The following is a 42,001-nucleotide window of genomic DNA, read 5'->3' as shown; positions in this document are numbered from 1 at the left end:
CTAGGACCGATCGACACTCACTCGCTCCAGATCATTGCGGCGGCGAGGTGGATGAAGCCAGCGAAGTGCGAGGTTCGTCCGTCATAGCGTGTGGCGAAGCGCCGGAAGTGTTTGAAACGGCAGAAGCAACGCTCGATCCGATTGCGCTGCTTGTAGGCGTTGATGTCGTGCGGGATGATGACCTTGCGGGTTCGGTTTGATGGTATGATCGCTGTTGCGCCCATATTGACGATGATCGCGCGCAGAGCGTTGCTGTCATAGGCCTTGTCGGCAAGCACGGCTTCGCCGGTCTGGCCGTGGAGCAAGGCAGGTGCCTGGGTGACGTCGCCAGCCTGTCCAGCTGTGATGATGAAGCAGAGCGGGCGACCGAGTGCATCGGCCAGCATATGGATCTCCGTGGTCAGCCCACCTCGGGAACGCCCCATCGCCTGATCTTTGCCCCCCTTTTCCGCTTGCGGCCTGCTGGTGAGCGCGAACGATGGTGCTGTTGATCATCAGATACTGATTATCCCGCTCTGCCGTCAGGGCCGTGAACACGCGTTCCCAGCCCCCCATGGCACCAGCGGCTGAACCGCCGGTGCACCGTTTCCACTTGCCGTACCGTTCCGGCAGGTCGCACCAATGAGCACCCGAGCGCAGAACCCACAAACAGCCGTTCACAAACAGGCGGTTATCGGACGCTGTGCGACCTGCATCGCTAGCCTTGCCCGGCAGCAGCGGAGAAATCTTCACCCACTGTGCCTCATTCAATTCGTAGCTTCATCGCCAACACATGTTCCGTGCAAATCACGGAACCCTATGAATCAGCGATTTAACCTCTCGGGAATCCTGAATGTCGATCGGCCCTAGTATGACGTGTTGCGGTGGCCGCGCAATGCCGCCGCTGTCGTCATGCAGCGGGAATGACGCAAGGTAGGACTGAGGCTCACAGGTTGGCTCGCCGGGGGGCTCCCTGACAAATATGTGAGGAAACCCTCGCCAACTCGTCGGGGTCACTCGGCTGTGTGGGACAGGAACGTGGGAAGGAGGCCTAAGTGCTCGAAACACTAGGAAAAATGCTGTTGCCAGATAAGATTGACCAGACAAGATTGAACTGTCGACCTCTCCATTGCCAAAGACTTGCCTCAGACGGCAGTCTTCCGCCGCGGTGACGCGGGTTTGCGAACCTGTACCGCGTTGACCGCCGGTGCCTGTGCCAGCAGGCGGCCAAGCATATCGATCAGCGCTTCGATTTCCTTCTCATCGAGGCAATTCAGCAGGACCCGTTCGCGGTCTAGCGCCAGTTCGATGATGCGGTCATGCAGCGCGCGTCCGGACCGCGTTAGCAGCACGATGCGCCGGTTTTCGCCGCCGGGGTCGGCGTTCACCGTCACGCTGCCGTTATCGACCAGCGATTTAAGGGTGCGGCTGACTAGGCCCTTATCGAGATCGAAGAACTGGCAAATCTGTTGTGCGGTGCACGCGTCCTCGCTCGCGAGCAGCGAGAGAATGCGCCATTCGGTGATACCGACGCCGAATTCGCGCCGATAGGCGCTCGATGCGCCCGCAGACAGCTTGTTGCCGAGGAAGTTGATGAGGGCAGGGACGTATCGTCCGTGATTGATCACCGGCTTTGTCATCAAGATACGATCTGCAATCTGCAACGAAGGAACATTCATGCGGGCGCGGTTGCTTGGCTAGATTTTAGCAGCATGCCACGATGCGTAGGAATTACGCAGTTCAACAGACCGCGTTGTGTTGTCAACCCAGCCGTTGACAGGTCAACATGGCTCCGTTATCGCGGGCGATCATCATCGCGGGCGACAGCGTATGGGGACTATGACTTCACGGCCTTGAAGAGCCGGCATCACCTACAGAGGAGGAATTAATGCTGAGGAATTTCATTTCCGCGACCGTGGCTGCTGTCGGCGTGTTGTCCGCCAGTGCGATGGTGCAGGCCCAGGAGACCGTCAAAATCGGCCTGATCGTGCCGATGACCGGTGGCCAGGCTTCGACCGGCCAGCAGATCAACAACGCCATCAAGCTCTATCAGCAGAAGAATGGCGACACCGTTGCCGGCAAGAAAGTCGAAGTCATCCTCAAGGACGACGCGGCGCTGCCTGACAATACCAAGCGCCTCGCGCAGGAACTGATCGTCAACGAGAAGGTCAACATCATCGCCGGCTTCGGCGTCACGCCGGCTGCGTTGGCCGCTGCGCCGCTCGCGACGCAGGCCAAGGTGCCCGAGATCGTGATGGCTGCCGGCACCTCGATCATCACCGAACGCTCCCCCTATATCGTGCGCACCTCGTTCACGCTGGCGCAGTCCTCCACCATCATCGGCGACTGGGCTGCCAAGAACGGCATCAAGAAGGTCGCGACGCTGACCTCCGACTACGCGCCGGGCAACGATGCACTGCAGTTCTTCAAGGAACACTTCACCGCTGGCGGCGGCGAGATCGTCGAAGAGGTCAAGGTGCCGCTCGCCAATCCCGATTTCGCGCCGTTCCTGCAGCGCATGAAGGACAGCAAGCCCGACGCGGTGTTCGTGTTCGTGCCCGCCGGGCAGGGCGGTAACTTCATGAAGCAGTATGCCGAGCGTGGCCTCGACAAGTCCGGCATCAAGGTGATCGGACCCGGCGACGTGATGGACGACGACCTGCTGAACAACATGGGCGATGCTGCCTTGGGCGCCGTGACAGCGCATCTGTATTCGGCAGCGCATCCGTCCGCGATGAACAAGGAGTTCGTTGCGGCCTACAAGAAGGCCTACAACACCCGTCCGGGCTTCATGGCCGTCGGCGGCTGGGACGGCATCCATCTCGTCTATGAGGCGCTGAAGAAGACCGGCGGCAAGGCCGATGGCGACAGCCTGATCGCGGCGATGAAGGGCATGAAGTGGGAAAGCCCGCGCGGCCCGATCTCGATCGATCCGGAGACCCGCGACATCGTGCAGAACATCTATATCCGCAAGGTCGAGAAGGTGGACGGCGAACTCTACAACATCGAATTCGCGACCTTCGAGGCGGTGAAGGATCCCGGCAAGACGAAGAAGTAACTTTCGCAGCAGCGCACTGCCGCCAGTAGCATCCCTCCCCCTTGCGGGGAGGGTCGGCCGATAGGCCGGGGTGGGGGTGCCCCACGCTCCGTCCTATCGTGGGGCACCCCCACCCGACCGGCCTGTCGGCCGGCCACCCTCCCCACGCAAGGGCGGGGGAGGGACAAGACAGAAAGTAAGTTTCGCTAGATGACCCTTCTCACCATTCTGTTCGACGGCGTCGCCTACGGCATGTTGCTGTTCGTGCTGGCGTGCGGGCTGGCGGTGACGCTGGGCCTGATGAACTTCGTCAATCTCGCGCACGGCGCCTTCGCCATGGCGGGCGGTTATGCCTGCGCGATCCTGGTCAATCGCGCCGGCCTGCCATTCTTTGCGGCTTTGCCGATTGCTTTCGTGGTGAGCGCTGCGATCGGCGCCGTGCTGGAGCGGTCGCTATATCGCCATCTCTATACGCGCAGCCATCTCGACCAAGTGCTGTTCACCATCGGCCTCGTCTTCATGTCGGTGACGGCGATGGACTACTTCATGGGCTCGGCGCAGACCTTTATCCATCTCCCGGATTATCTGCAGGGCCAGATCAATCTGTTCGGCCTTGGCGTCGGTCGCTATCGCCTGATGATCATCGTGATCTGCGGATTGCTCACCATCGCATTGCAGATGATCCTGTCGAAGACGCGCTTCGGCAGCCGGCTGCGCGCCGCGGTCGATGATCCGCGGGCTGCGTCAGGTTTGGGCATCAATGTCCCGCAAGTCTTCGCACTGACCTTCGCGTTCGGCTGCGGATTGGCTGGCATGGGCGGTGCACTTGGCGCCGAAATCCTCGGCCTCGATCCGTATTTCCCGCTGAAGTTCATGATCTACTTCCTGATCGTGGTGACGGTCGGCGGTTCGTCCAGCATCACCGGGCCGTTCCTGGCCTCGCTGCTGCTCGGCATCGGCGACGTCGCCGGCAAATATTACGTGCCGAAGCTCGGCGCCTTCGTGATCTACACCATGATGATCGTGATCCTGATCTGGCGCCCGAACGGCCTGTTCGGCCGCACCGCGGCGCGGTGAGGGGATCATGACAGCGAACAGCACCACCCATCCGGAAGTCGGCACCTTTGCCATGGCGCGCGCGCAATGGCGCTGGCCTGAAGTCATGTTCTGGCTCGCCGCTGCAGGCTGCATCCTGCTGTTTCCGAACCGCTACCTGATCCTGACCGAGATCGCGTGGCTCGCGCTGTTCGCGCTCTCGCTCGATCTCATCCTAGGCTATGCCGGCATCGTCTCGCTTGGCCACGCCGCATTCTTCGGCTTCGGCGGATATGCGGCGGGACTCCTCGCATTGCACGGCATCGTCACCGAACCGGTGATTGCATTGGTAGTTGCTGGTCTTGCCGCGATGGCGCTTGGCTTCGTGACGAGCTTCCTCGTGATGCGCGGGTCGGATCTGACGCGGCTGATGGTGACGCTCGGTATTGCGCTGTTGCTGCGCGAGCTCGCCAACCGCTTTTCAAATATCACCGGTGGCTCCGATGGCCTTCAGGGCATCGAGATGGCGCCGATCCTCGGCCAGTTCTCGTTCGATATTTTCGGCAAGGTCGGCTTCATCTATTGTCTCTGCGTGCTGTTCGTCTTGTTCCTGCTGGCGCGACGCATCGTGCATTCGCCGTTCGGCCTGTCGCTGCGAGCGATCCGCAACAATCCGCTGCGCGCCTCGGCGATCGGCATTCCCGTCAATCGTCGGCTGATCGCAATCTACACCATCGCCGCCTTCTATGCGGGTGTTGCCGGCGCACTCTCGACGCAGACGACGGCGCTGGCCTCGCTCGATGGTTTCGCCTTCGATCGCTCGGCTGACCTGATGCTGGTGCTGATCATTGGCGGCACCGGCTATCTCTATGGCGGCTTGATCGGTGCGGTGATCTTCAAACTGCTGCAGGAGCTGTTCTCGACACTGACGCCGCAATACTGGCAGTTCTGGATCGGCGCCGTGCTGGTGGTCATCGTGCTGATCGGCCGCGACCGCATGCATCGCTGGGCGATGTTCCTGCCGCGCCTGATCGCAAGCAAGTTCAGCCGCGCCAAGACGCCGGTCGTTGCGCCGGAAGGTGAGGCGCCATGACCATCGCGCTGGAAACCGTCAATCTCGAAAAATCCTTCGGTGGGCTCCGGGTCACGCGCGATCTGTCGCTCAAGATCGAGGCCGGTGCGCGCCACGCGCTGATCGGCCCGAACGGTGCCGGCAAGACAACTGTGATCAATCTTCTGACCGGCGTGCTCAAGCCCAATTCCGGCCGCATTCTGCTCGAAGGCAACGACATCACCGGCTTGCCGGTGCACAAGCGCGTGCTGCGCGGGCTGTCGCGGACCTTCCAGATCAATCAGCTTTACCCCGACATGACGCCGCTGGAGACGGTCGGTCTCGCTGCGTCCGAACATCTCGGCCATGGCAGCGACTGGTGGCGTCGCATGGGCACCCGCAGTGACGTCAATGACGCGATCGCGGAAAACCTCGCGCGCTTTCATCTGCTCGACGTCATGAATGAGCCGACGGCGACATTGCCCTATGGCAAGCAGCGCCTCCTTGAGATTGCCGTCGCCATCGCCACCAAGCCGCGCGTGCTGCTGCTTGACGAGCCGGCTGCAGGTGTGCCGGAAAGCGAGCGCCACGATATTCTCTCGGCCGTCGCCAGCCTGCCGCGCGACGTCACCGTGCTGCTGATCGAGCACGACATGGATCTGGTATTCTCCTTTGCCGATCGTATCTCCGTGCTGGTCGCGGGCGCCATGCTAGTGGAAGGTCCCCCGGACGAAGTGGCGCGCGATCCGCGCGTGAAGGCCGTGTATCTGGGCGAGGGCGCCGATGTCTGATCTCCTCGACATCAATGATCTGCGCGCGGGCTATGGAGAAGCCGTCGTCATTCCGAAGATGACGCTGCAACTCGGCGAAAGCCAGGTGCTGGCACTGCTCGGACGCAATGGCACCGGCAAGACCACGCTGATAAATTCCATCGTCGGCGTCACCCGCCGCTTCAGCGGCACGCTGAAGCTCGGCGGGAAGGACATCACGTCGCTGCGGCCGGACCAGCGTGCGCGAGCCGGTATTGGCTGGGTGCCGCAGGAGCGCAATATCTTCCGCTCGCTCACCGTGGAAGAAAACATGACCGCCGTGGCGCAGCCCGGGCCATGGGACGTCAAGAAGATCTACGAGATGTTTCCGCGGCTCGAAGAGCGCAAGAACAATTTCGGCAATCAGCTGTCTGGCGGTGAACAGCAGATGCTGGCGATTGGCCGTGCGCTGACGCTCAATCCGCAGGTGCTGCTGCTGGACGAACCGACCGAAGGCCTTGCACCGATCATCGTCGATGAGTTGCTGGCAGCGCTGGGCAAGATCACACGTGCCGGCGGCATCTGTTCCATCATCGTGGAACAGAATGCCCAAAAAATACTCGGGCTTGCCGATCGTGTCGTGATATTGGAACGCGGCACCATCGTGCATGATGCAACGAGTGCAGCGCTGAAATCCGATCCCGCCGTGCTGGAGCATTTCCTCGGCGTCGCCGGCGCGGCCGGCAGCAAGAACAAACACGCGGCCGGTACACCCGGCTGATCTGCAAACCGAGCATTCTGGAGTAACGACTATGCAGAGAACCAAAGCCCCGTTCCGTGCCGACGAAGTCGGCAGCCTGTTGCGGCCCGCATCGATCAAGGAAGCACGTGCCAAGCTGGAGAAGCGCGAGATTTCGGCCGACGACCTGCGCAAGGTTGAAGACATCGAGATCGAGAAGGTTGTGCATCGCCAGGCCTCGACCGGCCTCAAGCTCGCCACCGACGGCGAGTTCCGTCGTTCGTGGTGGCACTTCGACTTCCTCGCCAAGCTGACCGGCTGCGAGCTCTATCATCCCGACACCGGCATCCAGTTCACCGGCGTCGAGACCCGTCATGATTCGGTGCGCGTGATCGGCAAGGTCGATTTCCCCGACGATCATCCGATGCTGGCGCACTTCAAGTTCCTGAAGAAGCATTGCGACACCGCGGGCGTGACCGCGAAGATGACCATCCCGTCGCCGGCAGTTCTGCATTTCCGCGGCGGTCGCAAGGCGATCTCCAAGGAGGTCTATCCGGATATCGAAGTGTTCTTCGAGGATCTCGCCAAGACCTATCGCAAGGCGGTGAAGGCGTTCTATGATGCTGGTTGTCGTTATCTGCAGTTCGACGACACGGTTTGGGCCTATCTCTGTTCGGAAGATGAGCTGAACAAGGTCCGTGCGCGCGGCGAGGATGCTGACAATCTGCAGCAGATCTATTCGCGCATCATCAATTACGCGATCGCCGAGCGTCCTGCGGATATGGTGATCACCACGCATGTCTGCCGCGGCAACTTCCGCTCGACCTGGATTTCGTCGGGCGGCTACGAGCCAGTGGCTGAAACGCTGCTCGCCGGTACCAACTATGACGGCTACTTCCTCGAATACGATTCGGATCGTGCCGGCGGTTTTGAACCGCTGCGCTTCCTGCCGAAGGGCAACAAGGTCGTCGTGGTCGGTGTCATCACCTCGAAGTTCGGTGAGCTCGAGAAGAAGGAAGACATCAAGGCTCGCCTCCAGGAAGCTGCGAAGTTTGCGCCGCTCGACCAGCTTGCCGTGTCGCCGCAATGCGGCTTTGCGTCCACCGAGGAAGGCAACATCCTCAGCGAAGAGGAGCAGTGGGCCAAGCTCAAGCTCGCCGTCGATGTCGCGAACGAGCTTTGGGGCAAGTAAGCCCGCTGTCGCCTGACCAGCGAACTCGCCAACAAAGATGCCCGGCTTTTGCCGGGCATTTGCATTTCAGTCTCCTGACGATGAGCTCTCAGGACTTGCCGCGGCCTACGCTTTCATAGGTGAAGCCGGCCTTCTCCATCTCCTCGGGGCGGTAGATGTTGCGCAGATCCACGATGACCGGCTGCTTCATCTTCTGCCTCACTTGCGCGAGGTCGAGTGCGCGGAACTGCTCCCATTCGGTCACAATCACGAGCGCGTCGGCGCCAGTCGCGCATGCATAGGCATCGTCGCAATAGGTGATATCCGGCAATTCGTGCCTGGCCTGTTCCATACCGACGGGATCGTAGGCCTGCACGGTCGCGCCAAGATCCTGAAGCGCGGTGATCAAGGGGATCGACGGCGCCTCGCGCATGTCGTCGGTGTTGGGCTTGAACGTCAGTCCGAGCACGCCGACGGTCTTGCCGCGCAGATTGCCGCCAAGCGCGGCAGAAACCTTGCGGGCCATGGCGCGCTTGCGGTTATCGTTGACGGTGAGGACGGCCTCGACGATCCGCAGCGGCGCGTCGTAGTCCTGACCGGTCTTGACCAGTGCGCGGGTATCCTTCGGAAAACACGAGCCGCCGAAGCCGGGACCGGCATGCAGGAACTTCGCGCCGATGCGGTTATCGAGGCCGATGCCACGCGCGACGTCCTGGACATCCGCGCCGGTCCGCTCGGCCAGATCAGCGATTTCATTGATGAAGGTGATCTTGGTCGCGAGAAATGCGTTGGCGGCGTATTTGATCAGCTCGGCGGTGCGCCGACCCGTATACATGATGGGCGCCTGATTGAGATAAAGCGGGCGATAGATCTCTGAGATCACCGTGCGCGCGCGCTCGTCGTCGGTGCCGACAACGATCCGGTCGGGATGCTTGAAGTCGCGGATCGCGGCGCCCTCGCGCAGGAATTCCGGGTTTGACGCCACGGCGACGTCGGCGTCGGGATTGGTTTCCCTGATGATACGTTCCACATCGTCGCCGGTGCCGACCGGCACGGTCGACTTGGTGATCACCACGGTAAAATCGCGCAGGTTGGCGGCGATCTCGCGCGCGGCGGCATGCACGTAGCTGAGATCGGCGTGGCCATCGCCGCGGCGGGACGGGGTTCCGACCGCGATGAACACGGCATCCGCCGTCTTCACGGCTTCACTGAGGTCGAGACTGAAGCCGAGCCGGCCGCTTTTCACATTGCTGGCCACCAGCGCGTCCAGGCCGGGCTCGAAGATCGGGATCTCGCCACGGAGCAGGGCGTCGATCTTGCTGCTGTCCTTGTCCACGCAGATCACGTTATGGCCGAAATCGGCGAAGCAGGCGCCGGACACAAGGCCGACGTAACCGGTGCCGATCATCGCAATGCGCATGGAGAAAGCCCGTTTTGAGTGATCGAGAGGCGAGAATTTGAACTTGGCACATCCTAGCAGAAGCGCGCGACTTTCACACGACGGCAGGCGGATCGAAGGGGGCATTTCATCTGTGGGCAGACTGTGCTAAAGAGTGGGCCAAGCATAATTCTGCCCACTTCCGGTCACATCCCCGCACATGAAGAACGATCAGATCCTCGGAATCATCTCGGATTTCTGCCGACAGGCGGAGATGGCGGAGTCGACCTTCGGTCGCCGGGCCGTCAACGACGGCAAGCTGGTCAACCGCCTGCGTGAGGGAAAACGCATCACCATCGACACGCTGGAGCGGATTCAGGCCTTCATTGCCCAATCGATGCCGGAGGGCGTGCCGCCGCCACGCGGGCTCGAGCCGCCGATCGAACGGCGCGATCCGCGCAGCAATTTCCGCTTCTTCGAGAACCGGCAGAAATACCTGCTGTTCGTCCATACCTGCTCGGAAAAGCGGGTGATTGCCGATCGCGTCGGGCTCGAATTGGCCAGCATTCATCCGCGCCCGCCAGCGCTGCGGGTGTTCGATGCGGGCGTTGGCGACGGCACGGTGCTGGCGCGGGTGATGCGCTCGATGCACGGCCGTTTTCCGCATATGCCATTCTATATCGCCGGCAAGGAGCTCAGCCTCGAGGACGTCCGGCTGACGCTGGACAAGGTGCCGGATCGGCTGTTCGAACATCCCGCCACGGTCTTCGTGCTGACCAACATGCATTATGCCGAGGCACCCACACTGACCCCAGCATCGCCGGCCGCCGCAGCCGCCATGATCTGGCACGAAGTTCCGCTGCGAGGGGCTTCGTCCGGCGAATTCGCCGACCAGATCGCCGGACTTGGAGCTTTTCTTGAGGACAACTGGCGGGCCAGCATCAACCCCAGATCGGGCATGCCGACCTATGAACGGCCTGTGGCGCTGGTGGTTTATCGCGAGGATCACCGGTTCCTGCTGGATTCGATTATCCCGCGGGCAGGGCGCACGGAGGCCAATTTCGACCTGATTATCGCCTCCCAGCCCTATCGGGCGAAGTCTTCGGTGCAATTTCGGGCCAAACGGATCATGGCGCCGCTGGCCCGGGCCCTGCGGGCAGGTGGGCGACTGATCGGTATCCATTCGCATGGGCAGGACCCCGGTATGGAGATCGTTCAAGCCGTCTGGCCCAAAGAAAATCCTTTCGCCGTGAGCCGGCATGAGCTATTGCGGGCGGTGAAATACGAGCTGGGCTCAGCCGGCCGCGATCTGAACTTCAATGCCTATTCCGACCAGCGGTCGATCTTTCGCTACGCCATGGAGGCGCTGCCGAACGAGGTGACCGGATCGATCGGAACTTCGACGGCTTTTGCGGCGTGGAACGCGGCGGTTTACGTGGCTCAAATCGAGGATGACCGTTTGACGGAAGTGACGGAGAGCGGCCGTTACCTGGATGCCACCCGAGAGGTTCTGCGCAAGCACAACGGTCTCTGGTTTTACGACGAATCCTACGTCATCTCGCGGCGTCGCGACTGACATTTCCGGAACAATGTGACGAAGGCTGCCGGGCTCCGGCGCAACCTAGAGGACCAGTTGATGCGCGCGTCTTATCTCTTCACCAGTGAATCGGTTTCCGAAGGCCATCCCGACAAGGTCTGCGACCGTATCTCCGACGAGATCGTCGACCTGTTCTTCCGCGAAGGCCCGAAGGCGGGCATCGATCCCTGGGATATTCGCGCTGCTTGCGAGACCCTCGCCACGACCAACAAGGTTGTGATCGCCGGCGAGACCCGCGGTCCATCCACCGTCACCAACGACCACATCGAAGCCGTCGTTCGCGCCGCCATCAAGGACATCGGCTACGAGCAGGACGGTTTCCACTGGAAGACCGCTGACGTCGAGATTCTGCTGCATCCGCAGTCGGCCGATATCGCACAGGGCGTCGATGCCAAGCAGCCGACCAATGCCGAAGAAGGCGCTGGCGACCAGGGCATCATGTTCGGCTATGCCACCAACGAAACGCCCGAGCTGATGCCGGCACCGATCTTCTACGCGCACAAGATCCTGCGCCTGATCTCGGAAGCCCGTCATGCCGGTACCGAAAAGGTGCTCGGTCCGGACTCCAAGAGCCAGGTCACCGTGCAGTACGAAAACGGCAAGCCGGTTGGTGTGCGCGAAATCGTCGTCTCGCATCAGCATCTCGTTGAGGACATGACCTCGAACCAGGTGCGCGAACGCGTCGAGCCCTACGTCCGCAAGGCGCTGCCGGATGGCTGGATCAGCGACAAGACGATCTGGCACATCAACCCAACCGGCAAGTTCTTCATCGGCGGACCCGATGGCGACGCAGGCCTGACCGGCCGCAAGATCATCGTCGACACCTACGGCGGCGCGGCCCCGCATGGTGGCGGTGCATTCTCGGGCAAGGACTCCACCAAGGTGGACCGTTCGGCCGCTTACGCTGCGCGCTACGTCGCCAAGAACATCGTTGCCGCTGGTTTGGCCGACAAGGCGACGCTGCAGCTCGCTTATGCCATTGGCGTAGCGCGCCCGCTGTCGATCTATGTCGACACCCACGGCACCGGCAAGGTCGCTGACGATGCCATCGAGAAGGCCGTCGCTGCCGCGATGGATCTGACGCCGCGCGGCATCCGCAAGCATCTCGATCTTAACAAGCCGATCTACGCCCGTACGTCCGCCTACGGTCATTTCGGTCGCACGCCGGACGCCGACGGCGGCTTCTCCTGGGAGAAGACCGACCTCGTCGATGCGCTGAAGCGCAACGTCTAACCACAAATTCGTCGTTCCGGGGCGTGTGCGCATCTTCGCGCATACGAACCCGGAACCCAGAAGTGACTATCACATCGAGATTCCGTGTTCGCTCGCGAAGGCGCGAGCGCTGCGGAATCGCTCTCTCATCAAGGATTAAAACATGACCGCCCCCAACGGTTTCACGGACTACATCGTCAAGGATATCAATCTCGCGCCATTCGGCCGCAAGGAGCTCTCGATCGCAGAGACCGAGATGCCCGGCCTGATGGCCACCCGCGAGGAATTCGGCCCGAAGCAGGTTCTGAAGGGCGCGCGTATTGCCGGCTCACTGCACATGACCATTCAGACCGGAGTGCTGATCGAGACGCTGAAGGCGCTCGGCGCCGACATCCGCTGGGTCTCCTGCAACATCTATTCGACCCAGGATCATGCCGCTGCCGCGATCGCAGCCGCCGGCATTCCGGTGTTCGCCATCAAGGGCGAAAGCCTCACTGAATATTGGGACTACACCGCCAAGCTGTTCGACTGGCATGGCGGCGGTCATCCCAACATGATCCTCGACGACGGCGGCGACGCCACCATGTATGTCCATCTCGGCCTCAAGGCCGAGAACGGCGACACGGCGTTCCTGGACAAGCCGGGTTCGGAAGAAGAGGAAGTGTTCTTCGCGCTGCTCAAGAAGCAGCTCAAGGAGAAGCCGAAGGGCTACTTCAAGGCGATCGCCGACAGCATCAAGGGCGTCTCGGAAGAGACCACCACGGGTGTGCATCGTCTGTACGACATGCAGAAGGCTGGCACGCTGTTGTGGCCCGCGATCAACGTCAATGACTCCGTGACCAAGTCGAAGTTCGACAACCTCTATGGCTGCCGTGAATCGCTGGTCGACGGCATCCGTCGCGGCACCGACGTCATGATGTCCGGCAAGGTCGCCATGGTTGCCGGCTTCGGCGACGTCGGCAAGGGCTCGGCCGCTTCGCTGCGCCAGGCTGGTTGCCGCGTGCTGGTGTCCGAAATCGATCCGATCTGCGCATTGCAGGCGGCGATGGAAGGCTATGAAGTCGTGACCATGGAAGACGCCGCACCGCGCGCCGACATCTTCGTCACCGCGACCGGCAACAAGGACATCATCACCATCGAGCACATGCGCGCGATGAAGGATCGTGCCATTGTCTGCAACATCGGTCACTTCGACAACGAGATCCAGATCGCCACGTTGAAGAACCTGAAGTGGGACAACATCAAGCCGCAGGTCGACGAGATCACCTTCCCAGACGGCAAACGCATGATCCTGCTTTCCGAAGGCCGCCTGGTGAACCTCGGCAACGCGACCGGACATCCGTCCTTCGTGATGTCGGCCTCGTTCACCAACCAGACGCTGGCGCAGATCGAACTCTATGCCAACAACAAGGACGGCAAGTACAAGAAGGAAGTCTACGTCCTTCCGAAGTCGCTCGACGAGAAGGTAGCCCGTCTGCATCTCGCCAAGATCGGCGTCAAGCTGAGCACGCTCAGCAAGGAACAGGCTGCTTATATCGGTGTGAAGACCGAAGGCCCGTTCAAGGCGGACCACTACCGCTACTGAGTTCGGCGTGACGAACTGAATAAGAAAAGCCCCGGAGCGATCCGGGGCTTTTTGTTATTTGAGCATCTCTCGGACCATCGGAATGACCTTTGTTCCGTATAGCTCGATACACGTCATCAGCTTCTCGTGTGGCAATGGTCCCGCGCTGTATTTCAGATCGAAGCGCGAAATGCCGAGCGCCTTCGCGGTTTTCGCGATCTTCTTCGCCACGGTCTCTGGCGATCCCACATAGAGCGATCCGTGTTCGGCTTCCTGATCAAATTCGCGGCGCTGCATCGGCGGCCAGCCGCGCTCCTTGCCGATGCGATCGCGCATCTGCTTGTAGTCGGACCACAGTTCCTCGCGGGCCTGCTCGTCGCTGGCAGCGACATAGCCAGGCGAATGCACGCCGATCGGCTTCACCGGCCGATCAATCTGCGCATAGGCGCGATGATAGAGATCGACATAGGGTTTGAATCGCTCGGGCTCGCCGCCGATGATCGCCAGCATCAAAGGCATGTCATAGCGCACCGCGCGAACAACCGACTCGGGACTGCCACCGACGCCAATCCAGGTCATCAGCCTGCCGGCATCGATCGGTGGATAGACGCGCTGATTGGTGAGGGGCGGCCGGGTCGTGCCACTCCATGTCACTTCCGGCTCGGATGCCAACGCTGCGAACAGATCGAGCTTGTCCTCGAACAGCGTCTCGTACTGGTCGAGCTTGAAGCCGAACAGCGGGAAGGATTCTGTGAACGAGCCGCGGCCGAGAATGACCTCGGCGCGGCCATTGGAGACCGCGTCTACTGTGGCAAAGCGCTGGAAGACGCGGATCGGATCGTCGGAGCTCAGCACGGTCACAGCGGAACCGAGGCGAATGCGCTTGGTGCGCGTCGCGATGGCCGCGAGCACGACTTCGGGCGCCGATACGGCAAAGTCTGCGCGGTGGTGCTCACCGACGCCAAAGAAGTCGACACCGAGCTGATCGGCGAGGACGGCCTCGTCGATGACATTCCGGATGACTAGTGCATGTGACAGCATTTCGCCGTCTGCGCCACGTGTGACGTCACCGAACGTATCGAGACCTAGTTCGAGCGGCATGGATCGCTTCCTGATGGAGCCGAAACGAAAAAGGCCGCGCATCATGCGCGGCCTTTCGCAGTAAAGGCGTGCGGCCCTTACTTGGGCGCGGTGATTTCGAACTTCAAGGTGCCGATGCCATCGACGCCGCATTCGACCTTGTCGCCAGGCTGCAGCGCCGCAACGCCGGCCGGGGTACCGGTCAGGATGACGTCGCCGGCGCCGAGTTCGACCTGCAGCGAGAGCTTCGCGATGATCTCGGCGATATTCCAAATCATCTCGGACAGGTCGCCCTTCTGACGTTCGGTGCCGTTCACCGAGAGCCAGATCTTGCCCTTGGAGGGATGGCCGACCTTCGAAGCGGGGACGAGCGCGCCGGTGGGCGCCGACATGTCGAACGACTTGCCGATCTCCCAGGGCTGCTCTTTCTTGCGCGAGATGGTCTGGAGGTCGCGGCGGGTGAGATCGACGCTGACGCCATAGCCCCAGACGTGATCGAGTGCCTTTTCCGGCGAGATGTTGAGGCCGCCGCTCTTCAGCGCGACAACGAGCTCGACCTCGTGCTGCATGTCCTTGGTCAGGGTCGGGTAGGGGATCTCGCTGCCATCCGGCACGATCATGTCGGCGTGCTTGGCGAAGAAGAAGGGAGGGTTGCGCTCGTCATTGCCGAGTTCGCGGATGTGCTCGAGATAGTTGCGGCCCACGCACCAGACACGGCGCACCGGGAATTTCGTAGTCTCGCCCTGAACGGCGATGGCGGCCTGCGGCGGAGGGGCGATAACGAACGATGCGGTCATGGACGGCTCTCGGGGGCTGGTTGTGAAGGCTGGGATCAAAACAGATGCCGCGCTTGCGCGGCAGAAAACAGAAGTAATCTTACGCCGACGCCTCGAGCGGGGCCAGCGGCGAAGCATCACGATGTTGCAAGCGGAAGAACGAGGCGTAGCGTCCACCACGGCGCAGCAGGTCGTCGTGGCGGCCGCGCTCGACGATCTCGCCGCCCTCGACCACCAAGATGGCGTCGGCATGCATGATGGTGTGCAGGCGGTGGGCGATGACGATTGTGGTGCGATTCTGGCAGAGATGCTCGATAGCTTCCTGCACCGATTTTTCGGATTCGGAATCCAGTGCTGCGGTAGCTTCGTCCAGCAGGATGACCGGCGCGTTCTTCACCAGCGCGCGCGCGATGGCGATGCGTTGGCGCTGGCCGCCGGAGAGTTGTGCGCCATGCTCGCCGACCGGCGTCTCGTATCCGAGCGGGAAGCCCATGATGAAATCATGGGCGCAGGCGGCCTTGGCTGCCGCGACGATCTCGTCTTCCGTGGCGCCCGGTTTGCCGAAGGCGATGTTTTCGCGGATCGTGCCGCGGAACAGATAGACGTCCTGGCCGACATAGGCGGTCTGGCCGCGCAGCGAGCGCCGTGACACCTGGCCGATCGACTGGCCGTCGATGGTGATATCGCCTTCGCTGACCTCATAGAGTCGCAGCAGCAGTGCCAGCACCGTGGACTTGCCGCCGCCGGACGGACCGACCAGCGCGGTAACCTTGCCGGGCTCGGCGACGAAGCTCATGCGGTTGAGCACGACCTCGTTGGGGCGATAGCGGAACGTCACGTCATGCAGCTCGACGCGCGCATCGGTCAGTTTGAGCGCCGGTTTGTGGTCGTCATTTGGCTCGGAAGCCGGACTGTCCACGATCTCCAGCAGTGTATGCGCGCCGATGATCTGACTGTTGAGGTCGATGTTCAGCCGCGCCAGCCGCTTCGCCGGCTCATAGGCCAGCAGGAAGGCGGTGACAAAGGAAAAGAATTGCCCGGGTGTCGCGCCCATCGCCACCACGCGATAGCCGCCATACATCAGCGACGCCGCGATGGCGAAGCCGCCCAGCGTTTCCATCAGCGGGCTAGAGCGGCTGGAGACGCGCGCCATCTTGTTGGCGTTCTGCTCGACGGCCGTGATGCTCGCTTCCATGCGTTGCTGCATGGTCTTTTCGAGCGTGAAGGCCTTCACCGTGCGGATGCCCTGCAGCGATTCCTGCATCACTTCCAGAATTTCGGTGGTACCGGTGAACTGGTTGCGGGCGAGCCCCTTGATGCGGCGGACCAGCTTGCGCAGCACAAGCATCGCAGGCGGCGCCACCAGGAAGCCGAACAGCGCCATATAGGGGTCCTGCATCACCATTACGCCGACCAGCGCGATCAGCGACAGCAGGTCACGGCCGACGGCGTTGATCAGCAGGCTGAGCACCTGTGTCACCGAATTGGCGCCTGCGGTGAGCCGCTGCAGGAATTCCGATGAATGCCGCTCCGAGAAGAAGCCGATGCTCTCGTTCATCAGCTTGGCAAACAGCCGGCGCTGATTGTTGGCAACGATGGCGTTGGAGATCTTCGAGAGAATGACGGTGTGGCCGTAGGTTGAGGCACCCTTGATCAGGAAGATCACCACCACGAAACCCGAGAACAGCGCGATCCGCTCGATGCTCTTGTCCACATAGGCCTGATTGATGACCTCGCCGAGCATGTAGGCGGCGCCCGCGGTGGTCGTGGCAGAGACGGCCATCAGCAGGAAGGCCAGGAGGTAGCGCCGCCAATAGGTGACCGCCTGTTCGGCGACCAAGCGGCGGATCAGCGCCCAGGCGCCGTAAGGATCGTCAGTGACTTTGCGAGTAATCTTGGCCATCCGCGGTCCAGCGACGGCGCCGGGCAGGGATTTGCCGAGGCGTCAGGGTCAGCTTGCGAAACAGCCGCCTGATTGCCCGTTAAATCGCGGTTTTTCAAGCCAAAATCGGGCTTGCCAAGACTTTGTTAACCCATTGGCCCGGCGGTGTCCGTCGCCGGATTCGGGCCGATTTTGCCCTGGAATCTCTCGGAAGCACGGCACGCGACAGGTACGCGCCATGCTTCCGGTTGGCAGGATGTAACCCGATCAGAACCGGTAATTCACGCCCGCTTTCATGGTGTGGAACCTTGTATCGACCGAGATGCTGGAGTTGGAGGAGAAGCCATTGGCGACGTCGTTGACGGCGGTGGAGAACAGCGTACTCCGGCCGAGATCCACATAGAGATATTCGGTCTTGAATGACCATTGGGGCGCGAAGGCATATTCAAGGCCGGCACCCGCGGTCCAGCCCCACTGTGTCTGGCCGGCCGACACCGCCGCAACCTGGCCGAGCACACCATTCGGGCCGGTCAGAGTAAAGTTCCCGTTGGTGTTGACCCGGCCATAGGCGCCGCCGCCGGTGCCGTACAGAAACACGCGGTCCCATGCATAGCCGAGCCGCCCGCGAATCGTGCCGAACCATTCGACTTCGGAGCCGGTGCCGAATGCCGCGGACGTAGTCACGCCGTTATTGTTCAGCGTCTGATTGCCCTCGAAGCGGCCCTTAATGCCGGACCACTGGAAGTCGGTCTCGATGCCGACGACGAAGCCGCCATTGTACTGATAGTTGTAACCAGCCTGTCCGCCGCCGAAGAAACCGCTTGAGGTTAGGCTGAATTTACCCGCGGTGCTGGCAACCAGAGGATCAGTTTCGGCCTGCAACTGCCGCTGTGTAGCCTGAAATGGATAATCGAACTTGTCGCCGCCGAAACCGACATTGGCGCCGACGTAGAAGCCGGTCCAGGAGAACATCTGGACTGGCGCGACTGGCGCCTTCACCGGATAGGGCATGTCGGCCGCAACGGCAGGAACGGCTGCACCGATAAACAGTGCTGCGCCAGCGAATACTCTCTTCATGATCAGGCCCCTCAGTTTCTTGCGCGCGGCAAGTGATTTCCGATGCAACGCCGTCATCGGCGATCGCATGTGAAGTGTCGTCGAGCCAAGGCATCTGCGAATGATGCCGGGACTCGCGGCTTCCACGTGCACAATGACAGGGCTGGCAGAGAGGTCTTGTTCATGCGCGTAGCAGATTTTAGTTCTCGCGCACTGCCACTAAACTTCGCGTCGATGTGGCGTTGTCGCAACAGCACATATGCGCACTACACCAATACGGTCGCGGGATTCCGTTTTGCATTGACGAGCATTCGTGCGTGATGAGATCGTCTGGTGCTGCTACACTAATGGTCGGAAGCGAGTTGGACGTATGCATCAAGCCAGTTTCGTCTCAGATGGATTTGGTCCGGAATTACCGGATCACCAGAAATTCGCGCTGTGGTGCGAAAATATGGAAGCGCTCACCTGCTGCGTGGACATCACACGTGCTGAAGAACGGCCGTTCTCGGCGTTCGTGCATTGGGCAGATTATTCGAATGTGCGGGTCACCCGGTTCGGCGGCACGTTCAGTCGAATCCGGCGGTCCAGAACGGCAATCTCGCGCGGACCGGACGATGATTTCTGTTTGATGTTTCATCGAGGCGAGGGGACGCTGGTTGTCGATCAGGTGGGGCGCGAGACGGCCTTGTCGTCTGACCGCGCATTTATTGGTACAAACGGACGTCCGGCCGATTTGCGGTCGAATGCGAATTTTTCGTCGACGACGCTGACTGTCAGCAGGGAGCGCCTGTTGCCCCTCATTGGAAATGTCGACGATCTCCTGATCCAGCCGCTCGACGAACGGCGCGCAGCCGTGGCTCATCTGCGACGCTACATCGACATCTCGGTCGATCTGCTGCGCGATCCGCATGATGCGGAGCTCGACAGCCATATCAGCACGACATTGCTGGATCTGACGGCGCTCGCGCTAGGTGCCCGCGGCGACGCTGCACAACTTGCGTCGATGCGCGGTATGCGCGCGTCGCGAACGCTGGAAATCATCGCCGAGATCGACCGCCATTTCGCCGATCCGGATTTTTCAGTGGGGCAAGTCGCGCGTCGGTTGGATTTGTCGCCGCGCTATCTCCAGGACCTTCTGCAAGATACCGGATCGAGTTTCACCGAACGCCTTCTGGAGTGCCGTCTGCAACATGCAATGCGTTTGCTGACGAGCGAGCAGGGCGATCGGCTGAAGATCAGTGAGATCGCGCTGGCCAGTGGCTTCAACGAGATCTCATACTTCAATCAGCGGTTTCGACGGCGTTTCGGAGAGACGCCGACGCAGTGCCGGCGCTGATCGGATGCTTAGGCCGACTTCGCTATCAATTCGATCCCATAGCGCTCTCGGGCTAGCTTTTCTTCCCAGGCCAGTGCGTGCCGGGCGATCGTTTCAAGATCGTCGTATTGCGGTGTCCAGTTCAGCGTGGCGCGGATCCGGGACGTATCGGCGATCATGGTCATGATATCGCCGTCGCGGCGCGGAGCGTATTGAACCGCGAAGTTTCGGCCCGATGCTTGTCGCACGGCCTCGATGGTTTCCAGCACCGAATAGCCGCGGCCATAGCCGCAATTCAGGGTGGTCGATGCTCCGCCTTCGCGCAGGTAGCTCAGCGCGGCGCGGTGGGCCTGCACAAGATCGCTCACATGGATGAAGTCGCGGATGCAGCTTCCGTCGGGCGTCGGATAATCGGTGCCGAACACGTCGATCTTGCTGCGCTGACCGGTTGCGGCCTCGACTGCGATCTTGAGCAGATGCGTCGCGCCCATGGTGGCGAGGCCCGTGCGGCCCTGCGGATCGGCACCGGCAACGTTGAAGTAACGCAGCACGACGAATTCCATGCCATAGGCCGGGGCGATGTCGTGCAGCATGATCTCGGTCATCAGCTTTGATGACCCGTAAGGTGACAGCGGCCTCGTCGCCGCATCCTCCGCCACCGGCGTGAAATCGGGGTTGCCGTAGACGGCAGCGGTCGACGAGAAGATGAAGCGCTTGACGCCGCATTTCACCGCTGCGCTGAGCAGGTTGCGCGTCGTCATCGTGTTATTGCGGTAATAGCTGAGCGGGTCGCGCATCGATTCCGGGACGACGACAGAGCCTGCGAAATGGATGATGGCGTCGATGCCATGTGCGGCGATCACGCCCTCGACAAGATTTTCGTCAGCGACATCGCCGATGAACAGCGGAACGCCTTCGGGGAGATAGGTGGAAAAGCCCGTCGACAGGTTATCGATCACGACGACGCTCTCGCCGGCTTCCACCAGCGCATGGACCATGTGACTTCCGACATAACCGGCGCCGCCGGTGACAAGGACGGTCATTGGATTTACTCACTCTCCCGTTTTGGGAACGCTATCGCGCCCGGGATGAAGAGTGGGTTTCGACGGCCAGCAACTGGCCACTATGCTTAATGTTGCGTATAGGAAATCGAGCGAAATGGAGTCACCTGTGCCGATTGAGGGCAAAACGGCCGATAAATTGCAGCTGATCGTCACGAATCTGCACTGGCGCTACTCCGGTGTGACGGCTACCAATCGCATGGTGGCGCCGAAACTCGCAGGCATGTTCGATGCGGCTTGGCTTGGATCCGACGCGCCCGCCGGCATTGCGCGCATGGATATCGGCGACCTCGTGAAATTGTGGCTGCGCCGCAAGCCTGTGATCTGGCACGCGCGGCGCAACAACGAGATGATTGCCGGCGTTTTGCTCAAGGCGCTCGGGTGGCCGCTGAAACTGCTCTTCACCTCGGCAGCGCAGCGCCATCATACCTGGATCACACGCTGGCTGATCAGCCGGATGGACGCCATCATCGCGACGAGCGATATTTCCGCATCATATCTGAAGCGATCGGCGACCGTGGTGACGCATGGTGTTGATACCGATCGCTACGCGCCGCCTGTCGATCGTGCGGCGGCGTTTGCGGAAACGAACCTGCCGGGGCACTACGCGATCGGCTGTTTCGGCCGTGTGCGTGCGCAGAAGGGCACCGATCTGTTTGTCGAGGCGATGTGCGAGTTGCTACCGCGCTATCCCGATTTCATCGCCGTCATCGTCGGGGCAATCACGCCGGACCAGATCGGCTTTGCCAATGACCTCAAGAAGAAGATCGCCGATGCCGGTCTGCAGTCGCGCATCGTTATCACCGGCGAGTTGCCGATCGAAGAGGTCGAGCGATGGTATCAGCGCCTGACGATCTACGCTTTCACTTCGCGCAATGAAGGCTTCGGTCTGACGCTAATCGAGGCGATGTCGGCGGGGGCCGCGCTGGTCGCAACACGTGCGGGCGCCGCGGAGATCGTGGTCGAGGAGGGCGTGACCGGCAAACTCGTGCCGACCGGCGATGCGGCGGCACTCACGCTGGCATTGGAGCCGCTGATGCGCGATCCCGATGCCGCTGCAGCCATGGGCATACATGCGCGCCAGCGTGTGCTCGACAAATTCAGCCTCGATGCAGAAGCGCGCGGAATCGCGGAAGTTTATCGCAGGCTGCTCTGACCCTGCAGGATATCCGCAACGAACGCGTCCAAGTCACCGCCGGCAAACAGGAAGCCAGGTAGATGCGCGGCCTTGGCCGCTTCGATATCCGAATCGCGGTCGCCGATGGCAAAACTGCCTTTGCGTTGCACAGGCCAGTGCTGCATCAGATCGAGGATCATGCCCGGGCTCGGCTTGCGCCAGTGATGATCTTCCAGATAGCCCGCAACTGATCCGGCCGGATGGTGCGGGCAATAGCGGACGTCATCGATGCGGGCGCCTTGTGCGGCGAGTTCGGAGCGCATCCACTTAAACAGCGTATTGAGTTCGTCTTCGGTGAAATAACCGCGTGCGACGCCGGACTGGTTAGAAAACAGGAAGACGAAATAGCCGGCGTCGTTGAGCCGGCGAATGGCCTTGGCCGCATTCGGCATCCAGCGGATGCGATCGGCCGTGCCCATATAGCCGTCGTCGTAATTGATGACGCCGTCGCGATCGAGAAACGCTGCGGGCTTTGTTTGCGTGGTCGTCATATCTGCGCGCTTCTGTTGGATGCCTCGGCCATCACGCCTTGAATGATCCCGGCAACGTCTTCGGCCGGAATGTCGCGCATGCAGGCGTGGTTGTTCATGGTGCATACCGGCCTGTGGCAGGGTTGGCACGGGACAATGGTCTTGGTCTGCACGGTGGCCGCGAGCGGATTAAGGGGACCCCATAGCTGCGGGCTGGTCGGTCCGAAAATGCCGACGGTCGGCGTGCCCACGGCGGCCGCAATATGCATCAGGCCGGAATCATTGGCTACGGCAACATTGGCGGCGGCCATGCCGATCACGCCATTGCGCAGGTCGCCCGTGGTGAGGTCGCGAGCGCGGGGACCGGCGGCGGCAATGATTTCATTGGCGAGGTCCTTCTCGCCCGGGCCGCCGATGACCCAGACGTCCAGCCCGCGCTCGACCAGCAGTTTTGCCGCCTCGGCATAATAGGTCCAGCGCTTGGAGGAACCGACCGAGCCGGGACCGAGCGCGACCGCCGGACCGGTTCCCAGCCCATTGGTCTGCCGCCAGCGCGCGATCTCGTCGGCGGGCACGCGGAACTGGGGTACCGGCCATTCCGGCGGCAGCGGCGTGCCGTCCGGCAGCGCCAGTGCGCATTTCTTGTCGATCATGCGCGGAAGCTTCTTTTCGCCCCAGCGCCACTGATTGATCAGGCCGAAGCGCGCCTCGCCGACAAAGCCGATGCGCTCCGGGATACCCGCCAGAGCGGGTGCCAGAGCCGATTTCCAGGTCCGCGGCATCACCAGCGCGGTGCCATAGTTCCGAGCGCGCAGGGTGGCCGCCAGTTCCCATTGCTTGGCGAGCGCGAGCTGGCTGCGCGGCAGGTCCCAGACAATGCCTGCGCGCACGCCCGGCATGTAGTCGACCAGCGGGGCGACCAGTCTGGTCACCAGCAAATCCACCGGCCGGTTCGGCCAGCGCTCTTTCAGGACCCGGACGACCGTATGACCCCGGACGAAATCACCGATCCACATATAGGGCACGATCAGGATCGGCCGGGTATCGTCCGGATCGACCATCACGCCCTGGTATGGGGAGTTTACGTTCATTCTTTCAAGGACTTCGCTGTTCTGCCGCAGTCTATATCCGGCTCACGTCGGTACCCGCTCCATTCGGACAGGTAAAGCCATTTGGGATGTTTCCAACCATGTCCCCATGGCGGCGACGAACATCCCGCTGCCCAAGTTGCCTGTGGGGCAGGGTTGAGGCAAAGGTGGGTCAATCATGAGATCGGGGACTTCATGCTGCTTGTGACCGGGGGAGCCGGTTTTATCGGATCGAATGTCGTGGCCGCGCTGAATGACGCGGGCCGCGCGGACGTGGCCGTCTGCGATGTGCTCGGCCATGATGGAAAATGGCGTAATCTTGCCAAACGGCAACTTGCAGATGTAGTGCCGCCAGGCGAGCTGATGGACTGGCTGAAGGGCCGCAAGCTCGATGCGGTCATTCATCTCGGCGCGATTTCGGAAACCACCGCGACCGACGGTGATCTTGTGATCGAGACGAATTTCCGCCTCTCGATGCGCCTGCTGGACTGGTGCACGGCCAATGCGACGCCGCTGATCTATGCATCGTCCGCTTCGACCTATGGCGATGGTGCGCAGGGCTTTCGCGACGAGCAGACCGTTCCCGAACTCAAAAAACTGCGGCCGATGAACCTCTACGGCTGGAGCAAGCACCTGTTCGACCTCGCGGTCGCCGAGCGCGTCGCCAAGGGCGAAAAGATGCCGCCGCAATGGGCCGGCCTGAAGTTCTTCAACGTGTTCGGGCCGAACGAGTACCACAAGGGCTCAATGATGAGCGTGCTGGCGCGGCGCTTCGACGACATCAAGGCCGGCCGCGGCATCCAGCTGTTCAAGTCGCATCGCGAAGGTATTGCCGATGGCGATCAGCGCCGCGACTTCATCTATGTCGAGGACGTCGTCCGCGTAATGATGTGGCTGCTGGCGTCACCCAATGTCAGCGGCATCTTCAATGTCGGCACCGGAACCGCGCGCAGCTTCAAGGATCTGATGCTGGCTGCCTATGCTGCACTCGGCACCAGGCCAAACATCGACTATATCGACATGCCCGAGCAGATTCGCGGCAGCTATCAGTACTTCACGCAGAGCGAAGTCGATCGGTTGCGCGGCGCCGGCTACAACGGCGGTTTTACAACATTGGAAGATGCGGTCTCGCATTATGTGAAGGGCTTCCTCGACCAGCCCGATCGCTTCCGTTGACGGCACAACAGGTACCGGTGTGATGTTTGATTTCGACGCCCTGTCGCACGCGATTGCCGATCAGACGGTGCTCTGCGTCGGCGATCTGATGCTCGACGAATTCGTCTATGGCGAGGTGTCGCGCATTTCACCGGAAGCGCCTGCGCCGGTCATCGCGGTCCAGCGCAGCGAGATCAATATCGGCGGCGCCGGCAATGTCGCGCGCAATATTGCAGCCCTCGGCGCGAAATGCATCTTTGTCGGTCTGGTCGGTGAGGACGATGCCGGTGCAACGCTCAAGAATGCGCTCGCGCAGGAGCCTCTGATCGAAGCATTGCTGGTTGCGGATTCATCGCGTCCGACGACGCGCAAGGTGCGCTTCGTGTCCGAGCATTTCTCGACACATATGCTGCGCGCCGACTGGGAACTGGCGGCGCCTGCGTCCGCGTCCGTCGAAAAGCAATTGATCGATACAATTTTGCCGCAGCTCGCGCGTGCCGACATCGTACTGCTGTCTGACTACGCCAAGGGTGTGCTGACCGCGCGGGTGATCCGCAACGTTATCGATGCGGCGAAGAAGCTCGGCAAGCGCGTCATCGTCGATCCCAAGAGTGCAAATTTTGCGATCTATCGCGGCGCGACCTTGCTGACGCCGAACCGCAAGGAATTCGCTGAGGCAACGCGCAGCCGTGCGGATAGCGACATCAACATCGCGACTGCCGCGCAGGAAGCGATGATTCTAGCGGACTGCGGCGCGATGCTGGTGACCCAGAGCGAGCATGGCATGACGTTGGTGCCGCGCGATGGCGAGCCCATCCATGTGCCGGCGCTGCCGGTCAAGGTGCGCGACGTCTCGGGTGCCGGCGACACGGTGGCGGCGATGCTGGCTGTAGCGCTCGCGGCCGGGGCTGACTGGGAAGCGGCATTGCGCGCGGCAACTGCCGCGGCAGCGGTCGCCGTCAGCAAGAAGGGGACGGCGGTGGTTACACCGTCCGAACTGCGTCGCCGGATTTTGCCGCATGCATTTCTGGCCGCTGAAGAGAAAATCGTGGCGGCAGTCGATCTCGACGCGCAATTGGTCGACTGGCGAAAACAACAGTTGCGGATCGGTTTCACCAATGGCTGTTTCGATATCCTCCATCCCGGTCATGTAAAGGTTCTGACGGCAGCGCGCGCGACTTGCGATCGCCTGATCGTCGGCCTCAACAGCGACGCGTCGGTGAAGCGTCTGAAGGGCGAGGGGCGCCCGGTGCAGGACGAACGCGCCCGCGCAGAAGTGCTTGCGGCGCTGGAAGCGGTCGATCTGGTCGTGATTTTCGAAGAGGATACCCCACTGAACCTGATTACGCAGATCGCGCCGGCGACGCTGGTCAAAGGCGGCGATTATACGCGAGAGCAGGTGGTCGGCCATGAGGTTGTCGCCGCCAACGGCGGAGAGGTGATCCTGATCGATATCCTGCAAGGCCACAGCACGACGTCGCTGGTCGAGCGCGCGCGCAGCGGACAGTCATGACACGCATCACACAGTTTTCTGCCCGCAACTGGCTGATTGCGACGCATGACGCCATCGTCACGGCGGCCGCGGTCGTTCTCAGCTTCGTGCTGCGTTTCGATGGCGAAAATCTGTGGGATCGGCTGCCGCTGCTCCTGAAGATCCTGCCGTACTTCGTCGTCTTCAGCTTTTTCGTCTGTTACCTGTTCAATCTGACGACGACGAAGTGGCGCTTCATTTCGCTGCCCGATTTGCTGAATATCATCAAGGCATCCACGGTGCTGACGGGCGCGCTTCTGGTGCTCGACTATATCTTCCTGGCGCCGAACGTGTACGGCACGTTCTTCCTGGGCAAGACAACGATCATCATCTACTGGTTTATCCAGATCTTCTTTCTGAGCGGATCGCGACTGGCCTATCGCTATTTCCGTTATACACGTACGCGCAATCAGGCGCGCGCGATGGATGCGTCACCGGCACTGCTGATTGGTCGTGCGGCCGATGCCGAGGTGTTCTTGCGCGGCATTGAGAGTGGTGCCGTCAAGCGCATGTGGCCGGTTGGTATCTTGTCGCCGGCGATGTCCGATCGTGGACAGGCGATCCGAGGTGTGCCGGTCCTGGGCGGCATCGACGATCTCGGTAATGTCGTTGATGACTTCAGCACGCGGCAACGCCCGATCGAACGGATCGTGATGACGCCGTCGGCGTTTGAAGCAGAGGCGTTGCCCGAGTCGGTCTTGATGCGTGCGCGCAAGCTCGGGCTGACGGTCAGCCGGATTCCGTCGCTCGAGGAGAGCCGCGATACGCCGCAATTGGCGCCGGTGGCAGTCGAGGATCTGTTGCTGCGGCCGAGCGTCAAGATCGACTATGCCCGACTGGAGAATTTCGTGCGCGGCAAAGCGATCGTCGTGACCGGCGGTGGCGGCTCGATCGGCTACGAGATCTGCGACCGTGTCACCACTTTCGGCGCGGCACGGCTGCTCATTATCGAGAATTCCGAGCCGGCGCTTCATGCGGCTATGGAAAAGCTGGCGGCTAAGGTCACCAGCGCAGCGATCGAGGGCCGCATCGCCGATGTCAGGGACCGCGAGCGCATTCATCAACTGATGATCGCATTCAAGCCGGATGCGGTGTTTCACGCGGCCGCGCTGAAACATGTGCCTATCCTGGAGCGTGACTGGGGCGAGGGTGTCAAGACCAACATCTTCGGTTCTGTGAATGTCGCTGATGCGGCCCTCGCATCGGGCGCCGATGCGATGGTGATGATCTCGACCGACAAGGCCATCGAGCCGGTGTCGATGCTCGGCCTCACCAAGCGTTTTGCCGAGATGTATTGCCAGGCGCTGGATGGCGACGCCATCAGCGGCAGTGCCGCCAAGTCGCCCATGCGGCTGATCTCGGTGCGGTTTGGTAATGTTCTGGCGTCGAATGGGTCCGTCGTTCCGAAGTTCAAGGCGCAGATCGAAGCCGGTGGGCCGGTGACGGTGACGCACCCTGATATGGTGCGCTACTTCATGACCATCCGCGAGGCCTGCGATCTGGTCGTCACCGCGGCAACCCATGCGATGAACGCGCAGCATGCCGATGCATCGGTCTATGTGCTCAGCATGGGGCAGCCGGTGAAGATCGTCGATCTCGCCGACCGCATGATCCGGCTGTCCGGTCTTCAGCCCGGCTATGATATCGATATCGTATTCACTGGTGTTCGGCCGGGCGAGCGGCTCAACGAGATACTGTTCGCTGAGCAGGAGCCAACCAGCGAGATCGGTATCGCCGGCATCGTCGCCGCCCGCCCGAACGAACTGCCACTGGAGACACTGAACAGCTGGCTTGCGATCTTGCAGAAAGCCATTGAGGCGGATCAGCACGAGGTCGCTGTGGCGACGCTAAAGGATGCGGTGCCGGAATATCGGGCGGCGGCGCAGTGAGTCTGCGTCAGCGGCGCGGCGTCGAGAATGCCTTCAATACCGCGGCGACGGCGACGCTGCCAAGGACAAGCAGAGCTGTGTCGGCGACGCCTGAGCGGAAATAGATCGACAGCCCGGCGAGGGCCGCCAGGCCGATATTGAGTACGAACACCGTTCGCACCACCTCGATCACGGCGAAGCCATTGTCCGTCGCGCGCTGGTAGAAATGCGAGCGATGCGCCAGCCATACCGGCTCGCGTTTTGCCAGCCGCCGGAGCAGGGTGATGGTCGCGTCGGCAAGGTAATACAGCGGCAGCAGGATGGCGGCAGCCAGTTGATGCGCATAGGCCAGTTGCAGGAAGCACCAGGCCAGCAATAGCCCGATGGGGAGGCTGCCGACGTCGCCCAGAAACATCTTCGCAACGGGCCGATTGAACGGCGCGAAGCCGAGCGTGGCGCCGCAGAGCGCAGCGGCAATGAGCGCCGTTGATAACGGCAGTTGCCCGGAGAAGCCGATCAGCACCAGCGCCGCGGTGATCGGAATCACTTCGGCCACTGTGATCCAGTCGAGCCCATCCATGAAATTCACGAGATTGACGAACCAGAGTGCAGCCAGCAGCAGCAAGCCGCGTTCGATCCAGAGAGGCAGGTCCGGTGTAATCTGCAGTGTCGGGGGCAGAGCAAACAGGATCGCGGCAATACTGACGGCTTGCAGCAGCAGTCGCGGCGTCACGGAAATCGGACGCAGATCATCAATCGCGCCGATGGTCGCGATCAGGATCGTTGCCCCGAACAGTATCCACAGCGCCGGTGTCGCTGAAACGGAAAGACTTGCAATCGAGCACCCGGCAACCAGCAGCGCGACTGATATCACCGCGATGCCGGCGCCTTGCGGTGTCGGCACCTTGTGGGACGATCGGGCGTTCGGTCGCGCCATTGCATAGCGGATGAGCAGCGGATGAATAGCGTTGATGCAAACCGCGGACAGAACGGCGGCTACAACCAGAGCGACGAAGGTTGTAATCAATTCGAATGACGACATCGGGATGACATTGATCGCAGGAAAGACATGCGTTGCGGGGAAGATTTGGGTCGCAATGAGACAAATAGTTCGGAGTTATGCACGGCGGCTCTTCTTATCCTGTTTTCATGGCATAGCTAGCGGCGAAGGCCGCGCTTCTGACGCAATCGGATGCTGCGATGCCGAAGTGTTGCAACATCATCGCCTGGATGGCTAATGGAATGCGACACGGATCGTCATGCAACATGGCGATTTCTGGCGAATGTCTGGGGACACGATGTCTGAACAACCCATCCTTGTCACCGGTGCTGCCGGCTTCATCGGTTTCCACGTGACGCGGCAGCTGCTGGCCGAAGGGCGAACGGTCGTTGGTCTCGATAGCGTCAACAGCTATTACGATCCGGCGCTGAAGGAGGCGCGGCTGAAGCTGCTGGAGGGCCAGCCTCGCTTTACCTTTGTGAGAGCGAATCTGGCAGATCGTCCCGCGATCTCGGCGCTGTTTGGCGAATACAAATTCCCCGTTGTCATTCATCTCGCTGCGCAGGCGGGTGTGCGCTATTCCATCGAGCAGCCGCACGCCTATGCCGATGCCAACCTCGAGGGCTTTCTCAATATCCTCGAAGGATGCCGGCACAATGGCTGCGCGCATCTGCTCTATGCGTCGTCATCCTCGGTCTATGGCGCCAACAAGAAGAAGCCGTTCTCCGTCAGCGACAGGGTAGACAATCCGGTCAGTCTCTATGCTGCGACGAAGAAAGCCAACGAGTTGATGGCGCATTCCTACAGCCATCTCTATCGCCTGCCGACCACCGGGCTTCGTTTCTTCACCGTCTATGGTCCTTGGGGCCGGCCGGATATGGCGATCTTCCTGTTTACCAAGGCGATCCTCGACAAGCAGCCGATCAAGCTCTTCAATCACGGCAACATGCGACGCGACTTCACCTATGTCGACGACGTTGTCGGTGCTATCGGGCGGCTGATTGATCATGTGCCGACCGGTAGCGAGGACGAGGCGCCAGCGCGAATCTACAACGTCGGTAACCACAAGCCAGAGGACCTTTTGCATGTGGTCACGGTTCTTGAGAAGGAACTGGGGCTTGAGGCGATCAAGACGATGCTGCCGATGCAGCCGGGCGATGTGCCTGAGACTTTTGCCGATGTGGACGATCTGATGCGTGACGTCGGTTTCAAGCCGGATACTTCGATCGAGGAGGGGATTCGGCAATTCGTGACGTGGTATCGCAGCCACTACGGTAATCTGAACGCGAAGGGTTGAGAGCGACTGATGAGCAAGCGCATTATTCCCCTGATCATGTGTGGCGGTGCCGGGACGCGCCTGTGGCCGTCGTCGCGTGAGGGGCGCCCGAAGCAATTTCTGCCATTATTCGGGCCGCGCTCGACCTTTCAGGACACCGTGATTCGTGTATCCGATGCTGGCTTGTTCGATCGTCCCATTGTCATCACCAGTGCCGCCTATCGGTTCATGGTGCGCGAACAACTCGCCGAGATCGGGCTCGATGCAGACATTCTGCTCGAGCCGGCGCGGCGCGATTCAGGCCCGGCCATTGCCGCCGGTGCCGCGTTCGCCCAAACCCGCGATGAGGACGCGGTCGTGCTTGCGCTTGCCGCTGATCACGTGGTGCGCGACGTGCCGGCTTTCGTGGCGGCGTGCCGGGCTGGGCTGGTGGTTGCCGATGCCGGCCACATTGTGACGTTCGGCGTTCAGCCGGAGCGTCCAGCCACCGAATATGGCTATATTTCACCAGGCCAGTCGCTTTCTGACAAGGTGAAGAGCGTCGCCAAATTCGTCGAGAAGCCGGACCTGCAGACGGCAACCGGTTATATTGAGGCCGGCTATCTCTGGAACAGCGGCAACTTCATGTTTCGGGCGGGGATGCTGCTCGATGAATATCGTAGTGTCGACGCCGATAGTGTCGAGACCATCACCAGCGCTGTGGCGAAGGCCGGCCGCGATCTCGGCTTCTTTACGCTCGATGCGGACGCTTTCGCGAAGGCAAAATCGATCTCTGTCGATTATGCCGTGATGGAGAAGACGACGAAGGCGGCCGTGGTGCCGGTGTCCTGCGGCTGGTCGGATGTCGGCTCGTGGCTCGCAGTGTGGGAGCTGTCCGACAAGGATGCGCAGGGCAATGCCGCGCAGGGTGTGGCGGTGTTCGAGGACTCGCGCAACTGCAACGTGGCCAGCGATGGTCCGGTGGTGGCGCTGGAGGGCGTTGACGATCTCGTGGTGGTGGCGACGCACGACGCCGTGCTGGTCTCCCGCCAGAAGGATGCCAACGGCTTGAAACGGCTTGTGGCGAAGCTGAAGGTCACGGCGCCGCAGGTCACCGAAGATCATCTCAAGGTGCATCGCCCATGGGGATCTGTGCAGGCTCTTGAGGATGGCGAGCGCTATCAGGTCAAGCGCCTCGTGGTGAAAGCCGGAGAGCGGTTGTCACTCCAGATGCACCACCATCGCTCCGAGCACTGGATCGTTGTGCGTGGTACCGCGAAGGTGACGATCAACGATCAGATCAAGACCGTCCACGAGAACGAGTCGATCTACATCCCGCTCGGTGCCACGCACCGTCTGGAAAACCCTGGTAAAATTCCGCTCGAGCTGATCGAGGTGCAGACGGGCAGCTACCTTGGCGAGGACGACATCGTTCGCATCGAGGATGACTACAAGCGGAACTAGCTGTCGTTACGCGTCATCCTCGAATCAATGCATCCAGAGGGTGTGTTATGGTGGATTGCTTGGCCGATAGCATGCCGCGCGCTCATTTGTGTCGTATCTTTTTCCATTTTACGAAATAGCGATGATTGCCACAATTGGGCGCGCTCTGGCCCGCCCAGCGCGCATTCATCGTCCTGGGGTCGGTTTTGCCACTCACGAAATCGTGTTAACCTGTTGTTAGGCATTGTAAATAACTGAAATCAGTGCCGAAAATGACAGGGGCGTGACGGATCAGCGGACCCATGCCTCCTCCGGACGAGGTAATGCATTCTTGCAACAATGAGTCAGTTTTCGATCGAAAATGTGGCTTTCGGATTGCGGCAAGTTCCGTTTCTTGTTAGCGCTCAATCCATGAAGCAGATCGCAAAGATTTTCCTTGTAGTTGTATTGCTGGGATCGAGCGGCAAGTTCGCTTATGCAGCCGAGCCATTTTTCATTCTTGACGCCATCAATCAGGCGGTAAAGACGAACCCAGGTGTCGGCGAGGCTTCTGCCAATCGCCGCGCCACCGAAGCCGAACTTCGCCAGAGCCAAGGTACTTTGCTGCCTCAGATCAGGCTGCAGGCGAATACCGGCCCCGAGATGTTGAACCGGGCGATCGTTCCTGCGCCGGCCGGCAATGGCTCCTATGTCAACGGCAGCGAGGCGTCGGTAACGGTGCGCCAGCTGGTGTTCGACGGCTTTGCGTCAATCAACGACATCTGGCGTCAGGCTGCGCGCGTCGATGCTGCGGCGTTCCGGGTGCTTGAACGGACCGAACTGATCGCGCTCGATGCGGCCGAAGCCTATGTCGATGTGACGCGCTATTTGCGTCTGGTCGCTTTGGCCGAACAAAATCTCAAGGTTCATCTCGAATTGCGCGCCAATGTCCGTGCGCGTTTCGCTGGCGGTCGTGCCGGTGAGGGCGATACCCAGCAGGCGGAAGAGCGGGTGGCTGCAGCAGAGGCCGTGTTGTCGGATTTCCGCCTCAGCCTCGATTTTGCGCGCGCCAAGTATCGCAAGACCGTCGGTCTTGAGCCGTTCAATGTGCGTTTTCCCGGTCGCTTGCCGGATATGCCGGCAACCAAGAACGAATCGCTTGACGTCGCCTTCAAGTACAATCCGACGATCCGCGCCGCTGGTGCAGATGTCGATGCGGCCAAGCGCGCTTTCGACTCGACCGCCGGCGCATTCGTTCCGAACGTCGCCCTGGAAGGCCGCGCGCTGCGCGGCAAGGACTCGATCACTTATCCGGGCAACCGCGACGAAGTCAGCGGCAAGGTTGTTGTGAGCTGGGATATCTTCCGCGGCGGTCAGGATGCGTGGAAGCGCGCCGAAGCTGGCGAACGCATGATCGAGCAGCAACAGCGCCATGCACGCCTGCAGCGTGATGCGCTGGAGTCGCTCGACAAGGCATGGGCTGCGCGGACGATCACGACGGAGCGTGCAGCAGCGCTGGTGCGTGAAGTTGAAGCCGCTCGCCGTACTTTCGTGGCCTACAACAAGGAATATGAGCTCGGCCAGCGCACGCTGATCGATCTGCTCAACTCGCAGAACCAGTACTTCAACGCCAACGTCTCACTGGTGTCTGCACGCGGCGTCACCGTGTTCGCCGACTATCAGTTGCTGGCGGCCATGGGACAGCTGCTGTCCTATCTGAAGACCGGCAAGCCGCCGGAGTCTGAGCCGATCGAGAGCCGTGCATCCGGCCTGATCCCGTATCGCCTGCCGCCGATCCTGCTGACGGCGCCGGAGCCGGGATCCGAACCGCTCAATACGGTTTTGCCCTTCCAGACCTGGAATTCGCCTTTCGCACCGGCGCTGGAACCGAAAGCCGTGCTGTTCGGTGATCGCTGGGCCTCGCAAGATCTGTCGAACGCCAACGCATTGTTCGTGACATCGGGCCAGGTCGGGCAGGGCAGCGTGTCGGCCGATGCTTCTGCGGGGCGCCGTTAACCAGTTAAGTACGCAGATTCATAATCCGCGGTCGGGTTTACCGTAAGTTCAGCAATTCGTCTGAACCGCGAAATAGTACAGGCGCTCCGCAAGGATCGCCTGTAAAGCTGGCAAGTCATATTTTGTAAGGCCAGTAGATCCGCGCACGGGTCATACAAGGCGCCTGGAATTTCCGAGGCTGCATTGAACATTCGCTCACCCCAGTTCGATATCGCAATGGACCTGCCGGCTGCGCCCGTAGCGGAGGTCGAGCATCAGCATGCCGATCCGTTAACGGACAGCCTGCTTTATCTCGCCGCTCACCACGGCAGAGCTGTCAGCCGCAGTGCGCTGCTTGCCGGTCTCCCGGTCGAGCGCGGCGTGCTGACAACGGCTCTGTATGAGCGCGCGGCGCAGCGGGCGGGCCTCGAGGCCGAACTGAACGAGCGACCGCTCAAGGATATCCCTGCGCTGGTCCTGCCTGCTGTGCTTCTGTTTCACGATGGTTCGACGCGGATTCTGCGCGGCATCGATCTGGCGAGTGGCCGTTTGACACTGGCAACCCCCGTCGGTGACGGTGCGATCGCCATGGAGCGGATCGAAGCCGTCGAAGAGAAATATGCCGGCTTCGTCTATTTCGTCCGTCCGGCGTCCGTCAGCGATCCGCGCGCGATCGCCGCCGGCGATCTGCCGAAGGCTCACTGGTTCTGGTCCGTCGTCAGCCGGTTCGGCTCCAACTACAGCCATGTCGCCATTGCAGCTTTCATCGTCAACATGCTGGCGCTCGCCGCGCCGCTGTTCACCATGAGCGTGTATGACCGCGTCATCCCGAATGGCGCGATCCCGTCGCTGGTGGCACTTGGTATCGGCCTGTCGCTGGCGATCGCTTTCGACTTCCTGCTCAAGGTGGTCCGCAGCCGCATCATCGACATGACCGGCAAGAAGATCGACGTGGTGCTGGCGTCGAACATCTTCGAACATGTGATGGCGCTGAAGATGGACAAGCGTCCGCCCTCGGTCGGCATTCTCGCCAATCAGATGCGCGACTTCGACTCGGTGCGCGAATTCTTCACGTCGGGCACGGTCGTGTCGGCGACCGATATGATATTCGCGATCATCTTCATTGCGGTGCTGTTCGTGATTGCCGGGCCGCTGGCCTGGATCCCGCTCGCGATGCTGCCTGTGATGATCCTCGTCGGTCTCTTGATCCAGCGGCCGCTCGATCGTGCGATGAAGCGCCTGCAGGCGGAATCGGCCGCACGCCACGGCATTCTCATCGAGTCGCTGAACGGCATCGAGACCGTTCGCGCTGTCGCCGGCGAGAGCCGCGTACAGACAGTGTGGGAACGTTCCGTCGCCGCGACTGCGCGTTCAAGCGAAGGCGTGCAGTTCTGGTCGTCGCTGGCGATGACCAGTGCGAGTGTGGCGACGCAGTTGTGCAGCCTGTTGCTGGTCGTGGTCGGCGTGTTCCTCATTCTCGACGGCAAACTGTCGGTCGGTGCGCTGGTTGCGGCCAATATGTTGTCGGGCCGCATTCTCGGTCCCATCGCCGGCATCGCGGCTGTGATGACGCGCGCGACACAAACCATGTCGGCCCTGCGGTCGATCGATCGCCTGATGGCGACGGAGCGCGAGCGACCGCCGGAAAAGATCTTCGTGGCGCGCGAGATCACCAAGGGCAGCATCGAATTCCGCAATGTCAGCTTTTCCTATCCGAACAGCCCGGCCAAAGCGCTCGACGGCATCTCTTTCCATGTGAAGCCTGGCGAGAAGATCGGCATCATCGGCCGGGTCGGCTCAGGCAAGACCACGGTCGGCCGTCTGGCGACAGCGTTCTATCCGCCGAGCGAAGGCAGCATCCTGATCGACGGCATCGATATCCGGCAATACGACCCGGCGGACCTGCGCGCCGGCATCGGTTTCGTGCTGCAGGACACCGATCTGTTCTACGGCAAGCTGCGCGACAACATCACGCTGGGCCGTCCCGATGCGACCGATGAGGAAGTGCTCGCGGCTGCACGCCTGTCCGGCGTCGAGACCTTCATCGCCGGTCATCCGCAGGGCTACGATATGATGGTTGCCGAAGGCGGCCGTAGCCTGTCGGGCGGCCAGAAACAGGCGATCGGCCTCGCGCGTGTGCTGATCCGCAAGCCGCGCGTATTGTTTCTCGACGAACCCACGGCGCATTTCGATGTGCGCAGTGAAGGCGAATTCCTCGATCGCCTCAAGACGCTCGCCAAGGGTGAGATGTCGATTATCGTCTCGACGCATCGCCCGTCGCTACTGTCGCTGGTCGATCGCATTCTCGTGTTCGACAACGGCAAGATCGTCGCCGACGGTCCCGCCGATCAGATCCTGACGCGCTTGCGTCCGCAGCCGCAGGCTCCTCAAGCAGCGGGGAGGCCGGTCAATGTCGCAGTCTGATTTCGCATTTTCGAACGACGTTCGTGCTGCCATGGAAATGCGCACGCCGCGCACGGCGCGGATGTTGTTGATGACCGTCACCGGTCTGCTCGTCGTGTTCCTGCTGTGGGCACACTTCGCCGTGCTGGATGAAGTGAAGCGCGGCAATGGCAAGGTGGTGCCGTCGCGCCAGACGCAGGTGGTGCAATCGCTCGAAGGCGGCATCATCAGTGAATTGCTGATCCAGGAAGGCGCGATCGTCAGGAAAGATCAGCCGCTGGCACGCATCGAAGATACCAACTTCGCGGCGCAGTTTGGCGAAATCCGCGAGCGGCGCGGTGCCATGGCTGCTCGCGTGATCCGACTGGAAGCAGAGACCTTTGGCAAGACCAGCGTCGAGTTTCCGGAGGATCTCACGAAGCTTGCACCGCGTGCGGTTCAGACCGAACGTAGCGTGTTCGATGCCCATATGCGCAAGCTTGCGCAGGACATCGACGTGATTGCCCAGCAGGAATGGCAGAAGAAAAAGGAAATCGACGAGCTCCGTGCGTCGGAAACCCGCTTCTCCGAGACGCTGACGCTGCTGACCCGCGAAACCTTGCTGACGCGCCGGCTCTATGAGCAGAAGGTCGTTCCCGAGATCGAGATGCTGCGGTCCGACCGGCAAGCCACCGACATGCGCGGCCAGCTCGCAGTGGTGCAGGCGACCATGGTCAAGACCGAGGCTGCCGTGAAGGAAGCGCAGTCGCGACTTCTCAATATCACCACGGCATTTCGTTCCACGGCGGAAGATGATCTCGCGAAATCGCGCGGCGATCTCGCGGTCCTCGACGAGAACATCAAGTCCGCGCAGGATCGCGTTCGGCGCACCGAACTGCGGTCGCCGGTCTATGGTATCGTTAACAGACTCAACGTTACCACCATTGGTGCGGTCGTCGCACCCGGCGCCAACGTGATGGAGATCGTGCCACTCGAGGATACGCTGCTGGTCGAGGGGCGCATTCGTCCGCAGGACATCGCCTTCATCCGTCCGGACCATGAGGCGGTGGTGAAGCTCAGCGCCTACGACTCTTCGGTCTATGGATCGCTTCACGGCCGGGTCGAACGTATTAGCGCCGATACCATCACCGACGAGAAGGGTGACAAGAATGAGCGCGGCGAGACGTTCTACCGTGTCATGGTGCGCACCGAAAAGAACCACCTCGGCACTGCCGAGCAGCCGCTGCCGATCATTCCTGGCATGGTGGCGACAGTGGAAGTCCTGACCGGCAAGAAGTCGGTGCTGGATTATCTCGTGAAGCCTGCGCGCATGCTGCGTGACGAGGCGTTTCGCGAACGCTGATAGCGCTACGGAGCATCTCCGCTGCTCCGTATGTTACCTTGCTCCCAGTCCATTAGAGTCAACGAACTCTTAAAACGCAGGCTTCGCTAAAATTCGAGCGAATGCGTTGGTAGGCGATTGAGCGCGTTCAACGACATACCCGCACAGGTTGACGTGTTTTAACCGGCCTGAAGCAGCCCTCGATTTATCCCTGATGCCACAAGATCCGGACGGGGATCGACGCAATGACGTCGGCCGATGCTCCGGACAACGGGGCGTCAGTCATGTTGCGTATCGATCAGACGCGGGCATTCCCGCGTGCGCTGGGGTTCGTGCTCGCCGGTGTCGTAAGCGTCAGCGCTTGCGATGGAGCATTTGCAAAGTCACGCGCGAAGAAGACGGTGCTTGAACGCCTTGTCATGGATACGCCGAACGCGGGCATGACCGCGCCGCCGGTTCGGTTCTTCACGATCAACCAGGTGCTGGCCAAGCGTGACAGCGATAACCATGCAAAGCCCGGCAATATCGAACTCGCATCCTTGGACGCGTCGCAGGGATCAGATGCCAAGGTGATCAGCGATGCGCCGTCTCCGGCCGCGATCCTGCCTGCCACCAGCGAGGAGCCGTTCGGCCTGTTCACGTTCCGCGCGCCTGAAGGGCTGCTATGGACGAAATGGCGCGGTGTGGAAGCGCGTATGCGCGCCGACTTGAAATCGATCGAGGACTGCAAGGCTGATAGCGAGAACTGCGCCGCCGGTGCGCGCAAGTTTGTCGCCGTCACGCGTTCCGCCGCCGAGTTGGGTCTGCGCACACGCGTCGAGGCGATCAATCGCGACGTCAACTATGCGATCCGCTATGTCGGAGACTATCAGCAACACGGCGTCGCCGATCTGTGGAGTTCGCCGCTTGAGACGCTATCTGCGGGCATCGGCGATTGCGAAGATTATGCGATCGCCAAATTCGCCATGCTCGTCGCAACGGACGTGCCGGAGGCCGATATCAAGATGATGCTGGTGCGTGACATGGCGGTGCGCCAGGACCATGCGGTGCTGACCGTCCGTGTCGATGGCCGCTGGCTGGTGCTCGACAATCGCTACTCCCGATTGTCGGAAACGCGCGATCTGCCGCATTTCATGCCGCTTTTCGCTATCGACCACAAAGGCGTCAGCCTTTTCGCCGCGCCCTATGCTACGCGTCCGCATCATGAGAGCGAGACCGACATGTTGCCCGCGGCCGAGGTGGACGGCTTCGGCGGGGGCTCTTCCTTGCCGCTGGCGCTCTGAGATAGTTCGACAACACAACGTCGACAATCGGCCTGATATCGACGTTTTATGCGCTTCGCGATCTTGTACTTCCGTGCATCTTGGGCTCTTAATGCGCCAGGGTGAGGTCGACGAGGGGATTGAGATGCGCTTCAAGCACACGCTGTTGGGTTTGTTGGTGGCTGCCGGAATGGCTTCCGGTGCAACTGTCTCGCATGCCGAAGGCCTGCTTCCAGGCGCTGCCTTCTCCGTCGATTGTCAGAATGGGGCGGTCTACAAGCTGACCTCCGGCCGTGTGACCTTTCCGGGTGATATCGTCACTGGCCATCTGTACCTGACCCCGCACCGTGCAATGCCTGTTCGCCTGATCCCGATGGGTGAGGGATATCGCTATGCAGGCCGTGGCGTATGGCTGGATGGCATTCGCGAGCACGCGCTGTTGTATCGGGCCAAGTATAGCCCGGTCGCGTGCGTCGTTACCCGCATCTAGACTTTTATCCTATCAGCAGTCCTGCTATAGCGAGTTGCGCATCTGCGCAGCTTGCTGACTCACGTCTGTGTCCGGAGAACAAGTCCGCGATCCCAGAGATTCGCGGAATGCGCACTGCAAATGGCGACCTTGCCATCTGGCCGTGACACGAATGCGCTTTAAGCAACTGTCCCATTTCGAAATTTACTCGCGAAGGGCGATCACTACGCGGCGGTTCGCGCCGCTGTCGATATAGGCTCGCGAAAGCAAATTCAGGCGCCCGTCCAATATTGGCGGACGTGCCTGTGGTTGTGAGCTGATTTCGTTGTTCAGCGCGATATGAGAAGTCATCTTATCAAGTATAAAATAAGTCGTTTTTTCGAATATTTTCTTATTTTTACAATAGATACGCCGCGATTTGTGGATTTTTCCAGGCAGTCCCAAAAATAGACTGTCTAGGCGAAGTATTATTATCGAACGATTTAGACTTATTAATACGCTGTTTCATTTTTGAACTTAACCAATGCAACACAAACGCTTCAAATTTTACAGGTATTCATTGACGTCTATGCGTTCTTAAGAATATTTTAACCCTCGCAGGACTTGGACGTTTTTCGGTCCGATCAGCTTGAGGTTGTATTCATGAACGCTCCCGTATTGCTCGCTCAACTCGCCGGTTCCACCACGCAGACCCCGCCGTCTCCGAAGAACCTGAAGCTCGAGAAGCCGCAGAATGGGCAAGCTGTTACAGTCCATCTCGACGGCAATACGAAACTCGATTTCGCTGACGTCGCAAGCGAGAAGCTGACCTTCGTACGCGTCGGCGAAAAGCTGATCATCCTCTTCGACAACCAGTCAACGGTGACTGTCGATCCAGTGTTCGACTCGATGGGCAAGCCGCTCACCGATCTCGCATTCGACATGGGCTCCGATCGCACGCTGACAGGCGAGCAGTTCGCGCAAACATTTCCGATCACCACCGATCAATCGGTTCTTCCTGCTGCCGGCGGAGCGACGGGCCCGACGGGGGGGGCTAATTTCGGCGATGCGACCGTTGGTGCGCTCGGCGCCTCGGGCGCGCGTCTTGCGCTCCTCGCGGGCGAAGACACTGGCGGCGGCTTCGACAATCTGAACGATGGGACACCTAACCCGTCGCCGATTCCGGGCGGCGTTACGGCCGTCACGCTAAACGAAGATGGCTTTGCGGAAGGCAATCCCGGTGGCACCGGCGATTCCGGCGGCATTGCCACGTCGGTCACGGGATCGTTGAACGTCGACTTCGGCACCGATTTTGTGAATCGCAGCTTCGCATTCTCGCTCAATCAACCGACGCTGGCGGGCCTGACCTCGGACGGTCAGGCGGTTCAACTTGCATTCACCACCGTGAACGGCCAGCCGGTGATGATCGGTTATGTCGGCGGCGATTTCACCGTGGCTGCTAATCAGGTCTTCACGGTATCGCTCGACGCCTCGTCGCTGCAGGGCAGCTATACATTCACGCTGTTGCGCCCGCTCGATCATCCGATTCATGGCACCGAAGATACGATCAATCTCTCGATCAACGTGATCGCCACGGATGGCAGCGGTGACACCGCGCCCGTGACGATCTCGATTGGCATCAATGACGATACGCCGGTTATCGGCACGCCGACCGAAGCTGGTCTCACGGATCCGCTGTCGGGTAATCCGGCGACGCAGACGGGTTCGCTGGGAATCTCCTGGGGCGCCGACCGCTACAACGATCATGTCGATGGCGGCGTATCCGCGACCACTGGCGGAACGGGCGACCGTTCGGTCGTGTTCGCCAATACGCAGGTGGTGGCCACCGGCGATGGCACGACGACGATCGGTACGCTGACGTCGCATGGCGATACGGTTCATTACGTATTACTGGAAAACGGTACAGCGCTGGTCGCCTATACCGGCGACACAGCGCCGACGAGTCTTGCCAGCCTGCAGCAGAGCGGCACGCCAAGCGGTGAAGGCGAGGGCGGCGGAGTTGCCGGCAACATCGTCTTCGTGGTCACGCTGTCTGACGCCAGCAATAGCGGCAGCTACGTCGTTACCCAATATCGGTCGCTGGACCACGATCAGGGAACGACCACGTTCCAGACCATCGATCTGGCTTTCAACTTCACGGCAACGGACAGTGACGGCGATACGGTTTCCGGCACGCTGCATGCTGTGATCACGGATACGGTGCCGGTTGTGACCGGTCCGACTGATGAAGGCACCGTGAATGAAGGCAACGACGAAACGCCGCCGAGTGAAGGCGGCGGGGAAATGCCCTCCCTGCTGGTCGTCGGCGGCTCATTCTCGCCGAAGACTACAGGCGAAGTGTCACTGCATATCGATTGGCGCTCTGACAACTATAACCCAACGACAGGCGGCGGAGCGCATGATCGCTCTGTGGCGTTCCGGTCGCAGACTGTTGCCAATCTCGCAGCGCTCAACCTCAGCTCTGACGGGGTGACACTGACCTACACCGTCTCGGCGGACGGTACTTTGCTGACAGCGATCGCGACGTCAGGCGAAGGTGAGGGTGCAAGCTCACGTACGGTGTTCACCGTGCAACTGTCGGACAGCGGCAACGGCAGCTACGAATTCACGCTGCTGGACAATCTCGATCACGTTGGCGAGGGGCAGGGCGCTAACATCGTGCTCGGCTTTAACATCGTCGCGACGGATTCCGACGGCGATTCGGTCAATTCCAACTTCGCGGTCAGGGTCAATGACGACGTGCCGACAACCGGCGAAGCGGTTACGGCGCAGGTGGTTGGCGAGGACGGCCTGACGGGCGCGAACCTCAATGGCGGCAGCTACGATGCGAGCAACGTCAAGTCGGTGTCGAACATTGCGCTGAACGTGAACTGGGGTGCGGATGACGACATCCACACCGGCAG

General features: G+C 61.0%; 32 protein-coding genes and 1 pseudogene. 22 read left to right on the top strand and 11 right to left on the bottom strand.

Annotated elements, in window-relative coordinates; genetic code table 11:
• Window positions 1-17: 17 nt before the first annotated feature.
• Both CHC01_RS31355 and CHC01_RS31350 read right to left on the bottom strand, forming a co-directional pair.
• Window positions 18-750: pseudogene (locus CHC01_RS31355) on the bottom strand (IS5 family transposase).
• Between the two features lie 374 nt (window positions 751-1,124).
• A complete protein-coding gene (locus CHC01_RS31350; RefSeq protein ID WP_089268240.1) occupies window positions 1,125-1,619 on the bottom strand; it encodes a MarR family winged helix-turn-helix transcriptional regulator in 495 nt (164 codons plus the stop codon).
• A 308-nt stretch (window positions 1,620-1,927) separates the two neighbouring features.
• Between CHC01_RS31350 and CHC01_RS31345 the strand changes: the two genes are divergently transcribed.
• From CHC01_RS31345 to CHC01_RS31320, 6 genes are all read left to right on the top strand, one after another.
• Window positions 1,928-3,037, top strand: coding sequence for an ABC transporter substrate-binding protein (locus CHC01_RS31345; RefSeq protein ID WP_244558597.1), 1,110 nt, complete (start codon window positions 1,928-1,930; stop codon window positions 3,035-3,037).
• A gap of 189 nt (window positions 3,038-3,226) precedes the next feature.
• A complete protein-coding gene (locus CHC01_RS31340; protein ID WP_068738185.1) occupies window positions 3,227-4,093 on the top strand; it encodes a branched-chain amino acid ABC transporter permease in 867 nt (288 codons plus the stop codon).
• A gap of 7 nt (window positions 4,094-4,100) precedes the next feature.
• Entirely contained in the window at window positions 4,101-5,144 is a 1,044-nt protein-coding gene (locus CHC01_RS31335) for a branched-chain amino acid ABC transporter permease (protein WP_089268232.1), read from the top strand.
• Entirely contained in the window at window positions 5,141-5,893 is a 753-nt protein-coding gene (locus CHC01_RS31330) for an ABC transporter ATP-binding protein (RefSeq protein WP_089268231.1), read from the top strand. Before CHC01_RS31335 ends, CHC01_RS31330 begins: the two co-directional genes overlap by 4 nt.
• Entirely contained in the window at window positions 5,886-6,632 is a 747-nt protein-coding gene (locus CHC01_RS31325; RefSeq protein ID WP_068738179.1) for an ABC transporter ATP-binding protein, read from the top strand. Before CHC01_RS31330 ends, CHC01_RS31325 begins: the two co-directional genes overlap by 8 nt.
• A gap of 31 nt (window positions 6,633-6,663) precedes the next feature.
• Entirely contained in the window at window positions 6,664-7,782 is a 1,119-nt protein-coding gene (locus CHC01_RS31320; protein ID WP_089268230.1) for a cobalamin-independent methionine synthase II family protein, read from the top strand.
• Window positions 7,783-7,870: 88 nt separating this feature from the next.
• Here CHC01_RS31320 and CHC01_RS31315 read toward each other — a convergent pair whose 3' ends face one another.
• Complete coding sequence (locus CHC01_RS31315) at window positions 7,871-9,181, bottom strand: UDP-glucose dehydrogenase family protein (protein WP_089268229.1); 1,311 nt, start codon at window positions 9,179-9,181, stop codon at window positions 7,871-7,873.
• Window positions 9,182-9,359: 178 nt separating this feature from the next.
• Here CHC01_RS31315 and CHC01_RS31310 point away from each other — a divergent pair, with 178 nt between their 5' ends.
• The 3 genes from CHC01_RS31310 to ahcY all read left to right on the top strand — a co-directional run bounded on the left by CHC01_RS31310 (window position 9,360) and on the right by ahcY (window position 13,533).
• Window positions 9,360-10,715: a hypothetical protein gene (locus CHC01_RS31310; protein ID WP_089268228.1), complete on the top strand. Its 1,356-nt coding sequence runs from the start codon at window positions 9,360-9,362 to the stop codon at window positions 10,713-10,715.
• A gap of 60 nt (window positions 10,716-10,775) precedes the next feature.
• Window positions 10,776-11,969, top strand: a complete 1,194-nt coding sequence (gene metK, locus CHC01_RS31305) for a methionine adenosyltransferase (RefSeq protein WP_089268239.1) — start codon at window positions 10,776-10,778, stop codon at window positions 11,967-11,969.
• Window positions 11,970-12,111: 142 nt separating this feature from the next.
• Window positions 12,112-13,533, top strand: a complete 1,422-nt coding sequence (gene ahcY, locus CHC01_RS31300) for an adenosylhomocysteinase (RefSeq protein ID WP_089268227.1) — start codon at window positions 12,112-12,114, stop codon at window positions 13,531-13,533.
• 54 nt (window positions 13,534-13,587) lie between these two features.
• Here ahcY and CHC01_RS31295 read toward each other — a convergent pair whose 3' ends face one another.
• The 4 genes from CHC01_RS31295 to CHC01_RS31280 all read right to left on the bottom strand — a co-directional run bounded on the left by CHC01_RS31295 (window position 13,588) and on the right by CHC01_RS31280 (window position 18,327).
• Complete coding sequence (locus tag CHC01_RS31295) at window positions 13,588-14,613, bottom strand: LLM class flavin-dependent oxidoreductase (protein WP_089268238.1); 1,026 nt, start codon at window positions 14,611-14,613, stop codon at window positions 13,588-13,590.
• A gap of 77 nt (window positions 14,614-14,690) precedes the next feature.
• Window positions 14,691-15,389, bottom strand: coding sequence for a fumarylacetoacetate hydrolase family protein (locus CHC01_RS31290; RefSeq protein WP_089268226.1), 699 nt, complete (start codon window positions 15,387-15,389; stop codon window positions 14,691-14,693).
• A gap of 79 nt (window positions 15,390-15,468) precedes the next feature.
• Window positions 15,469-17,271: an ABC transporter ATP-binding protein gene (locus CHC01_RS31285; protein WP_089268225.1), complete on the bottom strand. Its 1,803-nt coding sequence runs from the start codon at window positions 17,269-17,271 to the stop codon at window positions 15,469-15,471.
• A gap of 246 nt (window positions 17,272-17,517) precedes the next feature.
• Entirely contained in the window at window positions 17,518-18,327 is an 810-nt protein-coding gene (locus CHC01_RS31280) for an outer membrane protein (protein WP_089268237.1), read from the bottom strand.
• Window positions 18,328-18,676: 349 nt separating this feature from the next.
• Here CHC01_RS31280 and CHC01_RS31275 point away from each other — a divergent pair, with 349 nt between their 5' ends.
• Window positions 18,677-19,642, top strand: a complete 966-nt coding sequence (locus tag CHC01_RS31275) for an AraC family transcriptional regulator (RefSeq protein WP_089268224.1) — start codon at window positions 18,677-18,679, stop codon at window positions 19,640-19,642.
• A gap of 8 nt (window positions 19,643-19,650) precedes the next feature.
• Here CHC01_RS31275 and galE read toward each other — a convergent pair whose 3' ends face one another.
• On the bottom strand, window positions 19,651-20,664 hold the full coding sequence (gene galE / locus CHC01_RS31270) for a UDP-glucose 4-epimerase GalE (protein WP_089268223.1): 1,014 nt from the start codon (window positions 20,662-20,664) through the stop codon (window positions 19,651-19,653).
• Window positions 20,665-20,779: 115 nt separating this feature from the next.
• Here galE and CHC01_RS31265 point away from each other — a divergent pair, with 115 nt between their 5' ends.
• Complete coding sequence (locus tag CHC01_RS31265) at window positions 20,780-21,838, top strand: glycosyltransferase family 4 protein (RefSeq protein ID WP_244558595.1); 1,059 nt, start codon at window positions 20,780-20,782, stop codon at window positions 21,836-21,838.
• Here the strand turns inward: CHC01_RS31265 and CHC01_RS31260 are convergent.
• Both CHC01_RS31260 and waaF read right to left on the bottom strand, forming a co-directional pair.
• The gene (locus tag CHC01_RS31260) at window positions 21,820-22,350 is read right to left on the bottom strand and encodes a D-glycero-alpha-D-manno-heptose-1,7-bisphosphate 7-phosphatase (protein WP_089268222.1); all 531 of its coding nucleotides are present in this window, start codon (window positions 22,348-22,350) and stop codon (window positions 21,820-21,822) included. The two genes, CHC01_RS31265 and CHC01_RS31260, sit on opposite strands and share 19 nt — an antisense overlap.
• A complete protein-coding gene (waaF, locus tag CHC01_RS31255) occupies window positions 22,347-23,420 on the bottom strand; it encodes a lipopolysaccharide heptosyltransferase II (RefSeq protein WP_089268221.1) in 1,074 nt (357 codons plus the stop codon). The genes CHC01_RS31260 and waaF overlap by 4 nt, the downstream gene beginning before the upstream one ends.
• A gap of 192 nt (window positions 23,421-23,612) precedes the next feature.
• Between waaF and rfaD the strand changes: the two genes are divergently transcribed.
• Genes rfaD through CHC01_RS31240 form a run of 3 tightly spaced genes read left to right on the top strand, consistent with a single transcriptional unit; the run spans window position 23,613 to window position 27,992 of the window.
• A complete protein-coding gene (gene rfaD, locus CHC01_RS31250) occupies window positions 23,613-24,593 on the top strand; it encodes an ADP-glyceromanno-heptose 6-epimerase (RefSeq protein WP_089268220.1) in 981 nt (326 codons plus the stop codon).
• A gap of 22 nt (window positions 24,594-24,615) precedes the next feature.
• Window positions 24,616-26,085, top strand: a complete 1,470-nt coding sequence (gene rfaE1 / locus CHC01_RS31245) for a D-glycero-beta-D-manno-heptose-7-phosphate kinase (RefSeq protein WP_089268219.1) — start codon at window positions 24,616-24,618, stop codon at window positions 26,083-26,085.
• Window positions 26,082-27,992 carry a nucleoside-diphosphate sugar epimerase/dehydratase gene (locus CHC01_RS31240; protein ID WP_089268218.1) on the top strand — a complete coding sequence of 637 codons (1,911 nt, stop codon included), beginning with the start codon at window positions 26,082-26,084 and terminating at the stop codon, window positions 27,990-27,992. Before rfaE1 ends, CHC01_RS31240 begins: the two co-directional genes overlap by 4 nt.
• Window positions 27,993-27,999: 7 nt before the next feature.
• Here the strand turns inward: CHC01_RS31240 and CHC01_RS31235 are convergent, their stop codons facing one another.
• Window positions 28,000-29,013, bottom strand: a complete 1,014-nt coding sequence (locus CHC01_RS31235; RefSeq protein WP_089268217.1) for an MraY family glycosyltransferase — start codon at window positions 29,011-29,013, stop codon at window positions 28,000-28,002.
• Window positions 29,014-29,269: 256 nt separating this feature from the next.
• On the opposite strand from CHC01_RS31235, the gene CHC01_RS31230 reads away from it, so the two are divergent.
• The 8 genes from CHC01_RS31230 to CHC01_RS31195 all read left to right on the top strand — a co-directional run.
• Entirely contained in the window at window positions 29,270-30,268 is a 999-nt protein-coding gene (locus CHC01_RS31230; RefSeq protein ID WP_089268216.1) for an NAD-dependent epimerase, read from the top strand.
• A gap of 9 nt (window positions 30,269-30,277) precedes the next feature.
• Window positions 30,278-31,690 (top strand): mannose-1-phosphate guanylyltransferase/mannose-6-phosphate isomerase, encoded by a 1,413-nt coding sequence (locus CHC01_RS31225; RefSeq protein ID WP_089268215.1) that lies wholly within the window; start codon window positions 30,278-30,280, stop codon window positions 31,688-31,690.
• A gap of 390 nt (window positions 31,691-32,080) precedes the next feature.
• A complete protein-coding gene (locus CHC01_RS31220) occupies window positions 32,081-33,664 on the top strand; it encodes a TolC family outer membrane protein (RefSeq protein ID WP_089268214.1) in 1,584 nt (527 codons plus the stop codon).
• A gap of 216 nt (window positions 33,665-33,880) precedes the next feature.
• Window positions 33,881-36,067, top strand: a complete 2,187-nt coding sequence (locus tag CHC01_RS31215; RefSeq protein WP_089268213.1) for a type I secretion system permease/ATPase — start codon at window positions 33,881-33,883, stop codon at window positions 36,065-36,067.
• Window positions 36,054-37,388: an HlyD family type I secretion periplasmic adaptor subunit gene (locus tag CHC01_RS31210; protein ID WP_089268212.1), complete on the top strand. Its 1,335-nt coding sequence runs from the start codon at window positions 36,054-36,056 to the stop codon at window positions 37,386-37,388. Before CHC01_RS31215 ends, CHC01_RS31210 begins: the two co-directional genes overlap by 14 nt.
• 224 nt (window positions 37,389-37,612) lie before the next feature.
• Window positions 37,613-38,650: a transglutaminase-like cysteine peptidase gene (locus tag CHC01_RS31205; RefSeq protein ID WP_244558594.1), complete on the top strand. Its 1,038-nt coding sequence runs from the start codon at window positions 37,613-37,615 to the stop codon at window positions 38,648-38,650.
• A gap of 124 nt (window positions 38,651-38,774) precedes the next feature.
• Window positions 38,775-39,119 (top strand): hypothetical protein, encoded by a 345-nt coding sequence (locus tag CHC01_RS31200; RefSeq protein ID WP_089268234.1) that lies wholly within the window; start codon window positions 38,775-38,777, stop codon window positions 39,117-39,119.
• A 621-nt stretch (window positions 39,120-39,740) separates the two neighbouring features.
• Window positions 39,741-42,001 (top strand): T1SS-143 repeat domain-containing protein (locus CHC01_RS31195; protein WP_502695695.1); only part of this gene is annotated, 2,261 nt, incomplete at its 3' end.

Source organism: Tardiphaga sp. OK246 (assembly GCF_900188215.1).
In the GTDB taxonomy this organism is placed as follows: domain Bacteria; phylum Pseudomonadota; class Alphaproteobacteria; order Rhizobiales; family Xanthobacteraceae; genus Tardiphaga; species Tardiphaga robiniae.
The sequence above is the reverse complement of the archived record's forward strand: the minus strand, read 5'-3'. Positions and strand labels throughout refer to the sequence as shown.

What these genes read in the sequence shown, in the direction of transcription:
- CHC01_RS31285 (WP_089268225.1), bottom strand. Translation starts at nt 17,271, where the DNA reads ATGGCCAAGATTACTCGCAAAGTCACTGACGATCCTTACGGCGCCTGG.
- CHC01_RS31330 (WP_089268231.1), top strand. Translation starts at nt 5,141, where the DNA reads ATGACCATCGCGCTGGAAACCGTCAATCTCGAAAAATCCTTCGGTGGG.
- metK (WP_089268239.1), top strand. Translation starts at nt 10,776, where the DNA reads ATGCGCGCGTCTTATCTCTTCACCAGTGAATCGGTTTCCGAAGGCCAT.
- CHC01_RS31220 (WP_089268214.1), top strand. Translation starts at nt 32,081, where the DNA reads ATGAAGCAGATCGCAAAGATTTTCCTTGTAGTTGTATTGCTGGGATCG.
- CHC01_RS31275 (WP_089268224.1), top strand. Translation starts at nt 18,677, where the DNA reads ATGCATCAAGCCAGTTTCGTCTCAGATGGATTTGGTCCGGAATTACCG.
- CHC01_RS31350 (WP_089268240.1), bottom strand. Translation starts at nt 1,619, where the DNA reads ATGACAAAGCCGGTGATCAATCACGGACGATACGTCCCTGCCCTCATC.
- CHC01_RS31260 (WP_089268222.1), bottom strand. Translation starts at nt 22,350, where the DNA reads ATGACGACCACGCAAACAAAGCCCGCAGCGTTTCTCGATCGCGACGGC.
- CHC01_RS31315 (WP_089268229.1), bottom strand. Translation starts at nt 9,181, where the DNA reads ATGCGCATTGCGATGATCGGCACCGGTTACGTCGGCCTTGTGTCCGGC.
- CHC01_RS31340 (WP_068738185.1), top strand. Translation starts at nt 3,227, where the DNA reads ATGACCCTTCTCACCATTCTGTTCGACGGCGTCGCCTACGGCATGTTG.
- rfaE1 (WP_089268219.1), top strand. Translation starts at nt 24,616, where the DNA reads ATGTTTGATTTCGACGCCCTGTCGCACGCGATTGCCGATCAGACGGTG.
- ahcY (WP_089268227.1), top strand. Translation starts at nt 12,112, where the DNA reads ATGACCGCCCCCAACGGTTTCACGGACTACATCGTCAAGGATATCAAT.
- CHC01_RS31335 (WP_089268232.1), top strand. Translation starts at nt 4,101, where the DNA reads ATGACAGCGAACAGCACCACCCATCCGGAAGTCGGCACCTTTGCCATG.
- CHC01_RS31290 (WP_089268226.1), bottom strand. Translation starts at nt 15,389, where the DNA reads ATGACCGCATCGTTCGTTATCGCCCCTCCGCCGCAGGCCGCCATCGCC.
- CHC01_RS31280 (WP_089268237.1), bottom strand. Translation starts at nt 18,327, where the DNA reads ATGAAGAGAGTATTCGCTGGCGCAGCACTGTTTATCGGTGCAGCCGTT.
- rfaD (WP_089268220.1), top strand. Translation starts at nt 23,613, where the DNA reads ATGCTGCTTGTGACCGGGGGAGCCGGTTTTATCGGATCGAATGTCGTG.
- CHC01_RS31310 (WP_089268228.1), top strand. Translation starts at nt 9,360, where the DNA reads ATGAAGAACGATCAGATCCTCGGAATCATCTCGGATTTCTGCCGACAG.
- waaF (WP_089268221.1), bottom strand. Translation starts at nt 23,420, where the DNA reads ATGAACGTAAACTCCCCATACCAGGGCGTGATGGTCGATCCGGACGAT.
- CHC01_RS31240 (WP_089268218.1), top strand. Translation starts at nt 26,082, where the DNA reads ATGACACGCATCACACAGTTTTCTGCCCGCAACTGGCTGATTGCGACG.
- CHC01_RS31295 (WP_089268238.1), bottom strand. Translation starts at nt 14,613, where the DNA reads ATGCCGCTCGAACTAGGTCTCGATACGTTCGGTGACGTCACACGTGGC.
- CHC01_RS31200 (WP_089268234.1), top strand. Translation starts at nt 38,775, where the DNA reads ATGCGCTTCAAGCACACGCTGTTGGGTTTGTTGGTGGCTGCCGGAATG.
- CHC01_RS31320 (WP_089268230.1), top strand. Translation starts at nt 6,664, where the DNA reads ATGCAGAGAACCAAAGCCCCGTTCCGTGCCGACGAAGTCGGCAGCCTG.
- CHC01_RS31210 (WP_089268212.1), top strand. Translation starts at nt 36,054, where the DNA reads ATGTCGCAGTCTGATTTCGCATTTTCGAACGACGTTCGTGCTGCCATG.
- CHC01_RS31230 (WP_089268216.1), top strand. Translation starts at nt 29,270, where the DNA reads ATGTCTGAACAACCCATCCTTGTCACCGGTGCTGCCGGCTTCATCGGT.
- CHC01_RS31205 (WP_244558594.1), top strand. Translation starts at nt 37,613, where the DNA reads ATGACGTCGGCCGATGCTCCGGACAACGGGGCGTCAGTCATGTTGCGT.
- CHC01_RS31235 (WP_089268217.1), bottom strand. Translation starts at nt 29,013, where the DNA reads ATGTCGTCATTCGAATTGATTACAACCTTCGTCGCTCTGGTTGTAGCC.
- CHC01_RS31215 (WP_089268213.1), top strand. Translation starts at nt 33,881, where the DNA reads ATGGACCTGCCGGCTGCGCCCGTAGCGGAGGTCGAGCATCAGCATGCC.
- CHC01_RS31345 (WP_244558597.1), top strand. Translation starts at nt 1,928, where the DNA reads ATGGTGCAGGCCCAGGAGACCGTCAAAATCGGCCTGATCGTGCCGATG.
- CHC01_RS31265 (WP_244558595.1), top strand. Translation starts at nt 20,780, where the DNA reads ATGGAGTCACCTGTGCCGATTGAGGGCAAAACGGCCGATAAATTGCAG.
- CHC01_RS31225 (WP_089268215.1), top strand. Translation starts at nt 30,278, where the DNA reads ATGAGCAAGCGCATTATTCCCCTGATCATGTGTGGCGGTGCCGGGACG.
- galE (WP_089268223.1), bottom strand. Translation starts at nt 20,664, where the DNA reads ATGACCGTCCTTGTCACCGGCGGCGCCGGTTATGTCGGAAGTCACATG.
- CHC01_RS31325 (WP_068738179.1), top strand. Translation starts at nt 5,886, where the DNA reads ATGTCTGATCTCCTCGACATCAATGATCTGCGCGCGGGCTATGGAGAA.